This is a genomic window from Agreia pratensis (assembly GCF_900177685.1).
GTDB classification, from domain to species: domain Bacteria; phylum Actinomycetota; class Actinomycetes; order Actinomycetales; family Microbacteriaceae; genus Agreia; species Agreia pratensis.
In genome coordinates, this window is record NZ_FXAY01000004.1 from 1 (window position 1) to 57,479 (window position 57,479).

Below are 57,479 nucleotides of genomic sequence, written 5' to 3' on the forward strand. Positions count from 1 at the left end.
TGCGCCGATGGTACTGCAAGGGGGACCTTGTGGGAGAGTAGGACACCGCCGGACTCCTATTACACGAATGGCCACCCCACACCGGGGTGGCCATTTCGCGTTTAACGACCTCTGCGGCAGACCGGTAAAGTCGTAGGGTGCTCAGAGCAGAGAATCCTCCCCAGTCCGCCCGACCTTGGCTTGCGAGCTATCCTCCCGGTCAGGACTCCGACATCCCTGAGATCACATTCCGATCGATCCCGGAGCTCGTCGCCGCGACATGCGCCAAGTTCGGCGACCAGCCCGCGTTCTCCAACATGGGGCATGCACTGTCATTCCGTGAGGTCGACGTGCTGTCCGATCGCATGGCGGCGTTTTACCAGAAAGAACTGGGCCTCGTTCCGGGCGATCGCATCGTCATCCAGCTGCCCAACCTTCTGCAGTTTCCCGTCGCCATGTTCGGGGCGCTGAAGGCCGGCCTTGTCGTGGTCAATGCGAACCCGCTCTACACGGCGCATGAGCTCAAATCGATCCTCGTGGACTCCGGAGCGGTCGCGGTCGTCGTACTCGAGAACTTCGCGGTGACGCTCGATCAGGAGATCGGCGGCACCGACATCCGGCACGTCATTCTCACCTCGGTGGGCGACCTGCTGCCGCTGCCGCAACGTGCCTTCACGAACTTCGCTGTGCGGTACGTCAAGAAGATGGTTCCCGCCCACTCTCTGTCGGGCACGATCTCGTTCCGTGACGCCCTCAGCAGGGGAGCGCAGCTCGTCTTCGACGCCCCGAACATCGCACCCGAAGACCTGGCCTTCCTCCAGTACACCGGAGGCACGACGGGCGGTACGAAGGCCGCCATGCTGACCCACCACAACATGCTGGCGAATCAGTTCCAGATCATGGGACCGATCCGCGTCGCGTTGCAGGAGGGCAAGGAGACGGTCATCGCCGCTCTGCCGCTGTACCACGTGTTCTGTCTGACGGTGAATTGCCTAGGATTCTTCCATTTCGGCGCACATAACGTGCTCATCACGAACCCTCGTGAGACGGACGCGCTCATCAAGACCGTGACGAAGTACCGGCCGAGCGTGCTCATTCTCGTGAGCACCCTGGCTGCAGCCCTTCTCGACCGGCCGGGCTTCGATGCTCTCGACTTCACCCCGCTCAAGTTGAGCGTCGCGGGCGGGATGGCGCTGCGCACGCAGGTCGCCGAGGAGTGGGAACGCCGCACGGGCTCGCAGATGGTGGAGGGCTACGGCCTGACAGAGGCGTCTCCCGTCGTATCGGTGAACCCCACCGTGGGAACGGCCCGGCTCGGAACGATCGGCCTTCCCCTTCCGTCGACCTACGTCGAGATCCGCGATGATGACGACGTGGCGGTTCCCCTGGGCGAGAGGGGTGAGCTCGTGATCTACGGCCCTCAGGTCATGAAGGGGTACTGGAACAAGCCGGAGGAGTCGGCGAAAGCCATCGGGCCCGACGGATGGCTGCACACCGGAGACGTGGCGATCATGGATGCTGACGGCTATGTGACCATCGTCGATCGCATGAAAGACATGATCGTCGTCGGTGGGTTCAATGTGTATCCCGCCGAGGTCGAGGAGGCTGTACTCAGCGATCCTCGGGTGAAGGAGGCCGGAGTCATCGGTGTCGAAGACGAACACTCGGGCGAGACCGTCAAGCTGTTCGTGGTGCGCCAGGATCCGTCGCTGACCGAGGCCGACATCAGGGGCTATTTGAAAGACCGTCTGGCCGGCTACAAACGGCCGAAATACATCGTGTTCCGCGATGAACTGCCCAAGACCAACGTCGGCAAGATTCTGCGGCGCGAGTTGAGGGAGCCGGGCGACGCGGCCTCGCGATAGTCTGGGTGCACAGTCTTCTTCACGCGGCGCCTGGGCGCCGCCACGATCGAACGGTAGTTGTTTTCATGAGAGTCATCGTCTTCGTCCTGTGCCTGGCTGCCTTCGTCGCCGGGATGGTTGTGATGGCATACGCGTTCCCGGGAGATGGCGGATTCCTCGCTGAGGTCTTCGTGGGCGGCGTGCTGCTGTCGTCGGCCGCCGTCTTCGTGCCCATGAGCGTTCTGCGCTGGCTCGACCGGGCTTAGAGCAGCCCGATCGACGCCCGCGCCTACCAGGCTGCGGGCTTGTAGTCCTTGAGAAAGACCCCGTGCAGGTCTTCGCCTGCCTCGCCCTGAACGATCGGGTCGTAGACCCGCGCTGCGCCGTCGACGAGGTCGAGCGGGGCGTGGAAGCCTTCCTCCGCCAGGCGCACCTTGGTGGGATGCGGACGCTCGTCGGTGATCCAGCCCGTATCGACGCTGGTCATGAGAATCCCGTCGGACTCGAGCATCTCTCCGGCGCTCGTGCGCGTGAGCATGTTCATGGCGGCCTTAGCCATATTGGTGTGCGGGTGGCCGGGGCCCTTGTAGCGACGACCGAACTGCCCCTCCATGGCGGAGACGTTGACGATGTACTTGCGACGGGCCTCAGACGCGGCCATCACCGGGCGCAACCTGCTCACAAGGATGAAGGGCGCGGTGGTGTTGGCGAGTTGCACCTCGAGCATCTCGAGGGGATCGACATGCTCGACATTCTGAGTCCAGCTGTTGACGTCGTGCAGATCCGGAACCAGCCCGCCGGCATCGATCGCGGTTCCTGCAGCGAGGCGGTCGAGCGAGCTCGATCCCGGCGCCATGGCGAGGCTCGTGAGTTCCGAAGCCGTGAGCTTGTCAGCCACGAGCGCGGTCGATCCCAGAATCGGGTGCGCAGCCACTGAGGCGGCCAAAGCCTGGGGATGCGGGTCGTTCGTGTGTCCGAACGTCACCAGCTCGGGCAACGGTCGGTCTGTCGGCAACGGCTCGAGCTCGGCATCCGTCAGCGGTGCATAGGAGCCAGGAGAGCGCTTGACGGTCTGCGCGGCATTGTTGATGAGGATATCGAGGGGGCCTTCGGCGGCCACGGCGTCGGCGAGCGCGATCACCTGCGCCGGATCCCTGAGGTCGATTCCCACGACCTTCAGCCGATGCACCCACTCGGATGCGTCGGGCAGGCTCGAGAAGCGACGTACGGCATCGCGAGGAAAGCGTGTCGTGATCGTCGTGTGTGCCCCGTCGCGCAGCAGACGCAGCGCGATGTACATGCCGATCTTCGCCCGGCCACCCGTGAGAAGCGCGCGCTTGCCGGTGAGGTCGGTGCGGGCATCCCGCTTCTGGTGGCTCATCGCCGCGCAGTCGGGGCAGAGCTGGTGGTAGAACGCGTCGACCAGCGTGTAGTGCTGCTTGCAGATGTAGCAGGCCCGCGACTTGAGCAGCGTGCCCGCGGTCGGCGCCTCGATGGTCGTGGCCAGAGGGATGCCGCGGGTCTCGTCGTCGATGCGATCGGACGCCCCTGTCGCGGTGGCAGCGACGACGGCTCGGTCGGCGGCGGCGATGCGCGCGCGCTTCTCTTGGCGGCCGTGGTTCTTGACGGCCTTGAACATCTTGGCGGTCGCGCGACGAACGGCCACGAAATCCGGATGCTCCTGCTCGAGTGTGTGCAGCTGCGCCAGCACCCGAAGGGTCACCTCGAGTTCGTCGGCGGTGAAGCCGGCAGGCGGCGTTTCGGGGTCATTCGGCAGGTCTGTCATAACCGGACGATTCTACCCGCGGCCGCTCGGCACCATAGTCTCGTCTTATGGCGACTCCTGATTTCGTATTGGCCCTGCGCGAGAAGATCGGTCACGCTCCACTCTGGCTCTCTGGCATCACTGCCGTCGTCACACACGACGACAACGTGCTGATGGTTCGACGCTCCGACAACGGAGCCTGGACGCCCGTGACCGGCATCATCGATCCGGGCGAGCAGCCCGCGACGGCGGCCGCTCGCGAGGTTCTCGAGGAGGCCGGTGTGGTCGCTGTGGCCGAGCGGCTCTCGTGGGTGCACACGCTGCCCATGCTGACGTACGACAACGGCGACCAGTCCGAGTACCTCGATCTCACGTTCCGCATGCGCTACGTCTCCGGTGATCCCTACCCCGCCGACGGCGAGAACACCGAGGCCCGCTGGTTCGCCCTTCACGAGCTGCCGGAGATGTCTCTCGACATGCGCACGCGCATCCGGTACGCCCTCGACGACATTCCTGCCGCGCGCTTCGAGCAGTAACGTTCGATCAGGCCCTATTCGATGACGGCGATCACGATCGAGAGTACGACGCTGGCCGCCCCGACGCCCGTGAAGATGTAGCCCAGAAGCCTCAGCAGATGTCCCTCGCGATGGGCGGGGTCGGTGCGAGCCTGCTCGGGGCGTCGAGGGTTCACGAACACGGTGACGTCGTCACCCTCCACCAGATGGGCGGTCTCCTCGGTGTCTGCGGGCAGCTCGTAGAGGTGGCCGTCGTCGCCCAGCCACCGGAAGACGTGCGGCTCGACGACGTCGCCGTGCGGCGCATCCGGAGTCGGGTGACGAGCCACGATGACCGCCATCGTCTCCGTCCAGCCGCTGAAGGCAAGCCGACGAACGTAGCCCGCGATAAGCAGAGGCACGCCGAGGCCGAGGCCGATCCATGAGAGGAGCTCCAAGACCAGCGATGCTGCGTCGAGGGGCGTGGTCATGGATCGATTTTAGGGGCTAAGCGGGACGAGGCTCTTCGACAACGACATCGGCGGGCTTCTTGTCGGTGCGCCACCCTCGCCAGACGGGCTGGCGGAGCCGGTTCGTCGTCGTCCACTCCGCGAACTCGACCTCTCCGACCTGGGACGGGGTGATCCAGTGCGCATCGCGGGCGTCGGCCGCCGGCACGTCCGTGGCCGGTGACGTTGTGCGCTTCATCCGAGAGAACCGGGTCATCAACTCGGCGAGATCTCGTTCGCTGAAGCCTGTTCCGACGCGACCCGCGTAGCGGAGTTCTCCGTCTCGAGGCACGGCGACGAGGAGAGAACCGATCGAGTTCGCTCGTCGCCCTGCTCCTGGCCGCCATCCCACGACCACGACCTCCTGCGTCTTGTGCAGTTTGAGCTTGATCCACGCAGACGACCTTTTGGCCGGTCGATACGTCGAATCGCGCTTCTTGGCCACGACGCCCTCGAGGCGCAGCTCTGCGCTCGCGGCGAGGGCTTCGTCGAGGTCGCCTTCGTAGGCGGGAGGAACCTGCACGAGCGACGTCGTGTCGGCCGCGACGATCTCCTCCAGCAACAAACGCCTCTCGTCGTAGCCGCGCGAGGTCAGCGACTCGTCGCCCTGCTCGAGAGCATCGAAGACGAAGTAGTGCGCCCTGGTCGACGAGATCGCCCGCTCGATCTCGGATTGCTTCGTGAGCTTCATGCGAGTCTGCAACCGCCCGAAGTCGGGACGCCCTCGCGCATCGAGCGCGACGATCTCGCCATCGAGAACGCAGTCTGTCGCCGTGCCGACGGACTCCGCGACCGCCTCAGCGAGCTCGGGGAAGCTGCGAGTGAGGTCGTTTCCATTGCGGCTGGTGAGCCGAACATCGCCGCCTCGCACCCGAGCGATCACGCGGATGCCGTCCCACTTCATCTCGAAAGCCCAGCCTGCGGGGGAGTCATCGGCGATAACGGTCGCGGGTGTTCCCAGAGTGGCGAGCATCGGCGAGATGGGTCTGCCGGACGAGGCCGAGCGCTTCGGATCGGCTGCGCGTGTGGGAGACGCCGTGGGCGCTGCGGGCTGCGCCGGATCCATCAGATGGATGAGCCAGTTGTTCTCTGCCCGGCCCGCGCCACCCGTGTGGATGAGGGCGAACCTCCGCGGCTCGCCGAGGCCCGACGGCTTCGTGCCCGTCAGCGTAGCGATCACTTCTTTTCCGTCGCGCCACTTCTCGAGTTCGTACGTGCCGGCATCCCAGATCGTCACCTCGCCCCCGCCGTATTCTCCGGCAGGAATCGTGCCCTCGAACGAACCGTACGCGAGCGGGTGGTCCTCTGTCTGCACGGCCAGGTGGTTCTGTTTTCCCGACGTCGGCACTCCCTTCGGCAGCGCCCAACTCACGAGCACCCCGTCGTGCTCGAGACGGAAGTCGTAGTGGAGTCGCCTGGCGTGATGCTCCTGAATTACGAACGAGCGCCCCTCGGTGGGTGCTGCGGCCTCGCTCGGCACGGGCTCCGGCGTCTTCGACGCGTCGCGCTTCTGCCGATAGGTCGCCAGCCTGTCGGCCGTCGGTTCGAGTGCGTCGAGGTGGCCCTTGACTAGATCGGCGAGCGGATCGCCTCGACGCTTCACGCGCCGGAGCACCTCATGAAAGTCGAGTTGGGCGAGCGAGGGACTCGCCAGCTCACGCCAGGTTCGGGGCGCAGCGACCATCGGATGCGACCGGCCCCGCAGAGAATACGGGGTGATCGTCGTCTTCGATCCGTTGTTCTGGCTCCAGTCGACGAGCACCTTCCCCGTGCGCAAGTGTTTCTTCATGTCGCTGACGATGAGGTCGGGATGGGCGGACTCCAGCGCGCGGGCGAGTTCGTGAGCCACGGCCGACACCTCGCCGGAGGTCTGCTTGCCGTCGAGGGCGGCATAGAGGTGTATACCCTTCGACCCGCTCGTGACGGGCATGGGATCGAGGCCCATGTCGCGAAGGATCTCGCGGGCGAGGCGGGCCACCTCCGCGCACTCCGGCAGACCGGCGCCCTCTCCGGGATCGAGGTCGAGGACCAGGCGATCGGGGTTCTTCGGCTCGCCCGTTCGAGCGAAGCGCCACTGTGGCACATGGATCTCGAGGGCCGCGATCTGGCCGAGCCAGGTGAGCGTGGCGAGATTGTTGACGAGCGGGTAGTCGTTCGCGTGGTTCTTGTGCTCGATCGTGCCGCGGGTGACCCAGTCGGGTGTGCCGTCGTCGAGGTTCTTCTGAAAGAACATCTCGCCGGGATGCTCTGCCGTGCCGACGCCATTCACCCACCTCTTGCGCGTGGCTGGCCTGTCGCGAGCATGCGGAATGAGAACAGGAGCGATGGACGCGTAGTAGTCGAGCACCTCACCTTTCGTCGTTCCTGTCTCGGGATACAGCACCTTGTCGAGATTGGTGAGGGTGAGCCGCTGCCCGCCCACGGACACCACCTGTTTCGTCGCGCTCATGCTGACATTGTCAGCACGCGCCAGGGTCAAGGGCTAGTGCTTGCGCGCCGAGAGGAGTTCACTCGGGTGTATGAGAGCCATCTGGAAAGGTGCCGTCACATTCGGCCTCGTGAACGTGCCTGTCAAGGTCTATGCGGCCACCGAGGATCACGACATCGCCCTGCACCAGGTACACGACGAAGACGGCGGCCGCATCCGCTACCAGAGACGCTGCGAGATCTGCGGCAAGGTCGTGGACTACGCCCACATCGACAAGGCTTTCGACGACGGTGAGCGCACGGTGGTGCTGACCGACGACGACCTCTCGAGTCTGCCCGAGGAGAAAAGCCGCGAGATCGACGTGGTCGAGTTCGTGCCGAGCGAGCAGATCGATCCGATCATGCTCGACCGCAGCTACTTTCTCGAACCCGACTCGTCGAGCGCCAAGTCGTATGTGCTGCTCAGGCGCACGCTCGAGCAGACCGACCGCACCGCGATCGTGCACTTCGCTCTGCGGCAGAAGACTCGGCTCGGGGCTCTGCGCGTGCACGGAGACGTACTCATGCTGCAGTCGCTGCTCTGGTCGGACGAGGTGCGAGAGGCTTCGTTCGCCGCCCTCGACGAACGCGTGCGCATCACGGCGAAAGAACTCGAGATGTCGAGCGCTCTCGTCGACAGCTTCGCCAGCGACTTCTCGCCCGAGGACTTCACCGACGACTACCAGGCGCAACTCCAAACGCTCATCGACGCCAAGCTCGAGCAGGGCGAGGCGCTCGACACCGACGCCACATTCGGCGAGCAGCCCGAGAAGGAGGCCGGGGGAGAGGTCATCGACCTCATGGAGGCTCTGCGGCGCAGTGTGGAACGCAATGCTGCCAAGAAGAAGCCCGCGCCGAAGAAGAAGCCCGCGCCGAAGAAGAAGGCTGCTGTGAAGAAGGAGCCTGCTGCGAAGAAGGCTGTCGCGGCGAAGAAACCGACCGCCACGAAAGAGCCCTCCGCCGAGAAGAAGCGCCGGGCGTAATGTGGGGGCGTGCACTCCCCGCTGATCCCCGACGACGTGTTCGAACGCATCCGTTCGCGCGCGGCGGGATACGACCGTGACAATGCCTTTCCGCACGAGGATCTCGCCGATCTGACCGAACTCGGCTACCTTCGGCTCTTCGCCCCCTCGTCGCGCGGCGGACACGGGCTGGGTCTCGCCGATGTCGCGCGCGAGCAACGGCGCCTTGCCGCCGCGGCACCCGCGACGGCTCTCGCCATCAACATGCACCTCGTCTGGACGGGCGTCGCGAAGGCCCTGCTCGATCGCGGCGACGAGTCGCTCGCCTTTGTGCTCGACGAGTCGGTCGCCGGTGAGATCTTCGCCTTCGGAAACAGCGAGCCGGGCAACGACCTCGTGCTGCTCGACTCTCGAACCCGAGCCGACGGGCATCCCGATGGCTCCTACTCATTCACGGGCCGCAAGATCTTCACGTCGCTGTCGCCGGTCTGGACCAGACTCGGCGTGTTCGGTCGCGACGACACGGGCCCGGATGCGCCCCAGCTGGTGCACGCCTTCATCGACCGCGCGGCCGGCGGCTATCGAATAGAAGACGACTGGGACACGCTCGGAATGCGTGCGACGCAGAGCCACACCACGATCCTCGAGGGAGTCACGGCGACGGCCGACCGGGTGTTCCGGCGCATCGCACCGGGGCCGAGTGCCGACCCGCTGGTCTTCGCGATCTTCGCGAACTTCGAGATCCTCGTCGCCGCCGTCTACGCCGGCATCGCCGATCGAGCGCTCGAGCTCGCCGTAGAAGCGGCCCACCGCAGAACGAGCCTGAAGTCGGGCGGCCGGCCGTACGCATCCGACCCCGACATTCGGCGCAGGGTGGCCCAGGCCGGCATCGCGCTCGACGCGCTCGAGCCGCAGATCGACCGGATGGCGTGCGATGTCGACAGGCTGGTCGACCACGGCGCCCTGTGGTTCGCGAAGCTGGTCGGGCTCAAAGTGCGCGCGACGGAGACCGCACGGGTCGTGGTCGATCAGGCGGTCAGGGTCACCGGAGGGTCGGCGATGTCGAACTCGAGCGAGCTCGGGCGTCTCTACCGTGATGTACTGGCGGGTATGTTCCACCCTTCAGACGACGACTCCGCGCACGCCACCGTGGCGAACACCCTTCTCGGACCGGTGCCGGAGTGAGCATCATCGCGTTCGGTGAGCGCACGCCGCTCGTGGCTGGCACCGCATGGATAGCCCCGACCGGCACGCTCATCGGGCGAGTGACGGTCGGCGCCGAGAGCAGCGTCTTCTTCGGAGCGGTTCTGAGAGGGGACTCGTCGGAGATCACGGTGGGCGAGCGCAGTAATCTGCAGGACAACGTCGTGGTGCACGCCGACCCGGGGTTTCCGACGCGTATCGGCGACGGAGTGAGCGTCGGCCACGGCGCCGTGTTGCACGGCTGCACCGTCGGAGATGACAGCCTCGTCGGCATGAACGCCACGGTCTTGAACGGAGCGGTGATCGGCGCGAACTGCCTCATCGCGGCCGGAGCCGTTGTGCTCGAGGGCACCGAGATCGCAGCGGGATCGCTCGTGGCTGGGGTGCCGGCGAAGGTTCGACGCGAACTCACCGACGACGAGCGTGACGGCATCCGAACGAACGGCAGCAACTACGTGGCGCTGTCTCGGGCTTACGGTGCGTCGTAGAGGCGCCGTTGCTCTAGCGATCGTCTGTCTCGGCCTGTTCCTGACCTCGTGCGCCGCGTCTGACGCTGAGCAAGCCACCCCATCTGCTTCGCCGACCGAGACCGCAGAATCGACACCAACTCAGCCTCCCTCCGTCGAAGATCTGACGGCGCAATACGCCGCGGTGCGCCTCGACACCATGACGCTCGAGCAGAAGGTCGCCTCGATGTTCATCGTTCGGGCGCCCGGCCTCGACGGTGCTGCGTGGCAGGCGACCGTGTCACGAGGTCTCGGCGGACTGATCCTCATGGGTGAGAACATCCCGGCGACGCCCGAGGAACTGGCCGCGCTGACAGGCGGGGTCAGCTCTGGCGACGGTCTTTCTCCTCTCATCGCGATCGACGAGGAGGGAGGCGACGTGACCCGACTTCCCTACGACGGGTTCGCCGGCGCTGATAGCCTCGCCGCCGAGCCCGAGTCGGCGACGCTCGACGCCTTCACCGGCCGGTCGACGTTGCTCGGCAGTGTCGGGGTCTCGGTGAACTTCGGTGTCGTCGCCGATGTGACGGCCGACCCCGCATCGTTCATATTCAGCCGAACGCTCGGACCGGATGCGGCAACAGCAGCACCGAAGGTCGCCGCCGCGGTGGCCGGCGAGAAGGGCCGAGTCTTCAGCACCCTCAAGCACTTTCCCGGGCACGGAGAATCGACGGATGACTCGCATACCAGCGTGCCGCAGATCGATGTCGACCTGGGCGGATGGCGTGCTCGGGACGCCCCTCCTTTCAAGGCGGGCATCGATGGCGGCGCCGAACTGGTGATGTTCGGGCATCTGGCCTACATCCCCGTCGACCCGCAGCCGGCGAGCCTGTCCTCGACCTGGCACTCGATCCTGCGAGACGAACTGGGGTTCACCGGCGTGACCGTGACCGACGACATGGGAATGCTGGAGGCGACGGGTCTTCCCGAGTACGCGAATCCCGACGAGAACGCCATTCGGGCAGTTGCGGCGGGCAATGACCTGCTCCTGTACGTGACACCGGGCGATATCGACGCGACCATCTCGGCGGTCGTGGGTGCTGTGGAGTCAGGAAGGATCGACTCCGCCGTCATCGACGACGCGGTGACCCGTGACCTCGAGCTTCGACGCACCCTCTGGCTGCGGCAGCATCCTGACACCGCATTCTGACTCAGCCCTCGACGTGCCGTTCGTCATGACCCGAGTACGCGCTCAGCGGCCTGATGAGAGAGTTCGACGCCCGCTGTTCCATGATGTGCGCGGTCCAGCCGACGATGCGGCTCGCGACGAAGAGCGGCGTGAAGGTCTCGGTGTCGAAGCCCATGAGGTGATACGCCGGGCCCGACGGGTAGTCGAGGTTCGGCAGAATGTTCTTGCGCGCCGTCATGGCCGTCTCGAGTGCGTCGTAGAGGGCACCGAGATCGGGGCGGTCGTAGTGCTCGAGGAGGGCATCGAGACTCGTCTTCATGGTGGGCACTCGTGAATCGCCGTGCTTGTAGACGCGGTGACCGAAGCCCATGATCTTGCGTTTTTCGGCGAGGGCGGTGTCGAGCCAGGCGGCTGCCTTGTCGGCCCTGCCCACCTCGTCGAACGTGTGCATCACGGCCTCGTTGGCGCCGCCGTGCAGGGGCCCTTTGAGCGCGCCGATGCCTCCCACGACTGCCGAGTACAGATCGGCCAGCGTCGACGTGATGACCCGGGTCGTGAAGGTCGACGCGTTGAAGGAGTGCTCGGCGTACAGAATCATCGACACGTCGAACGCATCGACCACGACCAGCTCTGGAACATCGCCGAAGGTCATGTGAAGGAAGTTGGCCGAGTAGCCCAGATCGTCGCGCGGCTCGACGACGTCGTCGCCGTGCCGCCGCCTCTGGTCATACGCCACGATCGCGGGGATTCTGGCGTAGAGCCCGATCGCCTTCTCGAGCTCGGCCTCGGGCGAGTCGTCGGATGCGCGCGGGTCGCTCGCGCCGATGACGCTCACGGCGGTGCGCAGCACGTCCATCGGGTGCGCCGTGAGAGGCAACTCGTCGATGATGCGACGTACCGCGACGGGCAGTGCGCGCTGGGCGCGTTCGACGCGCTCGAACTCGGCGAGCTGCTCCTCGGTGGGCAGCTCGCCATGCCAGAGGAGGTAGGCGACCTGCTCGAAAGAGCACAGCGCGGCCAGCTCTTGGACCGGATAGCCGCGGTAGAGCAGTGAATTGGTCTCGGGATTGACCTTCGAGATAGCCGTCGTATCGACGACGACACCGGCCAGACCTTTGTGGATGCGAGGTTCTTCGACGATCGCGGACGAATCAGACACGGGCAGGCTCCTTCGCATGAGGCGGCGCCCTCCCGAACGGGGGCGCGGTCGCCATGCTATCGAACCCGGGTGATGAATCAGGGGGCCGGCGGGGTCTGCGACTTGCGTCGAGTGACCGTGCGAACGATGACGAGCGTGATCGCCGCGAGCGCCGCCAAGACGAGCAGCCACGGCAGGGCGACGCCGAGAGCCACCAGAGAGCCGTTGAGGGCGGCGACAAGGGAGTTCCAGCCGACGGCGAGTCCACCCCAGAAGTCTTTCGGCGCGCCCGGGCGGCCCGAACCTTCCGTGTGGAGCTGGAGATCGATCGTCGAGTAGGCGACCTGGTCGCCCAACAGGTCGCGTTGCGACTTCAAAGAATCCAGGTCGGCCTGGCGGGTGGAGATCGCGGACTCGAGCGCGATCAGGTCGTCTATGTCGGTGGCCGCGGCCATCAGGTCGAGCAGCCTGTCGACCGATCCCTGCATGGCCGTGATGCGGGCATCCAGATCGGTGGTCTGGGCCGTGACATCTGTCGATGAGATGGACGCGGAATCGACGGTGCCGAGCTTCTTCAGATCGTCGAGCACCGTGGTTACCGCGTCTTCGGGAACCCTGATCGTGAGCTCGGCGCTCGCCGACTCGGAATCCGTTCCCGCACGCTCGGACCGGTTGTCGATGTGCCCGCCGTGCTGTTCGACGACGGTCACCGCTGACGCACTGGCTGTGCTGGGGTTCGTCACGCTGATCGAGACCCAGCCCGTCGTGATGACCTGCGCGTCCGCTGACACGGCGCCGTCTTCGGCACCGCCGGAGGCCGATTGGTCTCGTTGCGGAGCTACCGGCGCTGGGCGTCCTCCCTCTGACGGAGAAGATGCCCCCGACGAACTCGAGCACCCCGCGAGCAGCACAACGACGGCGACGGTGGCGGCGACAGTGAGCGCGTATCTCTTCATGAGGCTCACGCTAGGGACGGTTGCCTGCGAGCGGAGTGAGCGAGATGCGATGGTTACCCTCTCGTTATCGGGCCGTTACGGTTCTTGCTTCGAGCGAAGCGCCTAGGCTCGAAGCATGGAATATCGCACCCTCGGACGCACTGGTCGAACCGTATCGAGCATCGGACTCGGCACTTGGCAGCTCGGAGCGGATTGGGGTGACGTGAGCGCTGCCGAAGCCCACGCGGTTCTCGACGCTGCCGTGGAGTCGGGCGTCACCTTTTTCGATACCGCCGACGTCTACGGAGACGGACGCAGCGAGCAGCTGATAGGCGAGTATCTCGAGGCGCACCCCGACAGTGAGGTCACCGTCGCCACGAAGATGGGCCGACGGGAGGCGCAGGACCCGTCGAACTTCACGCTCGAGAAGTTTCGCGAGTGGACCGACCGGTCGAGGCGCAACCTGAACGTGCAGACGCTCGACCTGGTGCAGCTGCACTGCCCGCCGACTGCGGTGTTCAGCTCGGACGCCGTGTACGACGCGCTCGACACCCTCATCGACGACGGAGTCATCGCCAACTACGGAGTCAGCGTCGAGACGTGCGATGAGGCGCTCGCGGCCATCGCTCGCCCGGGCACCGCAACGGTGCAGATCATTCTCAACGCGTTCCGGCTGAAGCCGCTCGACGCCGTGCTGCCCGCAGCCATCGAAGCGGGCGTGGGCATCATCGCGCGCGTTCCGCTGGCATCCGGTCTGCTCAGCGGCCGGTACTCGGCCGACACCGTGTTCGCGGCAGACGACCACCGCAACTACAACCGCGATGGCAGCGCCTTCGATGTGGGGGAGACCTTCTCCGGCGTCGATTTCGAGGCCGGCGTCGCAGCGGCCCGCGAGTTCGCCGCGCTCGTTCCCGACGGCACGACTCCCGCCGCGGCAGCCTTGGCGTGGGTCGCGTCGCGACCGGGTGTGAGCTCGGTCATTCCCGGCGCCCGCAACGTGGCCCAGGCGCGAGCGAACGCCGCGGCCGGGTCTGTCGGCTACCTCGGCGAAGTCTTCGAAGACGGCGTGAATGACATTTACGACCGCTACTTCCGTGAGGCCGTGCACGGGCGCTGGTGACAAATTGCCGTGGGTGATGCGCCGGTGGCGTGTTGCTGCATCGATGCTCGTGATCTCGGGGCTACTTTCGTAGGCGGCCCAACAGAACGAGGACATCGGTGAGTAGAGCACGTCGGACGAACAACACGATCACTGCCCTGGTCGTCGCTGCGATTGTCGGCGCGACCACGCTGTCTGGCGGCGCAGCCGCACGGGCCGACGACTATCCCTCGTGGGACGACGTGCAGGCCGCGAAGGCCAGCGAATCGGCGAAGCAGGCGGAGGTCGACCAGATCACCCAGCTGCTCGCGCAGCTGAAAGACGAGGCGTCTGCGGCCGAGCAGCAGGCCAATGAGAAGTGGACTCTCAACGAGAAGGCGCAGAAGGCCCTCGAAGACGGTCAGAAGACGGCCGATTCGCTGGCCGATCGCGCGGCCAGTCTGCAGGCGTCAGCGGATGCGTCGAAGAAGCAGGCCGCGCAGCTCGCGGCGCAGTTCGCCCGTCTCGGCGGTGGCGAAGACGTCTCGTCGATGCTGCTGACCAGCTCCTCGGGTGAGAGCGACGACCTGCTGGGCAAGCTGGGATCGTTGAGCAAGCTCAGCGAGACCGTCTCCGGCGTCTATGCCACCGCGAAGACGCAGAGCAACGAAGCCGCCGCGATGAGCGACCAGGCCCAGGTCGCGAAGGACGCATTGACGGCGCTGGCGAATACGGCGTCGACATCGCTCGCTGACGCCCTCGCCGCCCAGAAGGCCGCGGTCAGCGCGGTGAACGCGCAGTCGGCCCACGAATCCGAGCTGCAAGCGCAACTCGCCTCGCTCACCCAGAACGTGGCCACCACCGAGGCGGACTATCAGGCCGGCGTCGCCGCTGCGGAGGCCGCGGCAGCCGCGGCCGCGGCCGCCGCCGCGCAGGCCGGCTCCGCGCCCGGAGCGCCCATCTCTGACGACGCACGCACGCTCGCGCTGGAACTGGTCGGCGACATCCAGGCCGGTCGTCTGACGGGCGCCCAGCCCGACCACCTTCAGGAGATCGAGTGGATCGCAGCCGGTGACTCCGTGGAGAACTGCGGCATCGACACGCAGATCCTCGCCGCGATCGTCGTAGCCGTGCGTACATTCGGCTCGGCCGGAGTGAGCGACATCAATCGCAAGTGCACCGGCCAGATCGAGGGTGCCGGCATCTATTCGGCGCACTATGTGGGCGGGGGAGGCCATGCGGTCGACTTCAACGCGCTCGACGGTCAGGGCCTCTCGGGAGCAGACGACAATTCGCTGCGCCTGATCGCGGTGCTCGATCAGGTGATGCCCTCGGGGTCCGGACTCGGCCAGCGCCAGTGCCGCATCAATGCCGGGGATGAGCCCGATTTCTCGAACTTCCATGACTTCGCCGACACCTGCACCCACCTGCACGTCGACGACCTGACCTGATCCGAGCGTCAGCCGAGGTCGTCGGGGTCTTTTCCGGTGCGCTGCCCGCTGTCGAGCGCAGCGATGCGCGCGCGGTCGTCATCGTCGAGAGCGAAATCGAAGACGTCGATGTTCTCGCGGATGCGTTCGGGCGTGATCGATTTCGGAATGACGATGTTGCCGAGGTCGAGCTGCCAGCGCAGCACGATCTGAGCCGCCGACCGGCCGTGCTTCGCGGCCAGAGCGGCCAGGGTGGGGTCGTCGAGGATTCGGCCCCGAGCCAACGGTGACCATGCCTCGGTCGCGATCGAGTGCGCGGCGTCGTACTTGCGCACCTCGGCCTGCTGAAGCCACGGATGCAACTCGACCTGGTTGACCACAGGGGTCTCTCCACCCTCCTGGGCGAGCCTCTCGAGGTGGTGCGGGTGAAAGTTCGAGACGCCGATCGAGCGGACGACCCCGTCGGCTTTCAGGCTCTCGAGCGCCCGCCAGGTCTCGACGTAGCGGTTCTGCCGCGGTGCGGGCCAGTGGATGAGGTAGAGGTCGAGGTAGTCGAAGCCGAGTTTCTCGAGACTCGTGTCGAACGCGCGACGCGTCTCGTCGTATCCGTGATCGCTCTGCCACACCTTCGACGTGACGAACACCTCGTGTCGGGGAACGTCGCTCGCTCGGATCGCCTGCCCGACGCCCCTCTCGTTTTCGTAGAACGCGGCAGTGTCGATGTGGCGGTACCCGGTTTCGAGGGCGTGAGCGGCGGCATCTGTCGCCTCACTGTCTGAGACCTTGTACACACCCAGCCCGAGCTGGGGGATGGCGCGGCCGTCGGACAGAGTGACAAGGGGAGAAGTGGGCATTCGACCATTATCGACGACGGTCGTTCGCACGCCCGTCGTGCAGACTAGAGGACGACGAGAGAGGGAAGCGAGAATGGCCAAAGCGCCTACTGTCTATGACGTGGCCGAGCGCGCGGGCGTATCGATCGCCAGCGTCTCGCGCGTCTTGCGCAGCCCCGACTCGGTGAAGCAGCAGACCCGAGAGCGGGTGCTCGAGGCCGTTCGGCATCTCGGCTACGTTCCGAGTGCGAATGCCCGCGGGCTCGCGGCTCGGCGAACCAACGTGATCGGGCTGTTCTTTCCCGGCCACGACGATGTGGCGGGATCCGAGGGCCAGCTCGTCGCGGCATCCGGCGGGGTCACGACCGTGCGTGACGACCCGACGACCGAGCCGGAGACGAACAACTTCTACTTCGACGAGGTGCTGCGCGGCGCCGAGATCGAGGCCTGGCGACGAGGCTTTGCGCTGATGGTGGCAGCCGGTCGTGGGGCGTCGCGCGAGGCGATCGTGAACGACATCGCGGGACGGGTCGATGGTCTGGCCGTGCTGGCACGCACCGTGCCCGACGAACTGCTCACGCATGTGGCCCGGCGCATCCCCGTGGTCGTTCTCGCGGCGACGCGCGGAACGGACGAGTTCGATCACGTGAGCGTCAACAACGCTCCCGGCATGCGCGCTATGACCGAGCACGTTCTGAGCGCGGGGGCCAGGCGCCTGCTGTACATCGCCGGCCCCGAGGACTCGCCCGACGATGCCGAGCGACTTCAGGGATTCAGGGCGGCGGTCGACGGCGTCGCAGACGTGACGGTCGAGCTGATCCGCGGCGACTTCAGCAGGGTTCAGGGGCGTGAGATCGCGCTGGGCATCGACCCGCTTCCCGATGCGATCGTCTGCTCGAACGATCAGACGGCGCTCGGCGTTCTGGATGCGATGGGTCGCCGGTCGATCAGCGTTCCTGATGACGTGATGGTCACCGGTTTCGACGGCATCACGGCCGGGCGGCACTCGTCGCCGCGCCTCACCACCGTGCACCAGCCGATGGTGGAGCTCGGCCGCGCGGCCATCCAGGCGTTGACCGCCCGCCTCGACGACCCGTCGATGGACGCGCGGTCGCTCGTGCTCCCGGTGCAGGTCCTGTTGAGGGAGAGCTGCCCGTAGGGTTCGCGAGAGCTTCACGCGGAGGTGAATTCTCGGGCTTGCATTTGCAAACTGTAAGCGCATACAGTTAGCTGAACGTGCACGTCACGACCAAACACGTCAGTTCATCGTCGACCTGAGAAAAGCGGTTTCAATGAAGCACCCAACAAGGCGCCGGCTGGGCGCACTCGTCTCAGCAATCATGCTGACCACGGGGCTCGCGGCTTGCAGCATCCAGATCGAGAGCGCACCCGACCCCTCGATTCCGAAAGACACGATGCTCGTGGCCGCCGACAATGGCTCACCGCTGTTCGAGCGCAACTTCAACCCCTACATGACGAACAAGCGCACGGCCGCGTTCTACATGTACGAGCCCCTCGTTGTTCTCGACAATGTGACGGGTGAGGAGCACCCCTGGCTCGCGACGGGCTATGCACTTCCCGACCCCTCGACTGTGGTGTTCACCATTCGTGACGGTGTGAAATGGTCTGACGGCAAGCCGTTCACCCCGAAAGACGTGGCCTTCAGCTTCGATCTGCTCAAGAAGTACCCGACCTTCGACCTGCAGGGCATCTGGACGTACATCGACACGGTCGAGACGAGCGACACGACGGTGACCGTGCACCTCAAGGCGCCTGACGTTCCCGCCGCGCAGCTCATCGCGACGACGCTCATCGTGCCGGAGCACATCTGGAAAGACGTGCCCGACCCGTCGACGTTCCGAAACCCCGACCCGGTCGGCACCGGACCCTACACTCTGGGCAACTTCGCCGCCCAGCAGTACACGATCGACAAGAACCCCACCTACTGGCAGGCCGACAAGGTCGCCGCCGAGCACATCATCCTGCCGGCCACCAACACGCAGCTCGACGTGGCCACCAAGGGCTACGACTGGGCCTATTCGTTCATCTCCGACGTCGACGGCGCCTGGGTGGGCGCGGGTAACAAGAACACCTACTGGTTCCCGCCGGGAGGCACGGTCGCTCTGTTCCCGAATCTGACCAAGGCGCCCTTCAACGACCTGAACGTGCGGCAGGGACTGTCGCTCGCGCTCGATCGCAAGGCTGTGGGCGACTCGGCCGCCGAGGGCTATATGGATGTGGCGGGTCAGACGAACATCCTGCTCCCGTACCAGCAGAGCCTGCTCGATCCGTCGATTCCCGACTCGGGGCTCGTGACCCAGAACCAGCAGAAGGCGCTCGAGTACTTCGCCCAGGCCGGCTACACCCAGCAGGGCGGCAAGCTCGTCGATGCCTCGGGCACCCAGCTCAGCTTCACCATCACCACTGCGAACGGCTACAACGACTGGCTGAAGGGTGTGCAGGAGGTGCAGAAGCAGTGGGGTGCCATCGGCATCGACGTGAAGGTCTCGAGCCCGCAACCCGCGGCCTACCAGCTGGCTCTGCGCAACGGCGAGTACGACCTCGCCATGGGCGGAACCGGCGGAACCGGCTCGATCTTCCGCGATTTCAACTCTCTGCTCTCGAGCGACTATCTGAAGCCCGTCGGCCAGGAGGCGACGAACAACTTCGAGCGCTACAGCAACCCCGAGGCTGACGACCTGCTCGCCCAGTACAAGCTCGCCGTAGATCCGGAGAAGCAGAAGCAGCTGGGCTATCAGCTGCAGAACGTCGTCTACAACGATCTGCCCATCCTCAGCCTCTACTACGGCGGATCGTGGGGCCTGATGAGCGATGCGAAGTTCACCGGCTGGCCCAGCGCGGCCGACCCGTATGCCTCGCCCAAGACCTACGAATCCACCCCTCTGCTCGTTCTCACCCATCTGAAGAAGGTCAACGATGACTAGCGTCACGATCGCGCCCGGCAGCGCAGACATCTCTGCCGCGCCCCGAATAACAGGTTCAGGCAAGGGAAGGGCGTGGGCCTACGTCGCCCGCAAGGCCGGGCTGCTGCTGCTCACATTGTGGGCGGCCATCACGCTCAACTTCATCCTTCCCCGGCTGATGCCCGGATCGCCGGCCGACGCGGCCCTGGCGAAGCTCGCACAGAACGGGCCGGTGAGCGACGCGACCAAGGCGGCGATCGAGGCTCAACTGGGTGTGCCGACCGGCAACATCCTGGAGCAGTATGTGGCGTACCTGCATCAGGTCGTCACGCTCGACTTCGGCGTCTCGTACACGTTCTACCCGCAGAGCGTGTCCGAACTGGTCAGCACCGCGCTGCCCTACACGCTCGTGTTGGTCGGCGTTGTGACGATCATCGCCTTCGTGCTCGGCACCCTGCTCGGTGTGCTCGCCGCCTGGAAGCGCGGCACCTGGCTCGACACGCTGCCCACGCTCGCCGGATCGTTCGCCAGCGCGTTTCCGTACTTCTGGACCGCGTTGCTGCTGCTGTTCTTCGCCGGCTACGTCGGCAGACTGTTCCCCACCTCCGGCGCGTACGGGCCGACCGCTTCGCCGCAGTTCACGCTCGGGTTCCTGGGGGACGCGATCTATCACGCGGCTCTTCCGGCGCTGACGATTCTCATCACCTCGCTGGGCAGCTGGATTCTCGGCATGCGCAACACGATGATCTCGACGATCGGCGACGACTACGTGACCTTCGCCGAGGCCAACGGTCTGAAGCCTCGCACCGTCGCCCTGCGCTACGCCGCACGCAACGCGATCCTGCCCAACCTCACGTCGTTCGGCCTCGCGCTCGGTGGAGTCGTCGGCGGATCGATTCTCGTCGAGCGGGTGTTCGGATACCCCGGCATCGGCTACCTGCTCTTCAACGCGGTCACCAACCAGGACTACCCGCTGATGCAGGCCCTGTTCCTGATGATCACCGTGAGCGTGCTCATCGCCAACTTCCTCGTCGACATCTTGTACGGCGTGCTTGACCCGAGGACCCGCCGATGAGCACTCAGAGCATTCCCCCCTCGACCCGCGCTGTGCGCGCCATCGAGGAAGCATCCATCGCACCTGCCCCGAGCCCGCTCAAGGTCGTGCTGCGCGTCGCATCCACCGTGTGGTCGAACGGCAAGGCCCGCATCGGCATCATCATCCTCGGACTGATGATTCTGATCGCGGTCTTCGCGCCGTTGCTCGCCCCCTACGGCGCCAGGCAGAACGGCTTCGACCGCTCCGCTGATGCCTCGGCCGCGCACTGGCTCGGCACGACGGCCGCCGGCGAGGACGTTCTGTCTCAGCTCATCTGGGGCGCGCAGATCAGTATCTTCGTCGGACTCGTCGCCGGCCTGCTCTCGACCGTGATCGCGGTTCTCGTGGGGCTCAGTTGGGGGTACGTGCGGGGCTTCGGCGCCGATGTCATCAACTTCATCGTCAACCTGTTCCTCGTGATTCCGGGTCTTCCGTTGATGATCGTGATCGCCGCGTACCTCTCAGGTGGCGGAATCGGCATGATCATCGTGGTCGTCGTGATCACCGGATGGGCGTGGGGCGCGAGGGTATTGCGCAGCCAGACGCAGTCGCTGCGTTCTCGTGACTTCGTCACCGCCGCGGTCTTCAGCGGCGAACGTCCGTTCCGCATCGTGTTCCGCGAGATCCTGCCGAACATGACCTCGCTCATCGTCGGCAACTTCTTCGGAGCCGCCACCGCCGCGATTCTGGCGGAAGCCGGACTCGAGTATCTCGGCCTCGGAGACACCACGGTTGTCAGCTGGGGAACGATGCTCTTCTGGGCGCAGAACTCCAACGCCCTGCTCACAGGCCAGTGGGCGCTGCTCTTCGCGCCCGGTCTCTGCATCGCCCTGCTCGCCACGAGCCTCACCCTCATCAACTTCGGCGTCGACGGAATCTCCAATCCGCGCCTCCGGGAAGGAAGCAAGCGATGACCGCCCTGCTCGAGATCACAGACCTCTCGGTCGACTATGGAGAGGGCGCCGGCAGCACTCACGCTGTAAACCACGTATCGTTCACCCTCCAGCATGGCGAGTTCGTCGGACTCGTCGGCGAATCGGGCTCCGGAAAGTCCACCCTGGGTTTCGCCGTCACGGGACTGTCGAAGCCGCCGGCCCACGTCGTGGGCGGCAGCATCCTGCTCGACGGGGTCGACATCGCGAGCCTCTCGAGCGCCGATCTGCGTGAGCAGCGGCACGGTGGCATCGCCATGGTGCTGCAGTCGGGCATGAATGCGCTGAACCCCGTGCGCAGCATCCGTAATCACTTCGTCGACATCTTCCGCGCCCACGGTCATATCGACCGCGCGGACTGGAACTCTCGCGCCGAGGAGCTCGTCGCCAAGGTCGAGCTGCCCTCCAGCGTTCTCGACCGTTATCCCGGCGAGCTCTCGGGAGGTATGCGCCAGCGCGTGTCGATCGCGCTCGCGCTGTCGCTCGAACCGAAGCTCATGGTCTTCGACGAGCCGACGACCGCGCTCGACGTTCTCGTGCAGCACGCCGTGATGGACACCATCATCGAGCTGCAGAAGAAAGAGAACTTCACGGCGCTGCTGATCAGCCACGACCTGGGCATCGTGCTCGAGTCGGCGCAGCGTGTGCTCGTCATGCACGAGGGCGAGATCGTCGAGGATGCTCCGTCGCGGCAGATTCTCGAAAGCCCGCGCGACGACTACACGAAGATGCTGCTGTCGCACTATGCAGATCCGCGCGCCGACGTCGTCGAGCTGCCGGGCTTCGAGAAACGCGTGGCTTCTGTCTCGTCGCGCACCCGGCAGAAAGACCAGAAGGCCATCGTCGTCGACCACGTCTCGAAGGTGTACCCCGCGCCCCGCCGGGGCGAGCCCCAGGTCACCGCGGTCGACGATGTCTCGTTCACGCTCGAGCCGGGCCAGTCGCTCGCGCTCGTCGGCGCATCCGGAAGTGGCAAGTCGACGCTGGCGAAACTGATCACCGCGGTCGAGAAGCCCTCCGCGGGCAGCGTGCGCTTCGGCGATCTCGACGTGGGCTCGCTGCGCAGAGGTCAGTTCCGCCAGCTGCACCGCGACGTGCAGATGGTGTTCCAGGATCCGTACGCGGCACTGAACCCGCTGCACACCGTCGAGTACACGCTCACGCGGCCTGTTGTGAACTTCACCGGGCTGAAGGGCCTGGATGCGCGGCGTCGGGTTCTCGAGCTGCTCGACACGGTGGGTCTGTCGCCGGTCGAGGAGTTCGCGGCGAAGCTTCCGCACCAGCTGTCGGGTGGCCAGCGTCAGCGCGTGGTGATCGCCCGCGCCCTCGCGAGCAACCCGCAGGTGATCATCGCCGATGAGCCCGTATCGATGCTCGATGTGTCGCTGCGTGCCGGCGTGCTCGCCCTGCTCGAAGACCTGCGCGAGCAGTGGGGCGTGTCGCTCCTCTACATCACCCACGATCTTCTGTCGGCGCGCGTGGTGACCGACAACATCATGGTGTTGAACGGCGGCCGAGTGGTTGAACGTGGCAACACCGCCGAGGTGCTGCGCAACCCGAGCGACGAATACACGATCCGCCTGCTCGACGCCATTCCGAACCCCGGCCGACGGGACGTCGCGTGACGTTCGGCGGGCTCACACTGCCCGCGTCACTGACCGTCTTCTCGATCGACGGGCTGACCGCGTTCCGTGCTACGCCCGTCGGCCCTGAGCGGGGAGTCGTACTCTTCGTTCCCGGGTTCACCGGCTCGAAGGAGGATCACCGCTTTCTGGTGGATCTCGCAGCGCGTCGAGGCTGGGATCCCTACTCTTACAGCCAGCGAGGCCAGGCCGACTCGATCGCGCCGCACGGCGTCGACGAGTACTCGCTCGACAAGCTTGCGGCCGACGCGGTCGCCGTCGCGGAGAGCATCGGACGAGGCCGACCCGTTCATCTGGTGGGCCACAGTCTCGGTGGCCTCGTCGCCCGGGCGGCAGCCATCCTGCGCCCGTCGGTCTTCGCCGACCTGACCATGCTCTGCTCGGGTCCGGGCGGCCAGGGAACGGAGCACCATCGCGATGATGCGGCGTTCGTGGCCCGACACGGCACGCTCGCATGGTGGGAGCACAACAACCCACTCGGTGCGAGAAACGAAGACGAGGTCTTCGTGCGCGATCGTGCGGCGGCCTCCAGCGACGACAACTTTCTCGCCATGGCGGCGATCCTGCGCGATACCCCCGATTCGAGCGACGCCCTCCGCCACACCGGTCTGCCGGTGCTCGTGGCGCACGGCGATTCCGATGATGCCTGGCCCATCGCATCCCAACTCGCCATGGCTCGCCGGGTCGGCGCGCGCTACGAGATCATCCCGAATGCCGGGCACCTGCCGAACATCGACAACCCGGAATACACGACCGAGCTGCTCGACGGCTTCTGGTCGCAGCGACCGGGCGCTCAAGACCCCAGCACCAACGACAAAGGAGAATCCTGATGCTCACCTTCCCCGACGGCTTTCTGTGGGGTGCGGCCACCGCCGCCCACCAGATCGAGGGAAACAACGTCAACAGCAACTGGTGGGTTCACGAGAACGAGCCGGGCACCACGATCGTGGAGCCCTCCGGAGACGCGGCGGACAGCTACCACCGCTACCGTGAGGACATCCGTCTGCTCGCAGATCTCGGGCTGAACTCCTACCGATTCAGCATCGAGTGGTCGCGCATCGAGCCCGAGCGCGGGCTCTACTCGCGCGCATCCGTCGATCACTACCGACGCATGGTCGACACCTGCCACGAGTTCGGAATCGAGCCCATCGTGACGCTGATGCACTTCACCGTTCCCCGATGGTTCGAGAACGACGGATTCTGGCGTGCGTCCGACGCGGCCGATCTGTTCGCCCGCTACACCGAACTCGCCCTGCCCGTCGTGGCCGAGGGCGTGAACTACGTGTGCACCATCAACGAGCCGAACATCGCCGCGATGCTGGCCGGGGGAGAAGACGCGTCGAACCTCGTGGCCTACGGTCTTCCGAAGCCCGACCTCGGCGTGGCCGACGCGCTGCTCGAGTCTCACCGGCGCTCGCGAGAGGTGCTGTCGCAGGTCTCCGGACTCAAGACGGGCTGGACCATCGCGACTCAGGCCTTCGAGGCTGCCGATGAGCCTGGCTCAGAGGAGAAGAAGCGCGAGATCGCCTACCCGGCCGAGGACTGGTACCTCGAGAATGCTGCCGGCGACGACTTCATCGGCGTGCAGGCCTACACCCGCAACATCGTCGGACCGGAGGGCATCCGCCCGCCCGCCGCCGATGTCGAGAAGACGCTCACTCAGTGGGAGTACTTTCCACCAGCCGCCGGAATCGGCGTTCGTGCCGCGTGGGAGCTGAGCGATCACACGCCGGTCATGGTCACCGAGAACGGCATCGCGACTCAAGACGACAGCCGCCGCATCGACTACACCCGCGGTGCCCTCGAGGGCCTGCACGCGTGCATCGAAGACGGCATCACCCTGCTGGGATATCAGCACTGGTCGGCGCTCGACAACTACGAGTGGGCCTCGGGCTTCGCACCCACCTTCGGGCTCATCGGCTGGGACAAGCAGACCTTCGAGCGCACCCCCAAGCCCAGCGCGAGCTGGTACGGCGAGGTCGCCAAGGCAAACGGGCTCTAGGGCTGTGAGTCAGGGCCAGAGCAGCGTCGTCGACCAGCTCTGGCCCTGACTGCTGTAACGCAGTCTCTGGTGCCTGCGCTCGGCATCCGACTGCCAGAATTCGACCGACTCGGGGCGCACGCACCAGAGGGTCCACGTGGGCGACACGAGTTCTGGATGCGCGTCGAGTTCGCGCGCGGCGTTGTCGATGGCGGCCTCGCTCTCGTCGTAGCTGCCGAGCGGCTGACTCTGCGGGCTGCCGAGAGCCACGGCGCGCGCGCCGATGCCCCTGCGAGAGAAGTCACGAGCGTTCTGCTCGTCTGAGCCGCGGCTGACGGTTCCGCGCACTCGCACGGAGCGGCCGACCGTCGGCCAGTAGAAGGTGAGCGCCGCCACGGGATGAGCCGTCAGCTCGACGCCCTTCGCGCTCGCGGAGCTGCTCGCGAACCACCAGCCGTCGTCGGTGAGGTCTTTCAGGATCAGCACCCGCGCATCCGGAACGCCGTCGGCGTCGACCGTGGAGAGCGTCATGGCATGCGGCTCGACCTGGCCGACCTCGACCGCGTGGGTGAACCACTCGACGAAGAGCTCGAGGGGGTTCTCAGGTGCAGTCGACGGATCGAACAGCGGGGGAGTGCCCGTGAGGCTCTTGAGCGGACGGAGGCTGTCTCTCAGAGGTCGCACGATCAGAGTCCGCTCACGGTCTGGATGGGTTCGGTGTCGGGAATGGGGCTGGCGTCTTTGCCCCGCAGGTCGGGGTGCCAGCGCTTGCCGATGAGGGGAACGAGGAACCCGAGGAGGCCGAGTGCCGCGGCCACGTAGAAGGCGCCGGATGCGCCCTGGCTGTCGATGAGGAACCCGGCGAACGCGCTTCCGACGGCGGCGCCGATGAGCTGGCCGGTGCCCACCCAGCCATAGGCCTCGGCCGTGTCGCTGAAGCGGACGCTCGACGAGACGATCGAGAACATCACGGCGAGGGCAGGCGCGATGCCGATTCCCGCGACGAACAGGGTGACCGAGAGCCACCAGATGTTCAGCGACGCGGCGGCGAGAGCTGTTCCCACGAAGACGATCAGCATGCGACGCGCCAGTGCCCACGGCCCGATGGGCACGTGGCCCAGCGACAGGCCACCGACGAGCGAGCCGACGGCGAAGATCGCCAGCACGATTCCGGCTTCGAGGCCGTCATGACCGAAGGTGGCGACGACGCCGGCCTCGATCGCCGCACAGGCGGCCACAAGCAGGAAACCGACGATCGTGGCGAGGAGCACAGGCGGCTTGGCGAGCACTGCGCCGAGCTTGCGCCTGGAGCGCGGGATGCGCACCCGACCGAGCTCCGGGCTGGCGATGAACCACGTTCCGCCGCCGACGAGGAAGACGACCGCGAGCAGGATGCCCCATACCGTGCCGACCTGCGTCGAGACGAAGGTCGTGATGACGGGGCCGACGACCCAGATGATCTCTTGCGCGGATGCGTCGAGCGAGAAGAGCGGAGTCAGCTGCTTCGAATTGACCATCTTGGGGTAGATCGTGCGCACGGCCGGCTGGATGGGTGGCATCGTGAGGCCGGCGACGAGAGCGACTCCCATGGCGGCCGGGATCTCGAGCGGCAGCAGTGCGATAGCCGAGATCGCGATGGCGCAGATGACCATCGTGATCGTGATGACCTGACGCATGCCCCACACGCCCATCAGGCGCGAGGTGAGAGGGCCGGCGATGGCCTGGCCGATGCTGAGCGCCGCCAGAACGAGGCCTGCCGCGCCATAGGAGTCGTGCACGCGTTCGATGTGCAGGAGGAAGGCGAGCGAGAGCATGCCAAAGGGGAACCGGGCGGTGAGTTGCGCGGCGATAATGCGCGCGACCCCGCGGGTCTTCAGGAGATTCGAGTAGCTGCTCACAACTTCTCTACTCTACCGTCCAGCCGGTACAAGTGCCTTCTGAATACGTTGCATAGAGACAGGCTCCGCCGTTCCGAGCGATTGTGCAAACAGGCTCACGCGGAATTCCTCGAGGAGCCAGCGCGCGTGCACGATATTCGCCGGCGAATGAGGCGCGAGGGGAATCCGGCCGCCCGCATCCGTGTAGCGTTTCGTCGCGGTCTGCACCTCGGTCATCCAGGCCCGATCGCGCGCCGCATTCTCGGCGAGTTTGTCGAGCCTCTGCGTGAGCGCTTTGAGGTAGCGCGGTAGCTGGCGAAGCTGCGTCGTACCCGTCGCAGAGACGAATCCGGGGTAGATGAGCCCCTTCAGCTGTTCGCGGGCATCGCCGAGGGCCGCGAGAAGCGCCATGCTGGTGACACCCTTCAGCGCCTTCTCCGCATCACGCGCGGCCGAGAGGATCGTGGTGACGACTCCGACGGTCGCGTAGAGCTCGTCCATGACCGTCGCCGAGAGGCGGTCTCGGGCCGTGGAGAAACCGGCCTCGTTCCAGAGCATGCCATCCGGTGCCACGTCGAACAGAACGCGCTGCGCGACCGCCCGCAGACAGTCGTCGAAGAGCGCCTGCACGTTCTGATATGGACTGGTCGCCAGCATCAGCTTCTCGTTCTGGGAGAGGTGCTCACGAACGTACGACAGAGGCGACGGCACGGCGAGGAGCAGCAGACGCACGATGCCGCCGGGGGTCTGCAGCGCCTGCTCGTCGGGCGAGGTCATCAACCTCAGCGCCACGGAGGAGCCTTCGTCGACGAGCGCCGGGTAGGCCCGGATCACCCCTCCGTGCTGCTTGGTGTCGACGAGCTTGGGCAGTTCGCCGAAACTCCACGACGTGAGTCCCGTGCGTTCGAGATCACTCGATACGCGCGTCGTGGCCTTCGCCACGGATTCGCGTGCGGCGCCGCGGTGCTTCTGCTGCAGGGCGGGCAGATCCTTCGAGACAGACAGCGTCTTGCCCCGCTCGTCGACGACCCTGAACGACATGCGGAGGTGAGACGGCAGACGGTCGCGCTCGAAGTCGGATGCGCTGACCGAGACGTGCGCGAGACGTGACATCGTCGTTGCCAGGGCGGTCAGGTAGCCCTCGTCCCCACCCTGCTCGGGCGTCTCGGCGACCAGGCGTACCGCCCAGTCGGTGGAGGGCACGAAGTTGCGGCGGATGTTCTTGGGCAGCGACTTGATGAGCGCCGTCACGAGTTCGACGCGCAGCCCCGGCACCTGGTACTCGAAGGATTCGGGCTTCAGCCTCGGCAACAGCGCGAGGGGCACAGTCGCCGTGACGCCGTCGTCTTCAGTGCCCGGTTCGAAGCGATAGCTCAGGCCCAGGCGCTGATCCTCCTGCTGCCAGGTCGTCGGGTATTCGTTCTCATCGATCTCCGGGGCGCCCTCGGGCACCAGGGCGTCGATGGTCATGGTGAGAAGGTCGGGGGTGTCGTGCTTCGCCGTCTTCCACCAGCCCTCGAAGGTGCGCTGCGAGAACACGTCGCGGGGGATGCGTTCGTTGTAGAAGTCGAAGACCGCCTCGTCGTCGGTCAACAGGTCGCGGCGGCGGCTGCGCTCCTCGATCTGCTCGAGCTCTTTGCGGAAGGCGCGGTTGGCCCGGTCGAACGCCTGCTGCGATTCCCAGTCGCCCTCGACGAGCGCGTGGCGGATGAACAGCTCGCGCGCGTACGACGGGTCGACTCTCGAGAACTGGATGCGCCGCTTCTCGACGATCGGAACGCCGAATAGCGTCACCCGCTCGTAGGCGACGACGGAGCCCTGTTTCTTCTCCCAGCGGGGCTCGGAGTAGCTGCGTTTGACCAGATCGCCTGACAGTTTCTCGGCCCACGACGGGTCGATCGCCGCGTTCATGCGAGCGAACAGGCGGCTGGTCTCGACGAGCTCTGCGCTCATGACCGCGGCGGGCTGCTTCTTGCCCAACACTGAACCGGGGAAGATGCTGAAGCGGGTCTGGCGTGCACCCACATAGTCCTTCTTGACCGCGTCCTTCAGGCCGATGTGCGACAGAAGTCCTGACAGGATCGAGCGGTGGATGCCGTCTGGATTCACCGCGGGCTCGCCGATCGTGAGACCGAGCGGTCTCGACAGCTGCTTCAGCTGGCGATACACGTCCTGCCACTCGCGGATGCGCAGGTAGTTGAGGAACTCGTTCTTGCACATGCGGCGGAACGCGCTCGACGATAGCTCCGACTGCTTCTCTTCGAGGTAGTTGTAGAGGTTGAGGAGCGTGAGGAAGTCGCTCGTGGGGTCGGTGAAGCGGCCGTGCAGTTCGTCGGCCCTCTGGCGCTTCTCGAGAGGGCGCTCGCGGGGGTCTTGAATGGTGAGCCCTGCGACGATGAGCATCACCTCGCGGCTCGTGCCCGTCTCTTTCGACTCGATCACCATGCGGGCGAAGCGCGGCTCGATGGGCAGCCGCGCGAGGTCGCGACCGATCCTCGTGAGCCGCGGTTGGGCATCCGGCGCCTTTTTGTCTGTGTCTGGCGCCGTGCGCAGCGCGCCCAGCTCGGTCAGCAGGTCGAGGCCGTCTTTGATGCCGCGCGACTCCGGCGGCTGCAGGAAGGGGAACGAGGCGATGTCGCCGAGGCCCAACGAGATCATCTGCAGGATGACCGCGGCCAGGTTCGTGCGCAGAATCTCGGGTTCGGTGAACTCGGGGCGTTTCTCGAAGTCTTGTTGCGAATACAACCGGATGGCGATTCCATCGCTGGTTCGGCCCGAACGGCCCGAACGCTGGTTGGCCGAGGCCTGCGAGATCGCCTCGATCGGCAGGCGCTGCACCTTGGAGCGCACGCTGTAGCGGCTGATGCGCGCGGTGCCCGCGTCGATCACGTACTTGATGCCGGGAACGGTGAGGCTGGTCTCTGCCACGTTGGTCGCCAGCACGATGCGTCGGCGCACACCGGGCGTGCTGCTGCGCTGGAAAACCCGGTGCTGGTCGGCGCTGGACAGTCGTCCGTAGAGGGGCAGGATCTCCGTGACTCCGCCCGCCGAACTGCGATTGGCGAACTTTCCCTTGAGCGACTCCTCCGCGTCGCGGATCTCGTTCTCGCCCGAGAGAAAGACCAGGATGTCGCCGTCGCTCTCGCGACCCAGCTCGTCGACCGCCTCGCCGATGGCCTCGAAGACGTCGCGGTCGGGTGTCGCGTTCCCTGAGCCTGTCGACGGGGAATCCTCGTCGTCGTCGCGCTCATCGGCGCCGTCTTCGGCGACGAGCGGCCGATAACGGATCTCGACCGGGAACGTTCGCCCGGAGACCTCGACGATCGGTGCGTCGTCGAAGTGGCGAGAGAAACTCTGCGGGTCGATGGTGGCAGAGGTGATGATCAGCTTGAGGTCGGGCCTCTTCGGCAGCAACTGCTTGAGGTAGCCCAGGAGGAAGTCGATGTTGAGGCTGCGTTCGTGAGCCTCGTCGATGATGATCGTGTCGTACTTCGAGAGCATGCGGTCGTGATGCATCTCGTTGAGCAGGATTCCGTCGGTCATCAGCTTGATGCGGGTGTCTTTCGACGCCCGGTCGGTGAAGCGCACCTGGTAGCCCACGAGGCCGCCGACCTCCTGGCCGAGTTCTTCGGCGATGCGCTCGGCGATGGTGCGCGCTGCGAGGCGTCGGGGCTGCGTGTGACCGATCGACTCGCGGCCGAGTTCGAGACAGATCTTCGGAAGCTGCGTGGTCTTTCCTGAGCCCGTCGCGCCTGCGACGATGACCACCTGGTTCTCTGCGATCGCGCGCGCGATGTCGTCGCGACGCTGGCTGACGGGGAGTTCAGGCGGAAAGATGATGTTCAGGAGGGGATCCATGGGCATTCCATTCTAGATTCCTTCGCGCAGAGCTCCCGCGTGGCGTCCGCGTCGCGCGCTGAGGCGACCGTCATGGATCTCGAGGATGCGGTCGGCGTGAGTCGCCATTCGCGGATCGTGAGTGGACACGATCGCGGCGACATCGCGTTCGTGCACGAGGGTCGAGATCAACGACATCATCGTCTCGGCGTTGAGGCTGTCGAGTTGCCCGGTGGGCTCATCGGCAATGATCAGCCTGGGGTTGTTGGCGAGGGCTCGTGCAATTCCGAGTCGCTGCTGCTGGCCGCCGGAGAGTTCGTTCGGCCTTTGCTTCGCGTGCTCGCCCAGCCCCACTACCGAGAGCAGCTCGTCGACCCGCGCGGCGCGTTCATCTGCGGCAACCCCGACGAGTCGCATCGGCAGCTCGACATTCTCTGCTGCGGTGAGTGCCGAGAGCAGCGCAAAAGTCTGAAAGATGTAGCCAATCTCCCGTCGCCTCATGTCTACGAGATCGCGATCGCTCGCACCGGTCACCCGCCGTTCGCCCAGCCACACCGTGCCCGAGGTGGGGATATCGAGACCTCCAAGAAGGTTGAGCAGAGTGGTCTTACCAGAGCCCGACGGTCCACGCAGCACCACGAGTTCGCCGGCGCGAACGTCGAGAGTGGCGTCGACGAGGGCCCGCACTTCGGTCGTACCACTGCCATAGGTGCGAGTCAGGCTCTCGGAGCGCAGCACCACGTCGTCGCTCATCTCTGGTCGTCCTTCGCCTCGGTCGCTGCTGTCCGCTCGGTCGGATGCACCTGCGCATGGTCGTCTGCCAGTTCCACGCGAACGAGCCCGTCGAGGCCCAGGCTGCGCACATACTCCTGCGGAAGTTGTAGGCGCCCTACCCGGTCGAGCACGACGAATTCCTGCGACCGGTGCTGCTGTTCGCCGAACTCGTCGGTCTCGGTGCTGCGATGCACTTCGGTCGAGAGTCGTCCGTCTCTGATCTGAACGGTCCTCCGCACCTTCGCCGACACATCCTCGTCGTGGGTCACGATGAGAATGGTGACCCCCAGCTCGCGGTTCACCGCCGCCAGGGCATCGAGAACGAGTTGCGAGTTGATGTCGTCGAGTTCGCCCGTCGGCTCGTCGGCGAAGAGAACCTCTGGTTCGTTCGCGAGCGCTACCGCGATCGACACGCGCTGTTGTTGGCCACCCGAGAGCTGCGCAGGTCGGCGGCCCGCGAACTCGCCCATACCGAGCAGCTCGACGAGCTGTTCGGTGCGGTTCGCCCGCTGGGCGCGGGGCATTCCCGCGATGGCGAGCGGCATCGCGATGTTCTGGCGCGCCGTGTAGTACGGCAGGAGGTTGCGGGAAGTCTGCTGCCAGACGAAGCCGACAGTGTGTCTTCGGTACTGCGTTCGCTGCGCCGACGTCATGGTGAGGAGATCGTGACCGGCGACGATCGCCCTGCCCGCCGTAGGAACCTCGAGACCCGTGAGAATGGCGAGCAGCGTCGATTTGCCCGAGCCTGAGGCGCCGACGATCGCGATCAACTCGCCTTGGTCGACCTCGAGTGTCAGGCCCTGCAGTGCCTGTACCTCCACCTCGTCTGTCGAGAAGATCTTGACCAGGTCTGCGCATTCGATCTGAAGGGTCATGACTCTCCCATCTTGAGGGTGGATGCGGGGGCGAACCGTCTTCCGATCGCTGCCGCGATAAATACAGCTGCCACGATCGTCACCGCGTAGATACCGAACGCGGCAGCGATCCAGAGCGGATTGATTGCCGGAGTAGGCAACGTCGTGCCACCGAAGAATCCACGAAGATCGAGCACCGCGGTGACGATGTAGGGCAGGACTATTCCGAGCGCCGCCCCCACCAGAAGAGCCGAGATCGCTACCGGCCCGAACTCCCAGGCCACGAGAGCCCGAACCTGGCGCGGCGTCATACCGACAATTCGCATTACCGCCACCACTCGATTTCGGGATGCCGCCGATGCCATGGCTGCAAGGGCGATGATGAGCATGGTGAAGATCAACGTAGCCCCCGCGGTGAGAACAAGAGATACCTCTATCGCCGAGGTCGTGGGAGCGGCCTTTCTCTGGCGGAGTTCGGAGTGCACGTCGTAAATGCCTGCGGACTCGATGAACTGTTCGGGCTGCGCCTTCAGCACAGCGCTTCGAATCGCCTCGATGTCGGCAGGGCCATAGTCCTCGTCGAGACTGATGAGAACGCTGCGCGGCTCCTGCTCGCTCATGCCCAGTTCGGCTGCCGTGTCGTCATCGATGATCAGCCAGATGTCAGGCATGCCGGGGATCGCGGAGTCGGCGATGACGTCCGTGGGCTGAATCGAGATGTCGCCCAGCCGGATCTCCGTGCCCTGCAGCAGGTCGGCTAACGACTGGGACACCAGCACGGGCCGCGGCGACTGGTTCGCCGACCCGAGCTCGGGCAGGTCCCCGCGCACCGCTGCGAGCGCGGTCGGGTCGACGAGCAGCACATCAAGACGGGTGGTTCCGGCTTCGTCTGTCAGAGTCGCGTTCTCCTGCACTGTCAGCGCGGCTGCAGCGTCGACCTCGGGCAGATGCCGGATGTCTTCGAGCAGCGCGTCGGGCAGATCGTGGGCGTCGACCCGGGCGTCGGCGCCGACGCTCTCGGTCGCCGCGCGCTGCTGGCTGGCGTCGACAGTGCTGATCATGATCGTTGAAAACATGACCATCGACACTCCGACGATGAGCGCGAGTGCCGCGATTGCACCGATTGCGGGATCACGGATGGCTCGCGCCGACCCCACCTCGGCCACCGGCGCCGGCCGCCTGCGAACAACTGCACGCACAGCACGCAAGGGAATGGGAAACACCCTCAACCCCAGAAGACCGATAGACGCTGCCAGAAGCAGCGGGGTCGCGGCGAGCAGCGGATCGACGCCGAAGACGTCACCCGAGGGCACGAGTCCGCGACGCTGGAGAAGTACCAACGCGACGATTGCTGCGCCAGCGAGTGCCGCCTCGAGAACCCATCGGATGCGCGACGTCGAACGCACCGAGATGTCGTTGCGCGAGTCGCGAAGGCCGCCGGGCGAGACCAGGATCGCCGCGAGGACGATCGGGCTGAGAGCGAGAGCCACCGGCGCGAGCAACCCATCGAGTCCGACTCTCTCCGGTAACACCATCGCGGCGACTGATAGCGCCGCGATCGACCCGGGGATCGAGATCGCCGCCGCCTCGATGGCCATCACGCCGCGGAGCTGTCCCATCGAGGCGCCTCGCGCCGACGCGAGACTCAGCGAGAAGCGTCGACGGCGAACGAGAGTCTGAATGCTCAGAGCGTACGTCGCCAGCAGAACACCGAGAAGACCGGATAGCGATAGCGCGACTAGCGCAACCGCGGCTGACACCTTCACCTCCGTGCTCTTGATCACGTCGGTGAACGAGGTCTTGAGAGTGAGGGCGCCGAACTCGGGGAGAGGCACCGGCGTCGCGGTCACCTTGCGAATCTGCGTTGCCAGCAGTTCCCGATCCGCGAAGGAATACGCGCTCGGGTCGACCGTGATCCAGGCGACAAGAACACCTGCTGCGAACGGTTCGCGCAGCGACGCGATCGAGTCGGGCGCGACGTACACGGTCGCCTGGATTATCGGTGCCCGGCCGGTCTCACGGATGATCAATGGGTGTTCGAGGTCGTAAGCGTGATCCCAATAAGCATTCTCGGGATCATCGGGTTCGTAGATTCCCGCGATTCTCAGGGCCGCAGATGAATACGGCACGACCTCGCCGACAGCGAGCTTCATCTCTGTCGCGGACTTCTGCGAGATGGCTATCTCGATGGGATTCTCGACTGCGGGAGTACCGTCTTCGAGTGTCCAGGGCCGGGGCGCTTCGCCCGAGACGTAATGCAGTCGCTCGTTGAATGCCAGGTCTATGGCGAGCCGTAGCGAGAGATCCACGCTCTTGTCGGCTTTGCTCGAGCTCTGCCCCGTCGAACTCTTGGCAAGCCAGACAGCAGCACCGGCTCCGTCGGCGAGCGGGTGGGGGAGCGTCGACGGCACCTTCTCGATTGCGCTGTCGGTGCCGCCGAGCATGCTCTGGGCCGTCGACCCCGTCCCCGAGGCGGGCAAGCCGATGCGTCCTTCCCCGCTCAGATCCAGACGAGGAGGGCTTTCCGTGCCGAGCTCGAAGCTCAGCTCGGCGGTGGCGACCGCGGCAAAAGCTCGCGGCACGATGGCAGCGACGAAAACCGTCGCCGTGACAAGAACGGCCACGAGAAGGGATGCCCGAAACCCCGCTCGCAGGTGGTCGAAGACGAGGCGCACGGGAGAAGTGATGTCGTTCACTCGTGCCCCTCACCTGGCAGAAGCCGCGAGGCGAGGGCTCGGACCCGTCTGCTCAGATCGATGAGGATAGCTGCGGTTCCCACGATGAGCGCACCCAGCAGCAGACTGAGCCCTGGCCAGTCCACTGCGAGAGATGCTGCGGACGAGAGATACCCACGATCTACAGCGGCGCGAGCGAGTTGCGGCACCGTCAGCACGCCCACGAGCGCTCCGGCGGCAGCACCGGCGAGAAGCGCCAGCACGAGCACGAACAGCATCTCTCGCACAACGACTGCCGACTGTTCTGCGGGCCGCATTCCCAGCGCTCGAAGCGCTGCGATATCGCTGCGGCCCCATCGAATTCGCGAACTCGACGCAGAACCCACAGCGATGAACGCGAACAGCAGGCAGGTCGCTGCGGCTCCCCACAAGGCGATCGATGCCGCGCCCAAGACCTTGCGGGCCTCGGGATTGTCGCGCAGGTCGACCTGAGCGTTTGCGGGCACAACTCCGCGCACAGACTCGCGTACCTGCTGCTGCTCGGCGGTCGTGATCCACAGATCGGTGGATTCAGCAGCAACGCTGCTCGTTCGTTGGTGGAAATGGTTGATCGCGGAGAGATCCATCAGCAATGCCATGTCGCTGTCGGCGCCAGGAACCGCCGGCACGATCGCCGTGACCACGGCGTTGGCATTGCCGACGACGTCGCGCAGGCTGAGCGCGATGAGATCTCCGATCCGTAGGTCGAGTGCGTGTGCGAGCGGCGCGGAAACCACAACCCTCGGTCGCAGGTAGTCGCTGGCTGAGCCGTCGCTGGCCGATGTCATCCGCAGGAACGGAAGTCCGGCATCCAGCACAAAACCATCGCCGCTTACGTTGCTCTCCGGGGGCAGACCGAACTCGCTCAGGGTGTCGAGGCTCCAGAACTGGCCGAGTGCTACCGTCTCGGCAGTGCCTCCGACCTGAGCGTCGAGACTCACGAGCCGAAAACTCGGCCGAGTCGCATCGAACGATTGATCTGCGAACGAGATATCGATCGAGACGAGCGACCCCGGTGCAGTGTGTTCTCGGTCGACGAGGGCTACGGTGTATGCCAGAACGCCGTCTGCCTCGACTGTCGGGCTAGCGAACGCCACCGTGCGTACACTGCCGAACCGATCCGCGATCCAGGCGCTCAAGGCTGGTGGTTCGTCGAATCCGAGCGCCTCGACGCGAAGGGACAGGGCAGCCGCTCCTTCAGGAATGATGGGGCCAGGGTCATCCATCTGGATGTCGTCTGCCGCGTCGCTTGGGGAGAAGCTTCCGCCCGCCTCGTTTGCGACCTGTCGCAGCGCGTCAGGGGTCGCAGCAACCACTGATCCCGTCACAGTGCCGAGCGACAGGGTCTGCACGTCGATTGGAACAACGTCGACGATGTCCTTCGTCGTGGCGACAGCGTCGCGTTGCTCTGCTGACAGAGGAGCCAGCGGCGACGAGATGCGCACGTCTGCGCCCACATGAAGCGCCGCATTCTGGGCGTAGAGATTCGCCCACGTCGCCGAGAAGGTGGCTGCCACCGTGCCGGAGCCCGCTGCCAGAGCGACGATGACGAGAGGAGCCGCCACGCGCGCTGTCTGGCGAGCGAGCGTGCGTGCGGCTAGATGGGTGCCCACTCCGACATCGCGGATGCGCCTGGAGAACAGCCTGACTATGGCGGGAAAAGCGGCGAGCGCCGCGAGCACGACTGCGATGAGAGCGGCGGCCGGGGCGACGACCACGATGGGATCGATGCTCGATGACCCGTCCGCGTTGGGCGTGAGAGGGGATCCGTATCGCCGTAGTTGCCAGACCGACAGCCCTGCCGCGATGGCGACGAGAAGGACCACGCCGGGTACTGCGACGCGGCGGGCTCGACTATCGCCGCGGCCCCCCTGCGTCGACTGTGTGATGCTGGTGGTCGACCGGTAGGAGGACACCGCGGCGATCACGATCGCGCCGATCACCACGATTGCCGGAGCAGCGAAGGCGCTGGGGCGAACAACGACGTGTTGACCCGCGACAGTCGCTACGGAGAGTCCGATGACGACAATAAAAACCCCGATCACGGCGCCGAGCACTGCGGTGCCGGCAACCTCACACGCCACTCGCGAGGCGATCGTAGCTGTGGATCGACCGCGGGCCCAGAACACGAGCGTCTCCCGCTCGCGGGTGGCGACCAGGAGCTGCACGAGTTGCCAGAGCGCCACCAGAGCGCTGCCTGCAATCAGCACCGCGGCGACGGGCTCTATGGCGCGTAACCCCTCGACTCGTCGATCAAAGTCATCGAGGGTGCGCGCTAGCTGACTCTGAACCTGCAGCGAATCGAAACCGGAAACCTCACCGCGCCAGGCTCGTGACACCGTGGCCCACGCCGCGCTCACGGAACTGCCGTTACTCGAGGTGAAGTCGTCGATCGATGTGGGGACCACCGTCCACACTGCTTTTGGCTGAAAATCGAGCTGAGACCATGCACTCTCGGTGATGACGAACGGACCCAAGCGATCTGATCCGCCCGTTTCGACGGCTTCATCGCCGTACCAGCGAGGGTCGAGGGGGTCTGTCGGGCGCCACATGCCAGAGACCGTGAAAACGACCTGATTGAGAGAGACCTCGTCGCCGACCCCTAGGCCTAGGTCGGCTGCGGCATCCGCCTGCACTGCAACCTGGTCGGCACCAGAGGGCACCGTTCCGGTATCGAAGACGGCGCGTGAGTCGAGGTCAGGAACGGTAAGGGCCTCAGCCGGACCAGACCGGTCTCCTGTCGAGAAAATGGCGCCGGCCTCCAGCGTGCGCGTGGTGTCGAACGTCACCTCGACGGCGCCGAACGTCTTTGCGATCGCCCGCCTGACTTCCGCATCCTGTTCCTCGGCGTTCTCGACGATGTCGAGAGAGGCCCGAAGCGCGAGATCCTCACCGGACTGAGCGGAGAGCTCGGCTCGAAGTCCGGCTGTGGCCTGTTGATCGATAAATGCGGATGTGGCCACGGAAAACGCGCAGACGACGGCTGCCACGATGGCGATGGACACCAGTGCGAGAGCGCTCTCACGAAGTCTCGACACCGACCAACAACTCCAACTGTGTTGCGCCCGCCTCGTTACAGGAGCGTGTTGCGAGTCTAGGCGTCTGCCAGATGCGCCGGTAGTCGCTGAGGTTCGAACACGCAGTGTGCGACTCCAGTCTCGGGTCTCGGCTTTCGGTCGGTATCGTGGAGCGGATGAATGACGTCGCCCTCGCCCTCCCCGCCGGTTCCGTGCTGCTGCGACGAGCCACGATCGACGATCTCCCGACGATCATCGATCTGCTCGCCGACGACCCGATCAGTGCGGCGCGAGGCGACTCCGCCGATGCCGGTGACCGGGAGGCGTACGAGTCTGCGTTTGCGGCCATCGACAGCGACCCTGCTCAACGCTTGCTCGTGGCCGTCGACGCGCATGGCTCTGACAGCACGGGCGTTGTCGTCGCGACCATGCAGCTCACGGTGATCCCCGGCCTCGCCCGGCGCGGATCGTCACGTCTGCAGATCGAGGCCGTGCGGGTCTCGTCGAGTCAGCGCAACCGAGGCATCGGCGCGGCCATGATGCGCTGGGCGCTCGCGGACGCTCGCGCCGCAGGTGTGCCGCTGGTGCAGCTCACGTCAGACGCCGCCCGTGTGGATGCGCACCGCTTCTACGAGCGGCTCGGTTTCGAGGCGTCTCACGTCGGGTTCAAATACCGGGTTCTCAGCGCAGAGCATTGATGGCGAGATCAACGCCGAGGTAGATGAGGATCGCCGAGGGTTCAGAGCGCCGACGGGCTGAGGTGGTGGAAAACGGTCCGAATATGAGTCGAATCGATGGTGTGCAGCGCGAAGCCCGGCATAGCTGTCGTGTCGGCGATCGGATCCGTCTTGCTCCCGAGTCTCATCGTCGACACGATCCCGGGCGCTCCGAGCAGCGGCACGCCGGAGAAGGTCGTCGCCAGCGCGGAGTGGACGTGCCCGGTGAAGATGCCGATGACCTGATCGTGCTCTGCAACAAGCTCTTCTAACGCTTCCGGATTGGTGAGCCGGTAGAGGCTGTCGGCGAGATCGTGCCCGACGGGGACCGGCGGGTGATGCATAGCCAGTACGACGTGCCCCGGGGCGCTAGCGATTCGATCCCTGGCGTCGGCGATTGATTCCGGAGCGAGGAAGCCATCGTCACGTGCATCGACGTGGGTGTCCATGCCGACGATTCGCACGCCGTCGAGATCCAAGGTGCCACTGAGTGTCTGGCCGCGGCCCGCATCTGAGAGTGCGGCCAGCAGGGGAGCCGAGAGATCGTGGTTGCCTGGTACGACGAGGGTCGGAAGACCATCGGGCAGTGCACCGAAGAACTCTGCGTACTCGGTCGCGGCGCCGTGATCCGCCAGGTCGCCGGTCACGAGGAGTCCATCGACGAAAGGCAGATCTCGAACCAGATCGAGGACGGCCCTGAGTCTTCGTGATCGGCCCGGAGACAGGTCGAGGTGCGGGTCGCTGAGGTGGGCGATAACAGGCAATGCGCCTCCGTTCGTCGGGTTCGCCGGCACCGTTCAGCCTACGAGACGCGGGTCGGTCGGTTCAGCGTTGGAGGTCCTCGACGAGCCGACGCAGGCGGTCGAGATCTTCTCCGACGGTGACGGCATCGCGCTCGAATTCGTCATCGGTGAGGTCGAGTTGGCGCACGGTGAAAACGATCTCGGCCCCATCAGGGTGTGACATGACGCGGACGGGGTTGGTCACCGAGACACCCGAAGGCAGGGTGACGTCGTGGTCGAGGATGCCGAACTCGTTCGGCTCGACGAAGCGCACCGAGACCCGCCCCATCGGCGATTCGACCCACAGCGTGTCGCCCTCTCGGGTCACATCGGACTGAGCCAGGCCGGATGCCCAGCTCGGCAAGTTGTCGGGGTTCGCTGCGAACTCGTAGACGGATTGAGGGCTCGCCGAAATGACGCGGCTGACGTGACGGCTTTGCATGACGGTCAGTCTGCCAGCAGCGTTAGACGGGCGGCGAGATCAGCTGCGGTGGTCTCGATATGCGGTGCTCGCTCCTCGCGCCGCTACATGATCGGCGCAGCTATCTGTAGGGCGTTAGAAGGGGCAGTCGGCGAGGTCCTCTTCCGGGGTGGCAGCAACTGTGGCGGCGACCAGCGCGACGAGTTGCCGGGGTGCGGGTTCCATACGTCCTTCCGGCCGGATTGTGTACACGTGTCCTGCGGGTGAGGTCGCGGTGAGGATGTCATCACCGTTCTGGACGAACTGCCACCTCGTGTGGTGCTTCACCTTGTGATGCGCTTGGCTGAGCGGTGCGAGATTCTCTGGGATGGTGCCTCCGCCGTAGGCGTGATCGTCTGTGTGATCTATATCTGCCTGTTCTGCAGGGACGGTGCAGCCCGGGAACACGCATTCCGGGTGCACAAGCCGAGCGTGGTCGATCATCGCCGCGGTTGGCCGGTAGTCGCGGGGGTCGGTGGCGAGGATACGCCCCGTGATCGGGTCGGTGAGGATGCGTCGCCATGACGTCGCGTCGGCGGTGAGTTGTGCTGCGGTGGCCGGGTCGATCGGTCCGTAGCCGCGGAGGATCGCTGCCTCCTCACCCACACCCAACAGGGTCATCGCGGGAACCATGACATGCACTCTGCCGCGGATACCGCGGGTTGCTCCGGGAATGGAGGTTTCTCCGTTGAGGAGCAGGTCGGTGAGGACATCGACCTTCAGATGTCCCATACTCCGCGGGTCACCACCGCTCTTGAGCCCTGCGGCGAGGCGGATGGCTCGGTCTGCGATCGCGTGGATCTCGGGGGCCGGTGCGAAGAGGGTGAGGTAGGCCATGCCATCCGCGGCCTGGTCGACGTAGATGCGTCGGGTCGCTGTGGCCTTCTCTGCCCGTTCGACGGCGGTGGTGGGTTGGGCGAGTTCGACTTCGTGACGGGCCTTGCGGTCGAGTTGCGTCGGGTTCACCTCTGCCGCCAATACGGCGAGTCGGTTGTCGTACGAGGTGAGGGCCTCGCCCTCTAACCCGTCGGCGTGTTTGGCGATGACCTCGGCGTGCTCCCACGACAGCACCCCCGCGGTGATCGCGGCCAGTGTCGCCGGAAGACGATCTACGAGGGCTGTGCTTGTATCGACCAGGGTAGTAGTGCGGTATTCGGTGCGGCGGGTCAGCTGAGCGAGTTCAGTGACGAGCTCGACTCTCTCGACTCGAGCCGGAGACCAGGCAGGACCGCCCGTGGACGTATCGGTGGGAGCTTGCCGGTGGAGGTGGTTTCTCGCGTCGGTGACGCGTCTGGCCCTGGCCGCAGACAGACGAGCTATCTGCGCATCGAGGGCGGCAACCTCATCGAGTGCGACCACGTATGGGTCGGGCTCGAAGAGCGGGATTGTGTTTGACATGGCAGAAGTCAAACAGCAGCCACCGACATCGTGTCTGAGTGAGCATTCAATGTTTGATCAGGGAATATTGCTGTGGATAACTACCGGCATGCGCGACGTGTGGAGGAGTGGACGGCGCTCGAACCTAGAACGCCTATCGCCCCTGCGGCGAGCTGATCACTCATCGAAATCTTCGGCGCGTTTGCGCCTCTGGTGCTTCGATACCGGGCTCTGCGAGTCGGCAACCTGCCTCAGCTGAGCAGTTCAGTGTCTGAGCGGTGCTCGCCGTAGAAGGCCGACTGCGACTGCATGATGTCGCTCATCGTCGCGCCCGCGCCAGCGCCGTAGACGGTGCCCACGAAGTCGAGTTCGCGCTGCACAGCCCAGATCTCATCGTGCCTATCGGGCGAGAACAACTGAGCCGGATCTCCGACGGCCACCCAGGATATGGGAACGACGGCACCGGCACTCAGCCGCGTATTCACCTGCACCACCGCATTGATGCGCACCTCGGCCCCGTCGCCGATGACCGCGCCCGGAAAGACAGATGCTCCTGTGGCTATGAACACGCCGGAACCGACAGTGCACCCGTTGACGTGGGCATGCGGTCCGACCATGACGTCGTCACCGAAGATGGCCGGATTGCCTGCCCGTCCGCGGATCACCGCGTTCTCCAGCACCACGACATTGGCGCCGATCACGATCGGCCCATCTTCGGCGGTCACGACTGCACCGTGCATGATGCGCGATCCCGGCCCGATCGTCACGTCGCCCGAGACGATTGCGGATGCCGCTACCAGCGCATCCGAATCGACCCGCGGATGCGCACCCCGGCTCTCGAACAGCACGCTCAGAGCGTCTCGGCGAGGGTCGCCGCGACGCGTTCGGCGGATGCGCGGCCGACCAGGCGACCCGCCTCGGCCGACGCTCGGCGAGTGGCGGGGTCGAGAGGATTCGGGCCGAAGGCCGTGATCGACGCCTGGTCGGCGTAGATGATGGCGGTAGGCACCCCACCGAGAGCATCGAGCTCCGCCGTGGCGATGGTGCCGAGCCCCGGCTCGCCTACACCGGGGAGCGGCGTGACGATGACGACCCAATCGGAGCCGGCCGCGAGATCGGCATTGCTGCCCGACCGGACCCCGCCATCCATATAACGCGAGCCGTTGATCGTGACCGGGGGCCAGACGCCGGGAACGGCGCAGCTTGCGGCGACGGCATCGGCGAGTTCGACCCCGCTCGTGCGGTCGAATGTCACGAACTCGCCGGTCTCGACCTCGACGGCGGTGATCTTGAGGTCGCGCTGCGGCCATTGGGTGTCGGCGAGCCGTGACCTGATGACCTCGATACGCACGCTCTCGTCGACAGACGGGGTGTCGAGGGCGAGGCGGCCGATGCGCCGCCGGGCGTCTTCGGGAGACGTGGCATCCTCGACGGCTGCCATGAATTTCGCCTGCAACTCGAGCGCGTCGATGTCGGCGCCGAGTTCTGCGGTCTCCTCCTCGAGCTGCGTGGCGAACGCCTCGGCGATGTCGGTGGCACCGGCCAGTTGGGCCCCGACCGCAGACCCGGCCGACGTTCCGATGATGCGGGTATTCGGTGCGAACAGCCTCTCGAAGAGCTGCGGATCCGCATCGAAGAGGCCCTGCATGACGCCGACTTCCCACGCGATTCCGGCGACGCCGCCGCCAGCGAAGACGAGTGATCCTTGGCTCATGCGAGTACCTCCAGTTGACTGACTCCGAATACCGCGAGCAATGCTAGCGCCGCCGCCAAGGAGGAGCCTTCGCGACCCCTGTGTAACAGGGCGACACACGACGGTATGAAGCGTCTTCTTCGCCGTATCGTCGGCTCATGACGAACATCGACACCCGCCCCTTGGCCGCTCCGGCGTCGGGGGAAGAGCCGTGTGTCGAGCTTGTCGAAGACATCACTCCGTCGGTCGTCTCGCTGATCGGCAACACGCCCCTGATCGAGCTGAATGCGCTCGCGAAGGGGCTGCCGGCGCGAGTACTCGTGAAGCTCGAGAGCCGCAATGCCGGAGGGTCGGCGAAGGACCGCATCGCGCTGCACATGATTCGTGCCGCCGAGGCGAGCGGGGCGCTCAAGCCCGGGGCCACCATCGTGGAGTCGAGTTCGGGCAACACAGGCATCGGGCTGGCGCTCGTCGGGCGGCTCACGGGGCACCCCGTGGTGATCATCCACAGCGCCTACATCTCGGATGAGAAGCGTGCTGTTCTCAAGGCCTACGGTGCGCGTCTGGTCGAGGCCGACTGGGAAGCACCGCCCGAGAGCCCGAACAACGCCCGCGCCATAGCCGATCGCATCGCCGCAGAGCTGCCCAACTCGTGGCGCCCGTCACAGTACGAGAACGAGAGCAATCCCGGCGCGCACTATCAGACCACCGGGCCCGAGATCTGGCGTCAGACGGCGAACAAGGTGACGCACCTCGTCGCATCTGTCGGCACGGGTGGAACGATCAGCGGGACCGGCCGTTACCTGAAGGATGTCTCGGCCGATCGCATCCGGGTCATCGGGGCCGACCCGACCGGGTCGACCTACAGCGGCAACGCGGCAGGGCAGATCAATGTCGAGGGTGCCGGCAACCGGTGGACTCAGCCGAACTGGCCGCAGACGTATCACCACGAGGTCGTCGACGAGTACGTCGTGGTGTCGGACCAGGAGATCTACGACACCGTGCACACTCTCGCGGCCTCGGAGGCTCTGCTGCTCGGGCCCTCGTCAGCGCTCGCCGTGGCGGTCGCCTTGCGAGTGGCGGCGAAGGCTCCGCAGGGCTCGGTCGTGGTCGCGATCGCTCCCGACACCGGCGCGAACTATCTGACCAAGGCGTTCGACGATGCGTGGCTCACCGACCTCGGTGTCGGTACGTATTCGATCTGACCGACGCTCTCTCTTCAAAGGTTTATTGCCATGGCTCTGCTGCATTTCGGATGGTTTCTCGGCGCGGGTTTCGGTGTGCAGGGATGGGGCGACCCCAGCTACGGCATCGGCTACGACTGGAAGAAGCCCCAGGTCTACCAGGACGCCGCGCGGCTGTTCGAGCACAGCGGCCTCGATCTGTTGATCATCGAAGACGGTGTGACCGTTCCCGATACCTATGGCGGCACGAGCGAGGTCAACCTCGCCAACGCGCGCTTCGCTCCGAAGCACGACCCGCTGCCGCTGGTGCCCTACCTGCTCTCGGCGACCGAGAATCTCGGCATCGTGCCGACCATGAGCGCTTCGTTCTACGAACCTTTCACGGCGGCACGCCTCCTGGCGACGCTGCAGCACTTCGCCGACGGCCGCCTCGGTTGGAACGTCGTCACCAGCGGCAGCGATCTGGCGGCGCAGAATTACGGTCTCGATAAGCAGATCGAGCACGACCTGCGCTACGACCGCGCCGACGAGTGGGTCAGCATCATCCGCAAGCTCTGGCGCAGTTGGGCGCCGGAATCCGTGCTCGAAGACGCGGAGCGCGGGGTGTTCGCCGACTTCACCAAGGTGGCGCCGATCAACCACGAGGGCAAGTTCTTCAGAGTTCGAGGCCCGATCAACACCGTTCCGATGCCGCAGGAACCCGTGATGGTGCAGGCAGGTGCCTCCGGCCGAGGCCGCGACTTCGCGGGGCAGAACTCCGACGTGATCATCGCCCTGTCGTCGACGCCCGAACGCAACCGTCAGTTCCGCGACAGCATCCGTCAGGTCGCGCTGGCTGCTGGTCGCAACCCCGATCACGTGAAGGTGCTCTTCGCAGTGACGCCGATCGTCACCGCGAATGCCGAGGAGACCGCGAGTGTCAAGGCGCGTCGATCCGATCTCAACCAGGCCGCGATCGACGAGGCGCTGCAGTCGATCTCATATCTCTCGGGGGTCGACTTCAAGGCATTCGACCTCGATGCTCCGCTGCCCGAACTCACCACGAACAGCAATCAGGGAACCCTCGACAACTTCGTGAAGTCGGCCCCTCCCGGTTCAACGCTGCGCGAGATTCTGCAGGTGCGCGCGAACCGGGACGGGCTCGCCGTGATCGGAACCGCAGACGAGATCGTCGATCACCTCGAGACGCTCGGCGAGGCAAGCGGGGGAGACGGCTTTCTGTTCGCCGGTCAGGTGCATCCCGCGAATGTGCATCGCACCCTCGATCCTCTCGTACCCGTTCTGCGCCGCCGCGGCCTCATCCGTCGCGAGTTCGGCGACGGCGGCCTGCGCGGCAACCTCCTGGACTTCTGATGGGTGTGCTCCGGCTCGAAGGGCAGCCGATTGTCATCGATGACGTCGTCGTCGTGGCCGACGGCGCGTCGATCGAGCTGGCTCCGGATGTCGTGGGCACCATCGCCCGAGCGCGTCGCGTCGTCGAGTCGGTGCAGGCATCCGGATCGGCCGTCTACGGCCTGAACACCCACCTGGGCGCCGGACGCGACACGCGAGTCGCAGCCGACGAGATGGCTGCGTTTCAGAACCGCGTCATCGATAACCACCGGGGCAGCATCGGTGACCCGCTACCCGCGCGCGAGGTGCGTGCGTTGATCTTCGCCCGTGTGGTGGGCTTCTCGCTGGGCGGGTCGGGTGTGCGGCCCGAGCTCGCGGATGCCTACGGGCGGCTCCTCGACGGCGGCCCGCTCCCCGAGGTCTATGCCACGGGCTCGGTCGGCGCATCCGATCTCGCGCTGCTCGCCGAGATCGCCGCCCACGTGCGCGAGCGGCTGCCGTTCGCGGCAGGGGAGGCTCTCGCGGCGATCAGTGCAAACTCTTATTCGATCGGGGTGGGCGCTCTCGCCGTGGTCGAGCTTCGTGCGCTCGTCGCCGAGGCCGATGCGGTGGCGGCGCTGTCGCTCGAGGCTCTGGGTGCTGTGGGAGGGGGAGGCTCGCTCAGTCCGTTCGATGGGCGAGTGCACGCTCGTCGTCGGTCGGTTGGGCAGCAGCAGACGGCCCAGGCCATCCGAGCGAGAGTGGCCGGCGGACTCCTGGAAGACGTGGATCGGGCGGCGTCGGTGCAGGATCCGCTGTCGTTTCGAACCGTGCCGCAGGTGCACGGTGCTGTTCGTGACGCGACTGCGCTCGCGGCATCGATCATCGAAGACGAGCTCAACGCGCCAGGGGACAACCCGCTGGTGGTGCCGGACGGCGACGGAGTGTTGCTCTCGAACGGCAATTTCGAGCCGCTCGGAATGGTGTTGACCCTCGAGAGCCTGCGTGTGGCACTCGCTCATCTCGCCGGTATCTCTGAGCGGCGCATCGCCGTGCTCTCGGGCCTCGCTACGCCACTGCGTCGGTCGGGCAGCAACGCCGTGCCGGGCCTCAGCTGGTACGCGGCGGCGGCCACCCTCGCCGAGGTGCGGCATCTCGCGAACCCGGTGTCGACATCCGGAACCACGCTCTCCGAGGTCGAGGACCAGGCGTCTTTCGCGCCTCTGGCCGTGCGAATGCTGCAGCAGCAGATCGGGCTCTGTCGACAGATCTTCGCTGTCGAAGCGCTGCATGCCGCCGAACTCGTGCGCAGCCTCGAGTCGCCTCCCCGGTTAGGACGAGGCACCAGCCGGCTGGAAGCGGAGCTTGCGGAACGAATCGGCCGCGTCGATACTGGGCGCAACCTCGTGATCGATGCCGTCAAGGCCGTTGCGTCAGCCGGTCGACGTGACACGATTGATCAATGACTACTTCTGAATCTTCTGTTCCCCTGGTCACCCTCAACGACGGCAACACCATTCCGCAGCTCGGTTTCGGCGTGTTCAAAGTCGACCCCGACAAGACGTCGCGCATCGTCGCTGACGCATTCGAGGTCGGCTACCGCCACATCGACACCGCCAAGATCTACGGCAACGAAGAGGGCGTCGGTCACGCCATCAAGACCAGCGGCATCGACCGCGACGAGCTGTTCATCACCACGAAGCTGTGGAACGCCGATCAGGGTTACGAGTCGGGCCTCGAGGCCTTCGAGAAGAGCCTCGGTCGTCTGCAGCTCGATTACGTCGACCTGTACCTGATCCACTGGCCGGCACCGGCCAACGACAACTACGTCGATGCCTGGAAGGCGCTCGAGAAGATTCGCGAGTCGGGTCGCGCGAAGTCGATCGGCGTCTCGAACTTCACGGTCGAGCATCTCACGCGCCTGCTCGGCGAGACCGACGTGGTGCCGGCTGTCAACCAGATCGAGCTGCACCCCGAGTTCCAGCAGCGCGAGATCACCGCATTCGGCCGTGAGCACGGTATTGCTACGGAGGCGTGGAGCCCGCTCGCTCAGGGCGCGCTGCTGAAAGAGCCGAACGTGCAGGAGATCGCTGAGGCGCACGGCAAGTCGCTCGCCCAGGTGATCCTGCGCTGGCACATCCAGCAGGGCAACATCATCTTCCCCAAGTCGAACAACCGCGAGCGTATCGAAGAGAACTTCGACATCTTCGACTTCGAGCTCAGCGACGACGAGCAGGCATCGATCACGGCTCTCGAGAAGGACGGCCGCGTCGGCGGTCACCCCGACGAGGTCAACTGACGCGATAACGCAGCGCCGTCAGGGCACGATCGCCGACAAGATCAGAACGAACCCGGTGATCACGACCCCGAAGATCACCACGAACGCCCCGCCGATTATCAGTAGGAGTCGGCGGGGCGTCATGCGTGATTTCGTGCTGATGAACGCCTGGCGAAGTCGACGCCCATCGTCACCGACGACGTTTGCCGCCCGCCCTGCGACACGATCGTCGGAGTAGTTCTCGGTCTGCGACAACGCCTTCGCGCCGAGGACGGCCCGAATCGACGCGAGCCTCTGCCACAGGGCAGGATCGGCAACGTCGAACGGTTCGTTCGAGTAGAGATAGAAGTGGTCGTCGACGATCTCGGCGTCGAGGTCGCCCGCATCGTCGATGAGTAGGGCCATGAGGTCCGGAGTCATCACATAGAGAGCGTCGCGTTCGTACCCGGTCGGGCAGTACAGGTGAAAGTGACTGTCGAAGTCGCCCTCGAGTGACAGTCGCTGATCGCGGGCGATGGGCATCGGGATGCTCGAGCCGAACGTGCGGTCGTTCTGCGTCGCATCCAGCACGATGTGAGGCAGCGCCCGGTCGAGCCGGATGACGAGATAGCCGTGCGTGGCTCGTCGGGTCGACGTGTACGACGTCGTGATCTGCACGCCTCCCGAGGTCATGCGCGACTGCGATCCTCCGACGGTTCCCGTCACCGTTCCGACATCGAACAACCGGCCGTCGACAGTGCCGCTGAATCGATCGCTGACGGATGCGTTCTCGAGGTACTCGAACAGTGCTCCGCCATACGGCGGAACGGCCGCCGACGGCTCGTAGAGCAGAGCGTTGGCCTCGGCGAATGCCTGAAGCGCATCTCCCCGAGGGGAATCGCCGAGTGGCGCGACATCGAACTGCGGATCTGCGTGAGAGTACACGATGCTCGTCCTTCGCCGGCGGGGGTTTTCCGCTGCTCAGGGCGAGCCTACGCTCAGGGGTATGGCGAACAGGCTTCACGACGCGATCAGTCCGTATCTGCGATCGCACGCCGACAACCCGGTGGACTGGTTCGCGTGGGGCACCGAGGCGTTCGACGAGGCCAAGCGCCGAGACGTGCCGGTGCTCGTCTCGATCGGGTACTCCACCTGTCACTGGTGTCACGTCATGGCGCGGGAGTCGTTCTCCGACCCGAAGCTCGCGGCGCAGCTCAACTCCCGGTTCGTGGCGATCAAAGTCGACCGCGAGGAGCATCCCGAGGTGGACTCGGTGTATCTCGCCGCGGCTGCCGCGTTCACGCAAGGCCTCGGCTGGCCGCTGAACGTCTTCGTCACGCCCGAGGGCAAGGCGTTCTTCGCCGGCACCTACTCGCCTCCCATTCCTGTTCAGGGCCATCCGTCGTTCGCTCAGGTGCTCGACGCCGTCGACGACGCGTGGCGGTCGAGACGAGACCAGGTCGATCTGACGGCCGAGGCGATATCGGATGCGCTGGCGCAGGCCGCCGTGGCCACGCCCGTGGGGGCACTCCCTGCCGACGCCCTTGACCGCTTGGACCAGGCGGTGCGAGAACTCGAGGCATACGAAGACACCACATACGGCGGCTTCGGTGGCGCCCCGAAGTTCCCGGTCGCGCCCGTGCTGTCTCTGCTTCTTCGGCGAGGTAGCCCCCTCGGGGCGCGCACGCTGCTCGCGATGAGTCGTTCACCCCTTCGAGACCCGATCGAGGGAGGCTTCTTTCGCTACAGCGTGAATCGTGACTGGAGCGACCCGCATTACGAGCGCATGATCTACGACAACGCGCTTCTGCTCGATGAGTACTCGAGGCTCGCCTCGACCCACAATGCCGCGGCCGCGGAGGCACACGACACCGCTGACGGAATCGCGTCGTTCCTCATCTCCGTGCTGCAGCAGCCCGAGGGCGGCTTCGGATCTGCGCAGGACTCCGAGAGCGTGATCGGCGGCTCGCGCAGCGAGGGCGGCTACTACGCTCTGGATGCCGCGGGTCGCGCCGCCGAGACCCCTCCCGCGGTCGACGCCAAGGTTCTCACCGGCTGGAACGGTCTCGCCATCGCGGCGCTCGCTCGGTCGGGCTTCGCGCTCGATCGCACCGACTGGATAGTGGCGGCAACGCGTGCCGCCGACTACCTGCTCGAGTCGCACGTGACCCCGGATGGCTCGCTGTTACGCGCATCCATCGGTTCGCGCCGGTCGGATGCGGCGGCGACGCTCGAAGACTACGGCGCGTTCGCCGGTGGCCTGCTGGCGCTGGCCTCGGTGACCGGGCGCGCGCACTACGCGAGCAGCGCCCGGCGACTTATCGACTCGGTGTTCGACGCCGGCTTCACGGCGCCGGGCGGGCGGGACTCGGTGCTGGCGGCTCAGAACATCGCGGCCGCGGTCGACACCGCGGAGGGGGCGTATCCCTCTGGAGTCAGCGCGGTCTGCTCTGCAGCACTCACCCTGTTCGACCTCACGGGCGAGGCGCGATACCGCGAGATCGTGGCGAAGACGGTCGGTGGCGTCGCTACCGAAGCCTTTCCCCGTCCCATCGGCTACGGTGCGACGCTCGAACTCGTGCAGCGTCTACTCGAGCCGACCGAGCAGCTGGTGGTCGTGACGCCGGGAACCGCGGTCGTCGCATCTGACCCAATGGTCGACGCGGCGCGCCCGAATACGGAGTCGCTGACCGTCGTCGTGACCGAGACGCAGGCCCGAGAGTGGGCCGAGGAGGGCTTCGGGCTTCTCGACGGGCGCGTCGCCTCGAACGGGCGAAGCACCGCCTACCTCTGCACCGACTTCGTATGCAAGCTGCCGATCACGGAGCCCAGCGACCTAGAACTCGCGCTTCGCTCCGTCTGACGGCGTCACGGTGAAGATCTCCGGCGCGGTGAATCCCGCCCTCTCGAACGCGTCGCTGACTCGTACCGTGACCTGGTCGACGAGCTCGATCGGCGTCAGGGCGATCGCCGCTCCGCCGAAGCCGCCGCCCGTCATGCGGGCGCCGATGGCCCCGGCCTCGCGCGCTTCGACGACGGCGAGGTCGAGTTGCGGCACCGAGATCTCGAAATCGTCTCTCATCGAGACGTGCGAGGCATCCAGAATCTCGCCGATCGCGAGGGGCCCGCTCTCGCGCAGAGCGCGCACTGTGGCGAGGACGCGAGCGTTCTCGGTGACCACGTGGCGAACGCGTCGGAAGGTCTCGTCGTCCATGACCTCACGTGCCCGGTCGAGGTCGGCCACGCCGACGTCGCGCAGGCTCTCGACTCCGAGAGCGGCGGCTCCCGCCTCGCAGGATGCACGGCGGGCCGCGTATCCGCCGGTCGCGTGCGAGTGGCTCACCTTGGTGTCGATGATCACGATCGCGAGCCCCGCGTCGGCGAAGCCGAGGTCGACGATCTCGGACCGCAGCGAGCGGCAGTCGAGGAAGACGGCGGAGTCTCGTCGGCCGAGCAGTGATGCCGACTGATCCATGATTCCGGTGGGGGCGCCCACCGCTTCGTTCTCAGCCAGCTGGCCGACGCGCGCGAGCGTCGGACGGTCGAGTCCGAGCTGCCAGCGTTCGTCGAGCGCGAGAACGATCGCGCCCTCGATGGCAGCCGATGACGAGAGGCCGGCGCCAACGGGAACGTCGGACGAGATGTGCGCGTCGAAACCGCGCTGCTCAGCGAGGTCGACGCCGTTCTGTCCGAGGGCCCAGGCGATTCCGAGCGGGTAGGCCGACCATCCGTCGAGACTGTCCGGGCCGACAGTGGCGAGTTCGACCTCGGCCTCGTCATCACTGAACGTGCTGGTGACGCGTGCCGTGTTGTCGTCGCGCAGACCGACGGCGGCCCATGTGCGCCGGTCGATGGCGAACGGCAGCACGAAGCCCTCGTTGTAGTCGGTGTGCTCGCCGATCAGATTGACGCGTCCTGGTGCCGACCAGACCCCGTCGGCCGGGCGACCGAACTGGGCCTGGAAGTCGGCGGCTGCCTGAGTGGCGATGTCGTCGTGGGTCATACGGGGTTCTCCTGGTCAGCGCGGGCGATCGCCTCGCGAACGAGTGCCGCGGATGCCTCCGGCGGCACGTCTCCGATGAAAGCGCCCATTGCGGCCTCCGAGCCTGCGAGGAACTTGAGCCGGTTGGCCGCTCGTCGGGGCGACGTGACCTGAAGCATCAGGCGCACGTCATCGCGGCCCCTGTTCACCGGCGCCTGGTGCCAGGCGGAGATGTAGGGCGTGGGGGTGTCGTACAAGGCATCGATTCCGCGCAGCAAGCGCAGGTAGAGCACCGCGAGTTCGTCGCGTTCGTCGCTCGTCGTCGCCGCGAGATCCGGGATGTGTCGGTGCGGCAGCATGTGCACCTCGATGGGCCAGCGGGCCGCGAAGGGCACGAACGCCGTGAAATGCTCGCCGCGCAGCAGCACGCGCTCGGAGGACTGTTCGCGCTCGAGGATCTGCGCGAACATGTCTGGGCCGAATCGGTCGATCGAGTCGAGCAGCTTCGTTGTGCGTGGCGTCACATAGGGGTATGCGTAGATCTGACCGTGCGGGTGATTGAGAGTGACTCCGATCTCGGCGCCGCGGTTCTCGAAAGGAAAGACCTGCTCGATCGAGGGCATAGCCGACAGCGCGGCGGTGCGCTGAGCCCACGCCTCGACGATCGTGCGGGCGCGCGAGGGAGTCTGCGACGCGAACGATCCGGTATGCGCAGGGCTGAAGCACACGACTTCGCAGCGCCCCACCGAGGTGCGGGTGCGTTCGAGCCCGAGTTCGGCGAGATCGTCGAGGCCTCGGGGAGCGTTGTCGTCGACGAGCAGCGGTCCGAACGAGGGGGAGCGGTTCTCGAAAACGGCAACGTCGTAGACGTCGGGAATCTCGGAGGGGTTCGTGGGGGTCGCCGGAGCGAGGGGATCGGCATCGTCGGAGGGCAGGAACACCCGGTTCTGCCGTGCGGCCGCGATGGAAACCCACTCGCCTGTCAGCACGTCTTGCCTCATGCTCGCTGTCGCGGGGCGGGGATCGAGCACGCGCGCGTCGGGCAGTCGCTCGGGCGAAAGAGTCGTGTCGGCGTCATCGAAGTAGATGAGCTGACGTCCGTCTGCGAGCACAGTCTCTCGAACGGCGATGGTGGACATGGCGAGCCCTTTCTCGCGAGCGCGGATCACGCTCGGCGGCACAACAGGCGACAGTATTGCACGGCAAGAATTGACAAGCAATCACAAATAAACGAAAGTCATCTTGTGTCTGATGTCGACTTCGTGAATGCCCCCGCTCCCGTGCGGCGCGCTCGCATTCTCGAATTGCTGGCTGCGGCAGGGTTCGTGAAAGTCACCGAGCTGAGCGTGGTGTTCGGCGTCTCCGAGGTCACGATCCGGTCTGACCTCGACTCGCTCGAATCAGCGGGCGATCTCGACCGAGTGCACGGGGGAGCGGTGACGACGGCTGCTTCTCGGCGCACGGAGCCAGCCTTCGAAGAGGCGCTCGGTTCTCTCTGGGACGAGAAGCTGCGCATCGCCGCCCACGCCGCGAATCTGGTGTCGTCTGGAGACTCCGTGATCATCGATGTCGGAACCACGGCGGCGGCGTTGGCCCGGGCTCTCGTCGACCGTGCCGATCTGCGCGACGTCGTGATCATCACGAACGGATTGAAGATCGCCCTCGAGCTCGAGAGCGCTGTGCCGCGGTTCACGGTGATCGTCACCGGTGGCACCCTGAGGGCGCTGCAGCATTCCCTGGTCAACCCCATGGCCGACGGGCTCTTCGACACCCTGCACGCCGATATCGCCTTCATCGGCTGCAACGGAGTCGACGTGGAGCACGGCATCACGAACATCAACCTGCCCGAGGCCGAGATCAAGAGACGGATGCTCGGGGCCGCGACTCGACGCGTCGTCTTGGCCGACGGGTCGAAGATCGGCCAGGTTCACCTCGGTCGTGTCGCAGATGTGTCGGGTGTCGATGGTGTGATCACGGGAGATTCGGCGCGATCTGCGGCACTCAAGGAATTGCGCGAGGCGGGCCTCGACGTGACTCGCGTCTGACAGGGGCCGCGCCTCAAGAACGTCAGTCGTCCTCCAGCACGTACCTGCCCGACGCGTCGGTGAAGAGCGCCGTCTGACCCGGACGAGCCTCGCGCACGAAGTTGGCGACCCAGGGGAACCGCGCGACGAAGGAATCGACGGACCAGATCTCGTGGTTGCTGGGGTCGCCCATGTATTCGTCCGACTCCAGCCCGGTGACCGACTGCAGGTCTCCATCGCTGAAGGTGATCCAACGGGGCGGGTGTTCGGCGTGCAGCTTCGTGATGAAGACGGGTGCATTGCCGCGCAGGACGCCGGCCACGGTGTCGTTCCTCGTGACGTCGAGCAGCGCATCCGCCGACCCAGCAGCCTCGACCAGTGCATCCCATCCGTTCGCCGAGGCGAACGAGGCCTCAGCGTCTGTGAGCATTCGGAGTGTACGCACGTGCCCCACCAGGGCGCCGTCGGCAGATCTCACTTCGTCGAATGATGGCCCCCAGCGCGACGGTGTAACCATGATCGCGGAGATTCGTGTGCCGGTGAGAAAGGGCTCGCTGTTGCGCCAGGGGACTCCCATCGGCGGTACCCGCCGGTTCTCAGCGATGTCGTCGCATACGATCGCCAGGGCTCTCCACCCCGCGCCCTCCTGGCCCTCGAGCACCTCGACGGCGAGCTCGACCGGCTCACCGGCGTCAATGGGAAATCGAGACGCTCCCGACGTCATCATCGTGATCGGGCCGTTGGGCGGTCGCTTCTCCGCCACGAGGATCGCTCCTCCGATGCGTTTGTCGTGCACCAGGGGATCGATGCCGAGAGAATCGAAGACGTGCGCGGGAAAAGCCTCGTTCGCTGTCATGGTGTGATTTTTGCAGATCATCTCGGCGCAGTGAAGTGCGCTGTGATGCTCGTTTACGCGAGGCGGGGCTCGATGTAATCGGAGTAGAGGGGCGACCGGCCGTTGCGGTGGGCGAGCTCGTCGAGGTCGATCGGTCGCTGCTCGCTGAGCCATTTCTGCCGGCCGCCGGTGAGAACGGCGACGCGCTCGAACCCGGCCTCGCGCAGATTGCGTGCCGACTCGGCGGCGCAGAGGCTGTCGCTCTCGTCGTAGACGACGATCGTGCTCGCCATCGCGTCGATGCGCAGCGAGAGCAGCCGAACCCGGTTTGCGGCCTTCACTATCGCCAGGTTGTCTGCACCGAGGTGATCGGCGAGCCACTGCGTCGACACGGTTGACGACGGCAGGTAGGGCCCGGGCGCGAGCGACGTAACGGTATTCACACGCATACGCTAACCCGAGCCACCGACAGCGCGGCCTCCCTCGTAAGCGGGGGTAATAAAGCCCGGCTAACCTGAACCGTGTGGAGGAAGCATCCGGCGTGAATCTCGAGTTCGAGTACCGGGTGCGCATCGAGCATCTGCTGGCATCCAGCATCCACCGCTACGAAGGTCGCCCGTCTGACGGGCCGAGGCCCGCCGTCGGGGCCGAGGACCTCGAGCGCGTTACGATTGGCGCACATCTCGGCATCGTCGGCGACCGGCACTTCGGCAAGGCGGCGCATCGCACTGCCTCCGTGACGATCATGGCCGTCGAGTCGGTCGAGCACGTCGAACGAACTCTCGGTCTCTCCAACGCTCTCGACCCGCTCGACACTCGCCGCAACATCCTGATTCGTGGCGTCGATGTCGATCGGCTTCGCGGCGCGGATTTCACGCTCGATTCCGGCGTGGGCCCGGTACTGTTCCACGCGCACCGCCCGGCGAATCCCTGCGCGTGGATGGACGTGATGCTCGCGCCGGGCGCCCATAAGGCGCTGCGTGGACGAGGCGGGCTGCGCTGCGAGCCGCTGAGCACCGGCGAACTCACGAGAGGGCCGGCCCTGCTGCGGTCGTCGCTCCGCCTCGATGACGGCGAGCCCCGGCTGTTCTAGTGCGTCAGCACTCGATGACGTTCACTGCGAGGCCACCCTCGCTCGTCTCCTTGTACTTCGTCGACATATCGACCCCGGTCTGACGCATCGTCTCGATCACCATGTCGAGCGACACCAGGTGGGTTCCGTCGCCGTTCATGGCGAGGCGGGCGGCGCTCACGGCGGTCGACGACGCGATCGCGTTGCGCTCGATACACGGAACCTGCACCAGGCCGCCGACGGGGTCGCAGGTCAGGCCGAGGTGGTGCTCCATCGCGATCTCCGCCGCATTCTCGACCTGACGAGGAGTGCCGCCCAGCACGGCGCACAGTGCGCCGCAGGCCATGGCGCACGCCGACCCGACCTCGCCCTGGCATCCTGCTTCGGCGCCCGAGATCGACGCGTTCGACTTGAACAGCGAGCCGATCGCCGTGGCCGTCAGCAGGTAGCGGTGGATTCCCGCTCGATCTGCCCCGCGCACGAAGTCGAGGTAGTAGCGACCGACGGCGGGAACAATGCCCGCCGCGCCGTTGGTGGGTGCCGTGACGACGCGCCCGCCCGCCGCGTTCTCTTCATTGACCGCCAGAGCGTAGGCGTGCAGCCACTCTGTCGATGTGTCATGATCGCCCGTCGCCGTCTGGCGTTCGAGCTCGAGGCGCTCGCGTAGGCGGGTCGCTCGTCTTGGCACGTTGAGTCCGCCCGGCAGTGTGCCCGTGGCGGTGAGGCCCGCGTCGATACAGGCCTCCATCGCATTCCAGATGCGGTCGAGCTGTGCGCGCACGGCGTCCTCGCCGTGCAGTTCGGTCTCGATGCGCCAGGCGACCTCGGCGATGCTGAGACCCGTCGATTCGCAGATCTTCAGCAATGCGTCCGCGCTCGTGAACGACAGCGGATGCTCGACCAGCGGAATACTCGACGAGTCGTCTCCGTCACGCTGGATGAACCCTCCGCCCACCGAGTAGTACGTCTCGCTGAGTAGCGGGAGGGCATCCGAATCGCCCCACGCGACGAGGCTCAGAGCGTTGGGGTGGGCAGGCAGCCGCGTGTGCGCCTCGAACGAGACGTCTGATTGCTCGATGGCGATCGGGTGGGTGCCGCCGAGGTCGATAGAACTGCGGTCGCCTCCCGACGCGAGTTCGAGAAAGCCGGCGTCGCGCAGCGCTGTCGAGCTTCCGCGAACGAGTCCAGACCATGCGCCGTGCACGAGTGTCGGGTCGCACGTCTCGGGGTCGAGGCCCTGGAGCCCGGCCACGACGGCGTCGGGGGTTCCGTGGCCGAGCCCGGTTGCGCCGAGAGAGCCATAGAGCGAGCAGGTGACGCTGCGAACGTGGTCGAGTGATCCGGATGCGCGGAGGCGGTCGACGAAATCGAGCGCGGCGCGCATCGGGCCGACGGTGTGCGAACTCGACGGACCGATGCCTACGGAGAACAGATCGAAAAGGGAGACGTATGCGGTCACACCCAGACCCTAGTAGCCGAGCGGCGCGCGCACACCCGTGGCGCAACATCCTGGCCCCGCTCGCCGGAAAGCCGAGCCTCGAGAGCACTGGATGGCACGAATCTGCGTGCGGATTCTAGACCTCGACCCGGTGTGAATGCATCGCCCCAATGCGTCATTTTCGGAGTACTAATCTGTTGACGTTTGTCATCTGATTCGACGTTCGAGGGAGTTCACGATGTACTCTTCTGCACCAGCTCGAGACAAAGACGGCGGCGTCCGCAGCCTCGTTCCTGCTCGTATGGACAGACTTCCGTGGACTCGGTTCCATTGGTCGATCGTCGTCGGCTTGGGGTTCTCGTGGGTGCTCGACGGGCTCGAGATCCAGATCGTCGCCTCCGCAGGTTTTCAGAAAGACCTGGGGATGT

General features: G+C 65.8%; 49 protein-coding genes (1 of these 49 running past the window's edge). 25 read left to right on the forward strand and 24 right to left on the reverse strand.

Features of this window, described 5'->3' with window-relative positions:
* Window positions 1-137 precede the first annotated feature (137 nt).
* Entirely contained in the window at window positions 138-1,844 is a 1,707-nt protein-coding gene (locus tag B9Y86_RS12135; RefSeq protein ID WP_085486405.1) for an AMP-binding protein, read from the forward strand.
* 65 nt (window positions 1,845-1,909) lie between these two features.
* On the forward strand, window positions 1,910-2,089 hold the full coding sequence (locus B9Y86_RS12140) for a hypothetical protein (protein WP_044439183.1): 180 nt from the start codon (window positions 1,910-1,912) through the stop codon (window positions 2,087-2,089).
* A gap of 23 nt (window positions 2,090-2,112) precedes the next feature.
* On the opposite strand, the gene B9Y86_RS12145 is transcribed toward B9Y86_RS12140, so the two are convergent.
* A complete protein-coding gene (locus B9Y86_RS12145; RefSeq protein ID WP_085486407.1) occupies window positions 2,113-3,609 on the reverse strand; it encodes an SDR family oxidoreductase in 1,497 nt (498 codons plus the stop codon).
* Between the two features lie 47 nt (window positions 3,610-3,656).
* Here B9Y86_RS12145 and B9Y86_RS12150 point away from each other — a divergent pair, with 47 nt between their 5' ends.
* Window positions 3,657-4,124, forward strand: coding sequence for an NUDIX hydrolase (locus tag B9Y86_RS12150; RefSeq protein WP_085486409.1), 468 nt, complete (start codon window positions 3,657-3,659; stop codon window positions 4,122-4,124).
* A 14-nt stretch (window positions 4,125-4,138) separates the two neighbouring features.
* Here B9Y86_RS12150 and B9Y86_RS12155 read toward each other — a convergent pair whose 3' ends face one another.
* Both B9Y86_RS12155 and B9Y86_RS12160 read right to left on the reverse strand, forming a co-directional pair.
* The gene (locus tag B9Y86_RS12155; protein ID WP_085486411.1) at window positions 4,139-4,573 is read right to left on the reverse strand and encodes a DUF3592 domain-containing protein; all 435 of its coding nucleotides are present in this window, start codon (window positions 4,571-4,573) and stop codon (window positions 4,139-4,141) included.
* A gap of 16 nt (window positions 4,574-4,589) precedes the next feature.
* Complete coding sequence (locus tag B9Y86_RS12160) at window positions 4,590-7,040, reverse strand: ATP-dependent DNA ligase (RefSeq protein WP_085486413.1); 2,451 nt, start codon at window positions 7,038-7,040, stop codon at window positions 4,590-4,592.
* A 70-nt stretch (window positions 7,041-7,110) separates the two neighbouring features.
* On the opposite strand from B9Y86_RS12160, the gene ku reads away from it, so the two are divergent.
* From ku to B9Y86_RS12180, 4 genes are all read left to right on the forward strand, one after another.
* Window positions 7,111-8,040 carry a non-homologous end joining protein Ku gene (gene ku / locus B9Y86_RS12165; protein WP_085486415.1) on the forward strand — a complete coding sequence of 310 codons (930 nt, stop codon included), beginning with the start codon at window positions 7,111-7,113 and terminating at the stop codon, window positions 8,038-8,040.
* A gap of 9 nt (window positions 8,041-8,049) precedes the next feature.
* Window positions 8,050-9,204, forward strand: a complete 1,155-nt coding sequence (locus B9Y86_RS12170) for an acyl-CoA dehydrogenase family protein (protein WP_139824879.1) — start codon at window positions 8,050-8,052, stop codon at window positions 9,202-9,204.
* Window positions 9,201-9,710 carry a gamma carbonic anhydrase family protein gene (locus B9Y86_RS12175; protein ID WP_085486417.1) on the forward strand — a complete coding sequence of 170 codons (510 nt, stop codon included), beginning with the start codon at window positions 9,201-9,203 and terminating at the stop codon, window positions 9,708-9,710. The genes B9Y86_RS12170 and B9Y86_RS12175 overlap by 4 nt, the downstream gene beginning before the upstream one ends.
* 178 nt (window positions 9,711-9,888) lie before the next feature.
* Window positions 9,889-10,878, forward strand: a complete 990-nt coding sequence (locus B9Y86_RS12180) for a glycoside hydrolase family 3 N-terminal domain-containing protein (protein WP_139824880.1) — start codon at window positions 9,889-9,891, stop codon at window positions 10,876-10,878.
* A gap of 1 nt (window position 10,879) precedes the next feature.
* Here the strand turns inward: B9Y86_RS12180 and B9Y86_RS12185 are convergent, their stop codons facing one another.
* Together B9Y86_RS12185 and B9Y86_RS12190 are read right to left on the reverse strand one after the other, a co-directional pair.
* On the reverse strand, window positions 10,880-12,034 hold the full coding sequence (locus B9Y86_RS12185) for a bifunctional 2-methylcitrate synthase/citrate synthase (protein WP_085486421.1): 1,155 nt from the start codon (window positions 12,032-12,034) through the stop codon (window positions 10,880-10,882).
* 59 nt (window positions 12,035-12,093) lie between these two features.
* Window positions 12,094-12,951, reverse strand: a complete 858-nt coding sequence (locus tag B9Y86_RS12190) for a DUF4349 domain-containing protein (protein ID WP_085486423.1) — start codon at window positions 12,949-12,951, stop codon at window positions 12,094-12,096.
* 115 nt (window positions 12,952-13,066) lie between these two features.
* Here B9Y86_RS12190 and B9Y86_RS12195 point away from each other — a divergent pair, with 115 nt between their 5' ends.
* Together B9Y86_RS12195 and B9Y86_RS12200 are read left to right on the forward strand one after the other, a co-directional pair.
* Complete coding sequence (locus B9Y86_RS12195; RefSeq protein WP_085486425.1) at window positions 13,067-14,050, forward strand: aldo/keto reductase; 984 nt, start codon at window positions 13,067-13,069, stop codon at window positions 14,048-14,050.
* 98 nt (window positions 14,051-14,148) lie between these two features.
* Entirely contained in the window at window positions 14,149-15,459 is a 1,311-nt protein-coding gene (locus B9Y86_RS12200; protein WP_085486427.1) for a coiled-coil domain-containing protein, read from the forward strand.
* Between the two features lie 8 nt (window positions 15,460-15,467).
* Here B9Y86_RS12200 and B9Y86_RS12205 read toward each other — a convergent pair whose 3' ends face one another.
* Window positions 15,468-16,292: an aldo/keto reductase gene (locus B9Y86_RS12205; protein WP_085486429.1), complete on the reverse strand. Its 825-nt coding sequence runs from the start codon at window positions 16,290-16,292 to the stop codon at window positions 15,468-15,470.
* Between the two features lie 73 nt (window positions 16,293-16,365).
* Between B9Y86_RS12205 and B9Y86_RS12210 the strand changes: the two genes are divergently transcribed.
* The 7 genes from B9Y86_RS12210 to B9Y86_RS12240 all read left to right on the forward strand — a co-directional run bounded on the left by B9Y86_RS12210 (window position 16,366) and on the right by B9Y86_RS12240 (window position 24,868).
* The gene (locus B9Y86_RS12210; RefSeq protein WP_085486431.1) at window positions 16,366-17,430 is read left to right on the forward strand and encodes a LacI family DNA-binding transcriptional regulator; all 1,065 of its coding nucleotides are present in this window, start codon (window positions 16,366-16,368) and stop codon (window positions 17,428-17,430) included.
* Between the two features lie 133 nt (window positions 17,431-17,563).
* Window positions 17,564-19,216, forward strand: a complete 1,653-nt coding sequence (locus B9Y86_RS12215) for an ABC transporter substrate-binding protein (RefSeq protein ID WP_085486433.1) — start codon at window positions 17,564-17,566, stop codon at window positions 19,214-19,216.
* Window positions 19,209-20,270 (forward strand): ABC transporter permease, encoded by a 1,062-nt coding sequence (locus B9Y86_RS12220; protein WP_085486435.1) that lies wholly within the window; start codon window positions 19,209-19,211, stop codon window positions 20,268-20,270. The genes B9Y86_RS12215 and B9Y86_RS12220 overlap by 8 nt, the downstream gene beginning before the upstream one ends.
* Entirely contained in the window at window positions 20,267-21,205 is a 939-nt protein-coding gene (locus B9Y86_RS12225; protein ID WP_085486437.1) for an ABC transporter permease, read from the forward strand. Before B9Y86_RS12220 ends, B9Y86_RS12225 begins: the two co-directional genes overlap by 4 nt.
* On the forward strand, window positions 21,202-22,848 hold the full coding sequence (locus B9Y86_RS12230) for an ABC transporter ATP-binding protein (RefSeq protein ID WP_085486439.1): 1,647 nt from the start codon (window positions 21,202-21,204) through the stop codon (window positions 22,846-22,848). Before B9Y86_RS12225 ends, B9Y86_RS12230 begins: the two co-directional genes overlap by 4 nt.
* Window positions 22,845-23,696 (forward strand): alpha/beta fold hydrolase, encoded by an 852-nt coding sequence (locus B9Y86_RS12235; RefSeq protein ID WP_176223350.1) that lies wholly within the window; start codon window positions 22,845-22,847, stop codon window positions 23,694-23,696. The genes B9Y86_RS12230 and B9Y86_RS12235 overlap by 4 nt, the downstream gene beginning before the upstream one ends.
* Window positions 23,696-24,868: a glycoside hydrolase family 1 protein gene (locus B9Y86_RS12240; RefSeq protein ID WP_085486444.1), complete on the forward strand. Its 1,173-nt coding sequence runs from the start codon at window positions 23,696-23,698 to the stop codon at window positions 24,866-24,868. Before B9Y86_RS12235 ends, B9Y86_RS12240 begins: the two co-directional genes overlap by 1 nt.
* A 9-nt stretch (window positions 24,869-24,877) precedes the next feature.
* Here B9Y86_RS12240 and B9Y86_RS12245 read toward each other — a convergent pair whose 3' ends face one another.
* From B9Y86_RS12245 to B9Y86_RS12275, 7 genes are read right to left on the reverse strand one after another with little or no spacing between them, the layout of a single operon-like run.
* Complete coding sequence (locus B9Y86_RS12245) at window positions 24,878-25,531, reverse strand: pyridoxine/pyridoxamine 5'-phosphate oxidase (RefSeq protein WP_217809204.1); 654 nt, start codon at window positions 25,529-25,531, stop codon at window positions 24,878-24,880.
* Between the two features lie 2 nt (window positions 25,532-25,533).
* Window positions 25,534-26,745: an MFS transporter gene (locus tag B9Y86_RS12250; protein ID WP_085486446.1), complete on the reverse strand. Its 1,212-nt coding sequence runs from the start codon at window positions 26,743-26,745 to the stop codon at window positions 25,534-25,536.
* A 12-nt stretch (window positions 26,746-26,757) separates the two neighbouring features.
* Window positions 26,758-30,582, reverse strand: coding sequence for an ATP-dependent RNA helicase HrpA (hrpA, locus tag B9Y86_RS12255; RefSeq protein ID WP_085486448.1), 3,825 nt, complete (start codon window positions 30,580-30,582; stop codon window positions 26,758-26,760).
* Window positions 30,583-30,594: 12 nt separating this feature from the next.
* A complete protein-coding gene (locus B9Y86_RS12260) occupies window positions 30,595-31,314 on the reverse strand; it encodes an ABC transporter ATP-binding protein (protein ID WP_139824882.1) in 720 nt (239 codons plus the stop codon).
* Window positions 31,311-32,210 (reverse strand): ABC transporter ATP-binding protein, encoded by a 900-nt coding sequence (locus B9Y86_RS12265; protein WP_085486450.1) that lies wholly within the window; start codon window positions 32,208-32,210, stop codon window positions 31,311-31,313. Before B9Y86_RS12265 ends, B9Y86_RS12260 begins: the two co-directional genes overlap by 4 nt.
* Window positions 32,207-34,885 carry an FtsX-like permease family protein gene (locus B9Y86_RS12270; protein ID WP_085486452.1) on the reverse strand — a complete coding sequence of 893 codons (2,679 nt, stop codon included), beginning with the start codon at window positions 34,883-34,885 and terminating at the stop codon, window positions 32,207-32,209. The genes B9Y86_RS12265 and B9Y86_RS12270 overlap by 4 nt, the downstream gene beginning before the upstream one ends.
* Window positions 34,882-37,941 (reverse strand): FtsX-like permease family protein, encoded by a 3,060-nt coding sequence (locus tag B9Y86_RS12275; protein WP_085486454.1) that lies wholly within the window; start codon window positions 37,939-37,941, stop codon window positions 34,882-34,884. The genes B9Y86_RS12270 and B9Y86_RS12275 overlap by 4 nt, the downstream gene beginning before the upstream one ends.
* A gap of 155 nt (window positions 37,942-38,096) precedes the next feature.
* On the opposite strand from B9Y86_RS12275, the gene B9Y86_RS12280 reads away from it, so the two are divergent.
* The gene (locus tag B9Y86_RS12280; protein WP_085486456.1) at window positions 38,097-38,618 is read left to right on the forward strand and encodes a GNAT family N-acetyltransferase; all 522 of its coding nucleotides are present in this window, start codon (window positions 38,097-38,099) and stop codon (window positions 38,616-38,618) included.
* A 41-nt stretch (window positions 38,619-38,659) separates the two neighbouring features.
* Here the strand turns inward: B9Y86_RS12280 and B9Y86_RS12285 are convergent, their stop codons facing one another.
* From B9Y86_RS12285 to B9Y86_RS12305, 5 genes are all read right to left on the reverse strand, one after another.
* Window positions 38,660-39,430, reverse strand: a complete 771-nt coding sequence (locus tag B9Y86_RS12285) for a metallophosphoesterase family protein (protein WP_085486458.1) — start codon at window positions 39,428-39,430, stop codon at window positions 38,660-38,662.
* Between the two features lie 31 nt (window positions 39,431-39,461).
* On the reverse strand, window positions 39,462-39,860 hold the full coding sequence (locus B9Y86_RS12290; RefSeq protein ID WP_085486460.1) for an SRPBCC family protein: 399 nt from the start codon (window positions 39,858-39,860) through the stop codon (window positions 39,462-39,464).
* A gap of 114 nt (window positions 39,861-39,974) precedes the next feature.
* Window positions 39,975-41,276: an HNH endonuclease signature motif containing protein gene (locus B9Y86_RS12295; RefSeq protein ID WP_085486462.1), complete on the reverse strand. Its 1,302-nt coding sequence runs from the start codon at window positions 41,274-41,276 to the stop codon at window positions 39,975-39,977.
* A 230-nt stretch (window positions 41,277-41,506) separates the two neighbouring features.
* Window positions 41,507-42,103 carry a gamma carbonic anhydrase family protein gene (locus B9Y86_RS12300; protein WP_085486464.1) on the reverse strand — a complete coding sequence of 199 codons (597 nt, stop codon included), beginning with the start codon at window positions 42,101-42,103 and terminating at the stop codon, window positions 41,507-41,509.
* 2 nt (window positions 42,104-42,105) lie between these two features.
* A complete protein-coding gene (locus B9Y86_RS12305) occupies window positions 42,106-42,969 on the reverse strand; it encodes a patatin-like phospholipase family protein (protein WP_085486466.1) in 864 nt (287 codons plus the stop codon).
* Window positions 42,970-43,106: 137 nt separating this feature from the next.
* Between B9Y86_RS12305 and B9Y86_RS12310 the strand changes: the two genes are divergently transcribed.
* The 4 genes from B9Y86_RS12310 to B9Y86_RS12325 are packed head-to-tail and all read left to right on the forward strand — an operon-like array spanning window position 43,107 to window position 47,742.
* Entirely contained in the window at window positions 43,107-44,153 is a 1,047-nt protein-coding gene (locus tag B9Y86_RS12310; RefSeq protein WP_085486468.1) for a PLP-dependent cysteine synthase family protein, read from the forward strand.
* A 30-nt stretch (window positions 44,154-44,183) separates the two neighbouring features.
* The gene (locus tag B9Y86_RS12315) at window positions 44,184-45,485 is read left to right on the forward strand and encodes an NtaA/DmoA family FMN-dependent monooxygenase (protein WP_085486470.1); all 1,302 of its coding nucleotides are present in this window, start codon (window positions 44,184-44,186) and stop codon (window positions 45,483-45,485) included.
* Window positions 45,485-46,909: an aromatic amino acid ammonia-lyase gene (locus B9Y86_RS12320; RefSeq protein WP_085486472.1), complete on the forward strand. Its 1,425-nt coding sequence runs from the start codon at window positions 45,485-45,487 to the stop codon at window positions 46,907-46,909. The genes B9Y86_RS12315 and B9Y86_RS12320 overlap by 1 nt, the downstream gene beginning before the upstream one ends.
* A complete protein-coding gene (locus B9Y86_RS12325; RefSeq protein ID WP_085486474.1) occupies window positions 46,906-47,742 on the forward strand; it encodes an aldo/keto reductase in 837 nt (278 codons plus the stop codon). The genes B9Y86_RS12320 and B9Y86_RS12325 overlap by 4 nt, the downstream gene beginning before the upstream one ends.
* Window positions 47,743-47,760: 18 nt before the next feature.
* Here B9Y86_RS12325 and B9Y86_RS12330 read toward each other — a convergent pair whose 3' ends face one another.
* Window positions 47,761-48,645 carry a hypothetical protein gene (locus B9Y86_RS12330; protein ID WP_085486476.1) on the reverse strand — a complete coding sequence of 295 codons (885 nt, stop codon included), beginning with the start codon at window positions 48,643-48,645 and terminating at the stop codon, window positions 47,761-47,763.
* Window positions 48,646-48,706: 61 nt separating this feature from the next.
* On the opposite strand from B9Y86_RS12330, the gene B9Y86_RS12335 reads away from it, so the two are divergent.
* Complete coding sequence (locus B9Y86_RS12335) at window positions 48,707-50,563, forward strand: thioredoxin domain-containing protein (protein ID WP_085486478.1); 1,857 nt, start codon at window positions 48,707-48,709, stop codon at window positions 50,561-50,563.
* On the opposite strand, the gene galK is transcribed toward B9Y86_RS12335, so the two are convergent.
* Window positions 50,537-51,703 (reverse strand): galactokinase, encoded by a 1,167-nt coding sequence (galK, locus tag B9Y86_RS12340; protein ID WP_085486480.1) that lies wholly within the window; start codon window positions 51,701-51,703, stop codon window positions 50,537-50,539. The two genes, B9Y86_RS12335 and galK, sit on opposite strands and share 27 nt — an antisense overlap.
* Window positions 51,700-52,821 carry a galactose-1-phosphate uridylyltransferase gene (gene galT, locus B9Y86_RS12345; RefSeq protein ID WP_085486929.1) on the reverse strand — a complete coding sequence of 374 codons (1,122 nt, stop codon included), beginning with the start codon at window positions 52,819-52,821 and terminating at the stop codon, window positions 51,700-51,702. The genes galK and galT overlap by 4 nt, the downstream gene beginning before the upstream one ends.
* 105 nt (window positions 52,822-52,926) lie before the next feature.
* Between galT and B9Y86_RS12350 the strand changes: the two genes are divergently transcribed.
* Window positions 52,927-53,727 carry a DeoR/GlpR family DNA-binding transcription regulator gene (locus tag B9Y86_RS12350; RefSeq protein ID WP_085486482.1) on the forward strand — a complete coding sequence of 267 codons (801 nt, stop codon included), beginning with the start codon at window positions 52,927-52,929 and terminating at the stop codon, window positions 53,725-53,727.
* A 22-nt stretch (window positions 53,728-53,749) separates the two neighbouring features.
* Here the strand turns inward: B9Y86_RS12350 and B9Y86_RS12355 are convergent, their stop codons facing one another.
* Window positions 53,750-54,562 carry a suppressor of fused domain protein gene (locus B9Y86_RS12355; RefSeq protein WP_085486931.1) on the reverse strand — a complete coding sequence of 271 codons (813 nt, stop codon included), beginning with the start codon at window positions 54,560-54,562 and terminating at the stop codon, window positions 53,750-53,752.
* A gap of 53 nt (window positions 54,563-54,615) precedes the next feature.
* Window positions 54,616-54,984 carry a rhodanese-like domain-containing protein gene (locus B9Y86_RS12360; protein ID WP_176223351.1) on the reverse strand — a complete coding sequence of 123 codons (369 nt, stop codon included), beginning with the start codon at window positions 54,982-54,984 and terminating at the stop codon, window positions 54,616-54,618.
* Window positions 54,985-55,064: 80 nt separating this feature from the next.
* Between B9Y86_RS12360 and B9Y86_RS12365 the strand changes: the two genes are divergently transcribed.
* On the forward strand, window positions 55,065-55,634 hold the full coding sequence (locus tag B9Y86_RS12365; protein ID WP_425319476.1) for an MOSC domain-containing protein: 570 nt from the start codon (window positions 55,065-55,067) through the stop codon (window positions 55,632-55,634).
* A 4-nt stretch (window positions 55,635-55,638) separates the two neighbouring features.
* On the opposite strand, the gene B9Y86_RS12370 is transcribed toward B9Y86_RS12365, so the two are convergent.
* Window positions 55,639-57,072 carry an L-serine ammonia-lyase gene (locus B9Y86_RS12370; RefSeq protein ID WP_085486486.1) on the reverse strand — a complete coding sequence of 478 codons (1,434 nt, stop codon included), beginning with the start codon at window positions 57,070-57,072 and terminating at the stop codon, window positions 55,639-55,641.
* A gap of 217 nt (window positions 57,073-57,289) precedes the next feature.
* Here B9Y86_RS12370 and B9Y86_RS12375 point away from each other — a divergent pair, with 217 nt between their 5' ends.
* Window positions 57,290-57,479: the start of an MFS transporter gene (locus tag B9Y86_RS12375; protein ID WP_244894748.1), read on the forward strand. The gene runs 1,259 nt beyond the window's last position; the window shows 190 of its 1,449 coding nt (coding positions 1-190); the start codon lies at window positions 57,290-57,292; its stop codon lies beyond the right edge, outside the window.

Excerpts from the sequence above, each read along its gene's own strand:
- B9Y86_RS12140 (WP_044439183.1), top strand. The coding sequence starts at position 1,910 with ATGAGAGTCATCGTCTTCGTCCTGTGCCTGGCTGCCTTCGTCGCCGGG.
- B9Y86_RS12145 (WP_085486407.1), bottom strand. The coding sequence starts at position 3,609 with ATGACAGACCTGCCGAATGACCCCGAAACGCCGCCTGCCGGCTTCACC.
- B9Y86_RS12150 (WP_085486409.1), top strand. The coding sequence starts at position 3,657 with ATGGCGACTCCTGATTTCGTATTGGCCCTGCGCGAGAAGATCGGTCAC.
- B9Y86_RS12155 (WP_085486411.1), bottom strand. The coding sequence starts at position 4,573 with ATGACCACGCCCCTCGACGCAGCATCGCTGGTCTTGGAGCTCCTCTCA.
- B9Y86_RS12160 (WP_085486413.1), bottom strand. The coding sequence starts at position 7,040 with ATGAGCGCGACGAAACAGGTGGTGTCCGTGGGCGGGCAGCGGCTCACC.
- ku (WP_085486415.1), top strand. The coding sequence starts at position 7,111 with ATGAGAGCCATCTGGAAAGGTGCCGTCACATTCGGCCTCGTGAACGTG.
- B9Y86_RS12180 (WP_139824880.1), top strand. The coding sequence starts at position 9,889 with ATGACGCTCGAGCAGAAGGTCGCCTCGATGTTCATCGTTCGGGCGCCC.
- B9Y86_RS12185 (WP_085486421.1), bottom strand. The coding sequence starts at position 12,034 with ATGCGAAGGAGCCTGCCCGTGTCTGATTCGTCCGCGATCGTCGAAGAA.
- B9Y86_RS12190 (WP_085486423.1), bottom strand. The coding sequence starts at position 12,951 with ATGAAGAGATACGCGCTCACTGTCGCCGCCACCGTCGCCGTCGTTGTG.
- B9Y86_RS12195 (WP_085486425.1), top strand. The coding sequence starts at position 13,067 with ATGGAATATCGCACCCTCGGACGCACTGGTCGAACCGTATCGAGCATC.
- B9Y86_RS12205 (WP_085486429.1), bottom strand. The coding sequence starts at position 16,292 with ATGCCCACTTCTCCCCTTGTCACTCTGTCCGACGGCCGCGCCATCCCC.
- B9Y86_RS12210 (WP_085486431.1), top strand. The coding sequence starts at position 16,366 with ATGGCCAAAGCGCCTACTGTCTATGACGTGGCCGAGCGCGCGGGCGTA.
- B9Y86_RS12215 (WP_085486433.1), top strand. The coding sequence starts at position 17,564 with ATGAAGCACCCAACAAGGCGCCGGCTGGGCGCACTCGTCTCAGCAATC.
- B9Y86_RS12220 (WP_085486435.1), top strand. The coding sequence starts at position 19,209 with ATGACTAGCGTCACGATCGCGCCCGGCAGCGCAGACATCTCTGCCGCG.
- B9Y86_RS12225 (WP_085486437.1), top strand. The coding sequence starts at position 20,267 with ATGAGCACTCAGAGCATTCCCCCCTCGACCCGCGCTGTGCGCGCCATC.
- B9Y86_RS12230 (WP_085486439.1), top strand. The coding sequence starts at position 21,202 with ATGACCGCCCTGCTCGAGATCACAGACCTCTCGGTCGACTATGGAGAG.
- B9Y86_RS12240 (WP_085486444.1), top strand. The coding sequence starts at position 23,696 with ATGCTCACCTTCCCCGACGGCTTTCTGTGGGGTGCGGCCACCGCCGCC.
- hrpA (WP_085486448.1), bottom strand. The coding sequence starts at position 30,582 with ATGGATCCCCTCCTGAACATCATCTTTCCGCCTGAACTCCCCGTCAGC.
- B9Y86_RS12260 (WP_139824882.1), bottom strand. The coding sequence starts at position 31,314 with ATGAGCGACGACGTGGTGCTGCGCTCCGAGAGCCTGACTCGCACCTAT.
- B9Y86_RS12265 (WP_085486450.1), bottom strand. The coding sequence starts at position 32,210 with ATGACCCTTCAGATCGAATGCGCAGACCTGGTCAAGATCTTCTCGACA.
- B9Y86_RS12280 (WP_085486456.1), top strand. The coding sequence starts at position 38,097 with ATGAATGACGTCGCCCTCGCCCTCCCCGCCGGTTCCGTGCTGCTGCGA.
- B9Y86_RS12290 (WP_085486460.1), bottom strand. The coding sequence starts at position 39,860 with ATGCAAAGCCGTCACGTCAGCCGCGTCATTTCGGCGAGCCCTCAATCC.
- B9Y86_RS12295 (WP_085486462.1), bottom strand. The coding sequence starts at position 41,276 with ATGTCAAACACAATCCCGCTCTTCGAGCCCGACCCATACGTGGTCGCA.
- B9Y86_RS12305 (WP_085486466.1), bottom strand. The coding sequence starts at position 42,969 with ATGAGCCAAGGATCACTCGTCTTCGCTGGCGGCGGCGTCGCCGGAATC.
- B9Y86_RS12310 (WP_085486468.1), top strand. The coding sequence starts at position 43,107 with ATGACGAACATCGACACCCGCCCCTTGGCCGCTCCGGCGTCGGGGGAA.
- B9Y86_RS12315 (WP_085486470.1), top strand. The coding sequence starts at position 44,184 with ATGGCTCTGCTGCATTTCGGATGGTTTCTCGGCGCGGGTTTCGGTGTG.
- B9Y86_RS12320 (WP_085486472.1), top strand. The coding sequence starts at position 45,485 with ATGGGTGTGCTCCGGCTCGAAGGGCAGCCGATTGTCATCGATGACGTC.
- B9Y86_RS12325 (WP_085486474.1), top strand. The coding sequence starts at position 46,906 with ATGACTACTTCTGAATCTTCTGTTCCCCTGGTCACCCTCAACGACGGC.
- B9Y86_RS12335 (WP_085486478.1), top strand. The coding sequence starts at position 48,707 with ATGGCGAACAGGCTTCACGACGCGATCAGTCCGTATCTGCGATCGCAC.
- galK (WP_085486480.1), bottom strand. The coding sequence starts at position 51,703 with ATGACCCACGACGACATCGCCACTCAGGCAGCCGCCGACTTCCAGGCC.
- galT (WP_085486929.1), bottom strand. The coding sequence starts at position 52,821 with ATGTCCACCATCGCCGTTCGAGAGACTGTGCTCGCAGACGGACGTCAG.
- B9Y86_RS12355 (WP_085486931.1), bottom strand. The coding sequence starts at position 54,562 with ATGACAGCGAACGAGGCTTTTCCCGCGCACGTCTTCGATTCTCTCGGC.